We start from the raw sequence: 57,671 nt of genomic DNA, 5'->3' as shown, positions 1-57,671 counted from the left end.
ACAACCGTGCACTTCCATGTGGTCCATTGCGCCCTCAGATCGCGCAGGATGAGTCCCGCACGCTCGGAAATCGACCCCGTCCCGAGGTCCGCACCGCTCCAGGTACTGAACAGCCCGAGGCAGCGCTCGCAGAAGCAGTACTCACGGATGTCCTCACGGCGGGTTCCCGTGAATCCTTCGGCATCCGGCAGCCACATCTCCCAGAAGCCCGGGAATCGCAAGAACGACAGGAAGACGCCGTCGGGCTGGGTCTCAGACACCGCCGCACCCAAGCGTTCGGCCTTGCGCGCGAGGTACTTCGGATCGGTCGGGCAGATACCGACGTACCAACTGAAGGGCTCGAATACCATGCCATGCTGGTCCATCGGGCGCAGTTGGACGTGATCAGCGAATTCGTCGGGCTGGAAGAAGCATGCCGTGGACTGGTAGACGCGCAGGCCCTGGTCCTGCAGCCGGGCCGTCCACTCCCGGTCACCGTAGGCGCCCGCTGGCGGTCGCTGGTCCACGGCGCTGCCCGGGAGCGGGTCGACGAGGTTCTGAGCGAGCACCCAGTCGACCTTCTGGTCGACCATACGTCGCGCAGCGCCCGCCATGTCGAGCCCGTGCTCGGTCGACCAGTCCCAGCCGTAGGCCTTGACCCCAACGATCCTGCTCACTCCCGCTCTCCCTTTGAGCTCATCTGCGCCATCAGCGTCGCCTCATCGAGATCGGCCGACCTATTCACCTTACCGACCTTGCCCGCCCGCACCACGGCGATGTCGTCGCACAGCGCCAGAAGCTCCTCGATCTCATCACTCGCGACGATGCAGGCCACTCCTTGGTCGGCAAGAGAACGCAACAGCGAGTAGATCTCCCCCTTGGCGCCGATGTCGACACCCGCGGTGGGTTGGTCGAGCAGCATGACCACGGGATGCGACACGCTCGCCCGAGTGATCAGAGTCTTCTGCTGGTTGCCGCCCGAGAGCGATGAGACGGTTGCTTCATCGCTCGCGGTCCGGATCCCGAATCGCAGGATGGCTTCATGGATCGCCTCGCGACGTGCCGCCATATGGACAATCCCTAACCATGCGTAGTCGCGCGCGAGCGATGTGAGCACGATGTTCTCGCCCACCCCCCGCTGCATGACCAGACCCTTGGTTTTGCGGTCTTCGGGAACGAGCACGACGCCGAACTGGGCCGCGACAGCGGGTGAGTTCAATCGCACTTCAGAGCCGTTCAGACGCAGGGTGCCGCTTGCCGGCCTCGCTCCACAGACCGATTCGAGCAGGGACGAGCGTCCTGATCCGACGAGACCTGCGAGGCCGAGTACCTGGCCAGCGTGGACTTGCAGACTATTGCCAGGGCGGCCGCTCTGCCCGAATTGGTCGAGTTCTATGACCACAGGTCCGGCGTCGAGCTTCCGCTCGATCCGTTTTGAACGGGCCGCCGGGGCCTCCCCCACGATCAGTGCGGCGAGCCCGTCGATGGTGAGTTCGTCAGCGGGGCCGGTCAGGACGACATTTCCGTCCCGAAGCACTGTGACCCGGTCGGCGATCGAGAGCACTTCATCGAGGAAATGGCTGATGTAGATCACTCCCACCCCGTCATTGCTCACACGGCGGATGATCTCGAAAAGGGCCAATCGCTCAGCGCGGGCCAGCCGAGAAGTCGGCTCGTCCATCACCAAGATGGAGGCATCACGGCTCAGTGCCTTGGCGATCTCCGTGAGCTGCTGGTGGGCGACGCTCATCTGCCGGGCAGGGACTCCTTGCGGGATGCTGAGTCCGAGCGAGTCGAGCAAAGCGCGCCCGTCGACCTGGATCGCTCGGTGGTCGATCAGCCCGGCCTGGCGTCGGGGCTCACGCCCCAACGCCAGGTTTTCAGCTGCGTCGAAGTCGGGTACGAGCGAGAACTCCTGGTGGATGACAGAGATGCCAGCCGCTAGCGACTCCTGAGGCTCGGACAGCCTCACCGGCTCGCCCCACAACAGGACCTCACCCTGGTAGTCGGTGTACAGGCCGCCGAGCACGTTGATGAGAGTGCTCTTGCCAGCGCCGTTGTGCCCGACCAGGGCGTGGATCTCCTGCGGGGCGACCGTGTAGTCGACGCCGTGCAGCACCTCGTTGCCCGCGAAACTCTTGCGGATGCCACGCATCTCAAGCATGGGCGTCATGTCAGTCATTGTTCTCGCCAATCCCCGTCATCTGACCTGGGTCACTCCCCCCAGGCTGCCGGGGTGTCGGCTACGTTTTTCTTCGTCACGATCGGCAGCGGGAGGTACTCGTTCGGCTGTACCACCTTGTCCCGCTGACCCGTGAGCCACTGGACGGCTGCCTCAACGGAGCGCACTCCCTGTGGGCGCGGGTCCTGGTCGACCGTCCCGAGGATGTAGCCATCAATGATTCCGTTGCGGACCTCGACCGGGTAGTCACCAAGAATGAACTTGATGTCCGTACGACCGCGGTCCGAAGCGTACTTGGCTGCGTTGGCCGCCTCCGGACCCTGGCCGACTATTGCGTCAAGGCTCCCCTTGGGGTACTTGTTCAGCCAGTCCTGCACCACGGTCAGAGACTTGGCCGCATCCCAGTTGTCGCTCTGGGTCGCGACGAGCACGATGCCGGGGTGCGCGGCCAGAACCTCCTCGAAGCCCTTCTGACGGAGTAGCTGGGCACTCGTGCCGAGAGTCCCGACGAGGTATGCGACATTGGCCGTCTCACCGACCGAGTCCACGAGCAACTTCGCCTGCTGCTTTCCGAACTCGTAGTCGTCAGCCCCAATGAAGGTCACTGCCCCCGCTGCATCGTCAACACGGTTGTTGACCGCGAAGACTGGGATGCCCGCCTTGACTGCCTGCTCGACCGCCGGCGCTATTCCCGTGGCGTCCGAGGCGGTCACGAGGATCGCATCGACCTTCTGGGTGATCAACTGCTGGATACCTGCTACCTCAGCGCCGAGGTCGCCCTTGCCGTCCACCATAACCAGCTTCACACCGAGCTTGTCGGCCTCCTCCTGCTGACCCACGATGAAGTTGGAGTAGAAGGGCACCGAGGCGTTCCACAACATCGAGCCGATGACGAGCTGATTGGTGACGCCACCGGAACTGGCCGTGTCCGAGGCCTGGCTGGCCGTGTCCGAGGCCTGGCTGGCCGCGCCGGATGAGCACGCGGTCAGTGCCAGTGCAGTGGCGGCCGCGCTGACGACGAGAATCGCCCGCCGAAACCGTGTGTCATGTCGCATTGTCGACTCCTTATCTTGCGTGTGGATGGTGCTTTGCCAAAACCGTGTGTCATGCCGCATTGCTGACTCCTTATCTTGGGTGTGGATGGTGCGCTATTAAGAGGTCCGCCTGCGGCGCTGGGCCATGTCGATGCCAACCGCGACGATGATCACGGCACCGGTGAAGGCTGGCTGCCAGTACGGGGAGATGCCGAAGAGGTTCAAGGCGTTGGACACGACGCCGAGCAGGAGGGTTCCGATCACGACGTTGCCGATGCCGCCCGAGCCGCCAGTGAGCGGGACACCGGCGATCGCCACTGCCGCGATCGCTGCGAGAGGCCAGGTCTGGGCGCCGCTGGGCTGACCTATCGACGTCTGCCCGAGCAGGACGAGCCCGCCGATCGCGGCGCCAATGGCACCCAAGGTGTACGTCGTGATCGTGACGCGATCGACCCGAATCCCGGCGAAACGACTTGCCTCAGCTGAGCCGCCTACGGCGTAGATGCGGTGACCAAGTGTCGTGAAGTGCAGCATCGCCCACGTTGCCATCACCACGACGCCGTAGACGATGGCCGCAACGGGGACCGGTCCCAGCCGTCCGAGACCAACGACGGTGAACTCGTCAGGTACGCCATAGACCGGCTTGGCGCTAGTCCCCACAAAGAGCAGACCCGTGACGAGCGACTGCATCCCGAGCGTCGCGACAAACGGGTTGATCCCGACCTTGGCAATCAGAAGACCGTTGCACAGGCCGATCACCGCTCCGAGGCCGAGCGCGGCGAAGACACCCGGGACGATGCCGCTCGTCGACATGGCCCACGCGGCGATCACTGACGTCGCGGCTCCGACGGCACCGACCGACAGGTCGAATCCACCCAGCAGGATCATCAGAAGCATCCCGCAGGCGACGATGCCGATGATCGACTGCTGCTCGACGATGTTGACCAGGTTGGGTACCGATCGGAAGGTCGCCGACGCCATCGACAACGCCGCGACGACGACGAGGAAGATCAGGAGCAGGGCGTGTCGTGATACCCATCGGAGGCCAGAAGTCATGAGTTGTTGCCTCTGTCGTAGGTCAGGTCACCAAGGACCCGAGGCGCATCGGTCAGCCGGAGGTGGTGCAACGCGCCGAACAACGCGCCTCGGACTGTCGAGTTCGGTCCGAGCGCCGAGACGGCCAACCGTGGCGGCGTGGCGACGTGACGCGCAACGAGGGCGGTGACCTCGTCGAGGAAAGGGGCGAGGGCGCGCCCGACGCTTCCGTCGATGACCACGACCTCGGGATCCACGACAGCTGCGAAGGTGATGACCGCCTGCGCGAGAGCGCGCACGACGTCATTGAGAAGACTCTGGCCGAACGGCCGCCCGGCCAGCCCAGCAGCGATCACCTCACGTGCGGTCGGGGTGGGCCCGAGCTCAAGACGAGCGGCCGGATCGCTGGCGCACAGCTCGCGCGCCCGCCGAGCGATCGCTCCGCCGCTGAGGACCGACTCAAGGCCACCGATCCCCGCCGCGTTGTCGTCATCGAGCATACGTACTTCCGGTAGGAGGGCCCCGATCTCACCTGCGGCATGGTGTCGTCCTCGGACCAGCCGACCGTTAGACACAACGGCGCCACCCAGTCCGGTTCCGATCGACAGGACCACATAGTCGCGTGAACCGACGGCCTGGCCGACCTCCCCTTCTATAATGGCGGCGAGATTGACGTCGTTGTCGACGAGGAACGGCACCCCAAATTGACGCACTTTCTCCACCAAGTCGAAACCATCCCAGCCCACGTTCGGACCGCGGACCGCGAACTCGGTATCGGCGTCGATGACGGCAGGGACCCCGACCGCGAGGGCACCGATTTCGACGCCGCGCGTCTTCGCCGCGACCTGCATGGCGGTCCACACCTGGACGAGCGCCGCGAAGGCGCCACCGGCCTCTGCAACCGTCACGTACTCCTCGGCGAGGATTACGCCGTCGAGGCCGCTGAGCGCTCCGTGGCACTTGGTGCCCCCCAGGTCGATACCGACCACACAAACGCTTTCCACGTTCAGCGTGAGCACCACATGAGGGCGTCCACCCGAACGTGCGGTGTCCCCGGTCTCGAGGAGAACGCCGCCAGTGAGAAGCTTGCTGACCATTCGGCTCACCGACGCCTGCGAGAGGCCCAAGTCTGCGGCGATCGCCGTACGGGTCGTTCGACGGTGGTCGCGGACATACTCGAGCACGGCGTACTCGTTCACCTCGCCCATCGTTTCGTGTTTGAGTGCCACTTCATTCCCTTCTGAATGAATCTAAGCGGCAACGTAACATGAATCACACGGAGTGTCCAGGCCGGCCCGCGAAGCCGGAACGCGGCCGCCTGTAGTCTGGGAAAACACTCACGGTCGCCGAACGAGGATCTTGCCCACTGCGGAGGACAACCCTCCGTGTCAGGGTTGGGTGAGGCCAGCACCTCAGCGCAAGTCCTCTGTCTGATGTAGGGCGAGAACCAGGAATACCTCGATCATGTCTCGCTCATCCCTGTTGGCTCTGCGCGACGATAGATCTATGACCAACGCCAGTTCGGGCCCCCGCGCCGGAGGCCCGAGGCCCCGGCGAACATTCACCCCGGCCCAGAAACTCGACCTCCTCGCGGGCTACGAAGACACGGTCCTGCGTAACGAGGGTGGCGAGTATCTCCGCCAGGAGGGCATCTACTCGTCCCAGATGACCGAGTGGCGCAAACTCCGTGATGCCGGTGTTCTCGCGGGCCGAAACCCGGGCGAGAAGATCGGCAGGTGGGTCTGCTGCACGGGTAGGTGACAGTTTCTAGTCACGCAGCACGTTCGGCTGGCGTGTTCATGATGGCCTCGAACTCGATCGGGGTCAAACGTCCGAGGCGGCGTTGGCGTTGGCGTTGGCGTTGGCGTTGGCGTTGGCGTTGGCGTTGGCGTTGGCGTTGGCGTTGGCGTTGGCGTTGGCGTTGGCGTTGGCGTTGGCGTTGGCGTTGGCGTTGGCGTTGGCGGCGATGGTAGGTCCGCTCGATCCAGGTCACGATCGCGATGCGCAGCTCCTCGCGGGTGGCCCAGGAGCGACGGTTGAGGACGTTCTTCTGCAGCAGCGAGAAGAACGATTCCATCGCGGCGTTGTCACCGCATGAGACGACTCGGCCCATCGATCCGACCAGGCGATGACGGGCAAGAGCGCGCAGGAACTTCCTGCTTCGAAATTGCGATCCTCTGTTGCTGTGAACCACGCAGCCGCCAACCTCGCCGCGCATCGCGACGGCGTTCTCGATCGCGCTCACGGCAAGCCGGGATTTCATCCTTGAGTCGATCGAGTATCCGACGATCCGGTTCGAGAACACGTCTTTGACCGCGCAAAGGTAAAGCTTGCCTTCCGCGGTCTTGTGTTCGGAGATATCGGTGAGCCAAAGCTGGTTCGCAGCCTTTGCGCTGAACACGTGTCGGACGCGACCTTTCTCGTCAGTGACAGTGCAGAGGTCGTCGTGGACCGCAGGCCCCGGGGTCTTTGCGTTGCGGCCTCGCTTCTTCCCGAACGCGCTCCACCAGGCGTTGTCACGGCAGATCCGCCACGCTGTCCGGTCAGCCATCGCCTCCCCGGCCTCGCGGGCCTCGTCGGCAAGGAGCCGGTGCCCGAACTCCGGGTCGTCCTTGTGAGCGTCGAACAACGCGTTCGCGCGATACGCCCCCTCAACCTCGCTAGGCGTGATGGGGTTCGCCAGCCACCGGTAGTAGGGCTGGCAAGAAAGCTTCAGGACCCGGCACGCCACCGCGACAGGGATCCTGTCCACGGCGAGCTCCTTCACGAGCGGGTAGAACCTTTTCCCGGCAGGTTCGCCTGCGACAGATACGCCGCCGCCCGCCGCAACACCTCGTTCTCCTGCTCGAGCAGCCGGACCCGCTTCCGCGATTCTCGCAGCTCCGCCGACTCAGTACGGGACTGGCCGGGTTTGATTCCATCGTCGACCGCGGCGCGCTGCAACCACTTCTGCAACGTCATCGGGTGAACCCCAAAATCAGTCGCGATGTGCTCGATTGTCACACCAGATTCACGGCCACGCGCGACGCGCACCACGTCATCCCGGAACTCACGGGGATAAGGCTTAGGCACAACAACATCCTTTCAAGCCGCCCTCCCGGGCAAGCCAGATCAGATGTCACCTACCCGTGCAGCAGACCCACGCGAAGGGTTGGTCGCGTGCGAAGCGGGTCTATGAAACGTGTGCAGTGTCGTCTTGTTTGGCGTAGGCGACTGGTGCTCCGGTGGCTTCCCACACGCGGAGCAAGACGGCGCGGTGGAACGACGCTGGCAGGCCTTTGAAGTCGGGCTCAGCAGCCGCGAGGTCGTACCCGTTGCGGTAGGCGGTGAGAGTCACGGCCTCGCCGCGTACTTGTGCCTCCTCGACGCGTTTCTGGATGGCGTCGACCGCGTCGTCCAGGCGGTCGTACATGACTTCGATTGCCTGGTACACGGGCTTGGGGATCGCCCGCTCCCCCTGGCACCAGCGCCGCACAACGCGTAGCGGGTCCTTACTCGCAACCTCGAACATCTTGACAAGGTTGGAGTGGGTGAGGCCCATTCCCTCTGTCATGGCGGTGAACAACGCGGCCGCCTCGAGAGGCATCTGCTCCGTGTCTGCGAAGTCCGTCATGACGCGTGTCCTTCTACTGGTTTGTCGGGTGCTGTCGGGTAGTCCGAGAGTGCTTTCGAGTGGAGGGTCGGCCCAGGTTGGGCCGACCCTCCCGTGCGTTCAGCTCTTGTGCTCGAGGTAGTGCGTCAGGGCGATGCCGAGGAACTGCCGCATCGACAGGTCCGGGCCAAGTTCCTCGTGCCTCGTCTGGATCCACTCGTGCTGTTGTGCCGAGGCGCGAATATTGAAGTTGGATCCCTTGATTGCCACGGCGCTCGCACGCGCCCCGGGCATCGAAGTGGTGGTGCGTTCTGGCAGGTATGGCTCGAGGAGCCCTGGCGTCAGTGAATCGATCGCCTCCCCCAGCAACGTGATCTGAGACTTATTGGTTGCCTGCACCTGCTCACGCAACGCGTCGACGGTTGCTGAGTCGAGCGCGGCGTAGACGTACCGCTCGCGGCCCTCAGGAGCCGGCGCTGATGGAGCGGCGGCAACTCGCCTCGGTGCTCGAGGGGTCGACGTCTTGTCAGGCACAGGCGTGATGGCTGGCAGGGACGTCGCGGGACGCGGGGTTACCGCCGGCAACGTAAGAGTACTCTCGCCGCGCCCGAACGCTTCGGCAAGCGACTGGGGGGACCTTGGCTCGCGGGCGCTCATGCGCTTGCCCGTTCGAACTCGGCGTGCTGTTCTCGCATGAAGCCCAGGACCTCGGCGGTGAGGTTGTGATAGTCGTCCGCGAGTGCGCCTGCGTTCGAAATGAATCGAGTGGTCTCGACAATCTGCGAACCGTCACGGTTGGCCCGTAATGCGGCGAAGCGCGCCACGCGGGCACCCTCGGATATTTCGTCGACCTCGAACGCGAGTTTTCCCAGGTCGCGAGCCTCTTTGGAGGCCGCCACGCCGTAGCGCACGACACTGCGGAATACCAGGGCGTCGCTTCCGAGGAGCTCAAGCAGCTGCCTGCGGGCGTCGGCCTCGAGGCGATGCGCGGTGACGGGGACGGCGAACAGGACGGCGCCTGCAAGCGTCAGATATGGGTTGAGTGCTCGAGCTTTCGCGAAGCGTTCACCAAGGTCATTGGTGGCCTCGATTGAGGAGGCGTCGAGCCGCACGGGAGCGAGGACCGTCGTGACGACGGCCAACACTGCCCTGTTCAAGGATGTGTGACCAGGGGGCGTGTCGATCACAACAAGGTCGTAGTCGCCGGCGCTGCGGATCATGGCCTCAAGCCGCGTCGGCAACGCGTCAGCCAGTGCGCGGTTGTCAAGCAGCGCGTCAAGGAAGGGGTCGCCCAGCAATGCCCCACCCGGAATGACGTCGAGGTTCGAGCGGACGTTGCGCAACACGGCCGGTTCGGTGCCAGCGAGCAACGCCGCGCTGGTCTCAGCTCCGTCATCACGCGGGTAGCCCAGGTCACGGGCGCAGTCACCTTGGGGGTCGAGGTCAACCAGGAGTACCCGGAGGTCAGCTGCGGCGCTCAGGCCCGCAACGTTAGTAGCGATCGAGGTCTTTCCGACGCCGCCCTTCGCTTGGGCAAAGCACAGGCTGTGTGCAATAGCCATGTCGCACCCTCCTCACACGGTATGCGGGCCTCGTGCCCACGTACTGCAACCGTAGCACACACGCGGTGCACACCGCCTGCACCTGCCACGCATACAGTGCGCACGGGGGCCGCGCTGTGCTTGCGCCCGCCGTGCCGTCACTATGCGCACAGTGTGCACACCGCCTGCACACGGGGTGCATGATGGTGGCAGACAGTGGGTATCATTTTATACCCAAGGGGGCACCACCGGGCGGCCTCATATCGCGTCAACAGCCCTGTGGGGGCGCCTGGGAGCCTTGCACGGCCAAGTCTGGGTGTCGGAAGCGGGGAGGGCACTCGTCGCGTCTCAGGGCCATACGCCGGATCGGCTGTCTTCACTGAAAACGGCTCTTCGACGGATGCCCGGATACCGGATCCCGCCCTTGGTGCGTGTGAGTGTCGCGCCATCCTCCGCGATTGCATACCGACCGTCACGGTTCTATGCCGCCACAGTGTCGTCGGCGATGAGCATGGCGATGCGTTCCGACGCCTTGCGCCAGTCGCCTTGACGGTTGGGACGTCGAGGGTATGGCGCCAGCCCCACAGTGTTGCCGTTGGCCAGGCGCACGACACGTTGCCTTTGGACCGCCAGGGGCGCGGCCTTCGACGTGAGCGCGAGTTCTTCCAGCCAGTACGCCCAGGTCGCTTGCTCCAGTTGGTAGGCGCGTCTACGGGCGGCGAGGGTCCCTGTCGTACCGTGGAGCTGCGCCGCGCGGTCACGGGCCTCCGGCGGGGCCGCCGCCCATTGGAGCCCAGACCGTAGGGCCAAGCCGGCGCCATGGAGGACCTGGAGGGTGGTTTGCGCGGCGGCGGGGGTGAGGCCGCACACTTGACAGAGTGATGCCAGGGTGGTCCTGCCGGCTTGGTGCAGTTGAGCGTAGAGGTAGCCGGCTTGCAGTCCCAGAGCGCGCGGGGTGAACACGTCGTGAGACGCCAGGTCTGTGATGAGGTTGAGTGTGCTGCTCAGTTCCGAGCGTTGGCGCCAGACTTCGAGGAGGGGGCTTGCATTGGGGACGAGCCCCAATGCTGACCGCGATGAACCTGCTTCCCTGTGGAAAACGCCTCGAGGATCGATTGACCAGGTCGCCGCAGCGGGTCCATCAGTTGCTTCGGAGAGGCCAATCCAGCCGTCTGTAGCCAGGCGCATGAGCGACTCGCGCACGGACTCGCGGCCGACGGGCAGTGACATGGCGAGGGTGCGTACTGAGGCGCGCACGGTCGTGGTGATGCCGTCGATCGCGCGCTGGTAGAGCTCGATGAGGACGAGGCGGTCGATCGCGCGCTGGTTGCCGACACCTTTGGGAACGGCGTCGGCGTGAGTCCAACGGCCCGGGCAGGCGGCCATGCTCGACAGCGCGGCCGCCACCACGGCGTTGACGAGAGCGGCTTTGGGGGCGAGGTCGGTGTGGCCTGAGCGGGGCGCTGTGAGGCGTGTGGCGGCTGCGTGACGGACGGCGCGGTCCCAGTGGCGGGCAAGGAGCCTGTGCTGCTGAGCGGGGCTACGCGGGACGCGGTGGTGGCTGTGGCGTTCAGTGCGCGCGTATTCGAGGCCCGGGGCGGTGTCGAGGAGTTCGTGTAGGTCGTTGTAGCGCCAGCGGGCGCGAGCGGCGCCGAGGAGGCAGGAGAACAGGACGGCGGATGCGTCTTGGTCTGGGCGCACGGGGTTGCGCAGGGCCGCCGTGGCGGCAGTACCGAGGACGGTGCGCGGTCCTGGAAGGTAGAGGCGGCCGGTGCGGTCGACGAGCGCCAGGCCTTCGCGCGTTTCGGCTGGCGCGGGGGTTGGCGCGATCGCGTCGAGTTCGGCCATTAGGCGCTCAATAGCACCAGCGGTCGCGGTGGGCTGGGTGAGAGCTGTGAGATCTCCGAATAGGACTGTGGAGCGACCCCCGTGGCGGTGAGGGGATCCGGGGGGACGTACTCCGCCGGTGGTGGGGTTGGTGAGGGGTGCGATGTCGAGGGTGGGGTAGAGGCGGCTGGCGATCCGGGCGAGCGTGGCCACGGTCGCCGCTGGAAGTCCGTGACGGGGTGCGAGCCATACGTGGAGGCCGCCGCTGGGACCGGACTCGCAGACGACGTAGGGCAGGTCGCCCAGGCGCTCGAGGAGCGCGACCAAGGCGTAGGCGTCGTGGCGTGCGGCCTCAGACGTGTCGTGGTGAGCGTCGAAGTCGAAGGCCAGCAGGCGGTACAGACCGGACTCGTCGGCCAGGTGCACAACCCAGGGGACACCGGGGTCAGGGCCGGCGATGTTGGCGCGCTCGGGGTACTTGTTGTCGGCCGAGACAGAACCGTCAGAAAGGGTGTGTGCCAGCCGTACGTGAGCACGCAGAGAGATGGCTTGGACCAAGGGCCACCCGGTCAAACCGGGTGAAACACCTGATAACACGCCGGAATCAGGGTGTGCTTGACCCTGCCCCGAAGGGGGACGTACCATTGGGACCAGTTACTTTCTTCACGGAAAAGCCCGTCCCTCGCGTCGCCAAACTTGAGGGGATGGGCTTTTCGTCTTCCCGGCTACATTGCGATAGCCGTCAACTCGCCTGTTTCAGCGCGAGTTCCTCTGGCTGGTAGAGCATGGGCTGAGGTTGGGCCACCGGCGGCAAGCCGTAGTGCTCGTGAACGATATTGGCCAGGAAGTCACTCATCGTGAGGCCCTGTGCGGCCGCGTCATCCTCGATGCGTTCGTTGAGTTCACGAGCCACACGCACAGTTCTCTGCGCGCGGGCACCTTTGTGCGGTCTCCCCCTACCAAGCGGATCCATACTCATGACTTCACCGTAGGACGCGTTAGCAGATAATGGCGGCATCTGGCCCGTCGGCGTGTCGCGTCCCTCAACATTGGGAAAGGGTGGCGCGGAGGTAGGTGCGGTCGTTGTCGTGGACTTCGAGACCGTACTTGGCCTTGGTGGCCACGAGATTGAGGGGGTCGTTGGCGAAGTCGAGGCGTTGCTCGGGGGTCCAAGCCCAGGCCCCGGTCGCCCAGGCTTCCCAGAGGCTTACGACGTGGTCGACCACGACGGGGTCTTTCTCATTTCGGCCGCGCACGTAGTCCACCTCAAGGCCGACGTAGGGGTCGACGTAGCGACCGGACGCCACATTGCCGTCAACGTTCAGGGTGACGTCGAGCAGCTGCGCGGCAAGGACATCGTCACGGGTGCCGCGACCGTTGCCGTCGGTGTCCCACCAAGCGGCGCCGAAGTAGGAGCGCTCGTATGGGTACGGGGCCTGGTAGTAGCCGGAGCGGTGGCGGGGGAGAGCGTCAAGGAGAGCCAGAGCCGCGCGCGGGCTGGGCAGGTCTACCGCAAGCGTGATTGGCGCAGCTGGCGGTGCGCACCCGATCGCAAGGAGCAGCGCTACGGGGATCCACGCAAGAAGCCTCGGGGGCCGACCTCCGGCAGCGCCGCGGGGGATGCGGGCGCCGAAGCCTGGGGGGGTACGTCGACCCCCAAGGACAGCCACGTTAGCGCGTCCTCAGCGGATGAACCACAGGAGCATACGCACCGGCAAAAGCATCACCTTGATCATGAGCATCATGACAAGTCCCCCTTCTGAGTCTGACGAGTCTCGCGTGCAGGACTGACAGGCTCCCCTTCGCCCGTGAGCCACGCACGCAACTCGTCGAGCGCCGCATAAACCTTGGCAAGTTGGATCCGGTAGACGGTGCCGACACCAGGGCGTCGTCGCCCCTTGGCAGGCGTGCCCTTGACGAAGCCCTGAGTCTCCAACTCGTTGAGCACATTAAGCATGTGCGCCCGCGTCGCCTTGAGTTCAGACGACAGGCTGCCCGCGGTCACGCCGTCGTCTCCTGCCAGCGCGGCCACACGCAGCGCGTCACGGTGCGTCGGGGCCGTCAGCGCATCCATACGCCGGACCCATGTCGCCCGTTTGCGCAATCCGTTGACGTGTCTGGCCACGCCCCAAATGTAGCCATCGCGACCCCTCCCCGGCGTCTGTATAGTCCAATCATACAAGTCTAACGTCATGGTAGCGCGTCTGACCCCTCTCTTAGAGTGACGTACGCAACAACTGGATATCGAGACAGAAAGAGGGGGGCACTCGTGGCCTGTCTGAGGGAAGTATTGGAAAGAGCCGTCGCGGGAGCGAAGACTACGTCGGCTCGACTGCGAACCAGAAAGGTTCGAAAGCACGATCCACGCCGACGGGGCCTGAGTAAGTGGCACCGCTCCGGGACAGTCGCGCTCGTGGGAATCGTGACAGTGATGTCGTCTGCGACCGGGGCATGGGCGTACTCGTCAACGACCGGATGGACGAACGGGGCGGGCCTGCCGGTCGGAACCGGCAACGGCCTCGTGCTGACCGAGTTCTACAGCTACGGGCAGAACGCGACGTATCGGTCGAAGTGGCTCGGCGCGTACAACCCGAGCGTGATCTCGAGCAACACGCCAGGAGCGGTAAACACTGACCTGTGGTGCATTGAGGCAGGCGTCGCAATACCTGGCGGCTACGCCTACTCGTGGACCACCGATAGCAACGCAAGGGCCCGCTACCTGATGTGGCTGTCAACCCACTCGTGGAACAACCCCGACGCGCGCGGCGCCATCCAATACCTTCTTTACGCGGACACGTACCCCGGACTGGGCCAAAACAACACGGGCACCAGCTACGACTTCGAGTCCCGAATTTGGAACCACCCAGACTTCACAGCAGCAGCAAAAAACTACGCGAACGCGTTCCGCACACTCTCCACCGCACAGATGCACAACACCGCGGCGCGAATCTTGGCCGACTCGCACGGCGGGGTGCCCACGACCGGCGACCTCGACGCAATTGGAGTCACAGACGCGTGGGGTAACTACATCGCCAGCCTCAACTACACCATCACCATCAGCGGCCCGGCAGTATTCGACTCGACTGGCACGACATCCGTAACGGGCACTACCGCCTCAAGCCTGATCAACAACGCGCACTCATGGACCGCGACCGGAACTGCTCAGGTCGACTTCACGATCACCTACGCCAACGCGAACGTTGGCACCACGGTGTATGTCGGCACCGGCGGTGGCTCTCAGGACATGGTCGCCGGGTCCGGATTCAGCCCACTCACTTCGACCGACCCGACGGTGGACGTTTCGGTGATGTTCCAGCCCGGAGGTGCCACCCAGGTGCCAGCTACCTCCGTGGCTCCTGGTGACACCCTTGCGGATGTATTCACGCCCTCCGCAGTGGCACCGACGATCTGGCCGCACGACAATTCGGGCGGCTTCGTCCCAGTCACGTATGACTGGGCTGTTTATGACGCGGGGGAGGTCATTCCAGGGGCGCCCGTGGCGGCAGCGCCGGGTGACTGGACACTGCTCGAGACCACGCAAGTGATCGCGACTGCTCCGGGGACACCGATCACCTCGAGCTTTACGGTGACCGCGCAAGCAGGTCACGCGTACGTGTTCGTCGTCAGTTTCTCGAATGCGAACCAGCCGGTCGCGACCCAGGGGTGGTTCGTGGCGAACTGGTCCGATCAGTATGGGGTGGCCGATGAGATCGTCTACGCACCCGCGGCGGCTGCGGCGACGTCGGCGGCCAGCTCCGAGGGACGCGGATCCGATACCGCGATCCTCGACTCCGTCACGTTCACCGGCTTCCCCGCCGATCACACCACGTTCACGGGTAGGTCACCGTTCGCAGCGGACACGACCACTGTGAGGCAGCGCTTGTACTTCTTCCCCGAAGGCCTCGCAGTGACGGACGCCAACACCGGCTCAGCGAGCCTCATGTGCGACCTGACGGTGCCAGCCACCAACGGGACACACGCGATCGACGACCCGTGCGCGATCGCACAGAAAGACACGTGGGGCCAGTACATGGCCGGCACCTACGTGTGGACCTCAACATTCACCGGCGACGCCCGAGTACGCGCGTTCGCCACACCCGTGACCGACACGAACGAACAGGTTCACCTCGCACCCGCGACTGCTGCGGCGTCGTCGACGGCGAGTTCCGTCGGGCGCGGACTTGATACCGCGATCCTTGACTCCGTCACGTTCACCGGGTTCCCCGCTGACCACGCAAAGGTCACGGGCACCTCACCGTTTGCGGCGGACACGACGACCGTGCAGCAACGCTTGTACTTCTTCCCCCAGGGCCTCACCGTGTCGGACGCCAACACCGGCTCAGCGAGCCTCATGTGTGACCTCACGGTGCCAGCCACCAACGGAACCCACCCGATCGATAGTCCGTGCGCCAGGGCTCGCACGGACTCGGCGGGCCAATACGAGGCGGGTACCTACGTGTGGACGTCAACCTTCACCGGTGACGCCCGGGTCCACGCCCTCACCACGTCTGTGACCGACACGAGCGAGCATGTGTCGTTTGCGGCCACGACTGCTGCGGCGACGTCGACGGCCAGCTCCGAGGGACGCGGATCCGATACCGCGATCCTCGACTCCGTCACGTTCACCGGGTTCCCCGCTGACCACGCAACGGGGACTGGGACGTCACCGTTCGCAGCGGACACGACGACCGTGAGGCAACGCTTGTATTTCTTCCCCGAAGGCCTCGCGGTGACGGACGCCAACACCGGCTCAGCGAGCCTCATGTGTGACCTGACGGTGCCAGCCACCAACGGAACCCACGCGATCGACGCCCCATGCGCGATCGCACAGAAAGACACGTGGGGCCAGTACATGGCCGGCACCTACGTGTGGACCTCAACATTCACCGGCGACGCCCGAGTACGCGCGTTCGCCGCATCGGTCACGGATACTGCCGAACAGGTGACGTTCGCGAATCAGCCGCTCGCGGTGACAACTACCGCGCATGAGGCCGCGGACCTGTTCACGGGTGTGGCAGGCGACGTGTGGGACACGGCCACGGTGACCGGATTCGTGCCAGTTGGGTCGACGGTCAAGTTTGCTCTGTACCGCTTCGACGACGCCGCAACGCCGGTGTGTGACGCGGATACCTTGCTCGCAACACTTGATCCCGTCGACGTACTGATGGGCGCCGGTTCGTACCTGTCGGAGCGATTCGCGCTCACGACACCAGATGCGGCCGCCGTGGGCTTCGTAGAGACGATCTACGACACCGGCGGCGCGGTCCTCAGTCAAGGCGACTGCGGGGCCACCACGGAGGCGCTGCACATCATCCGGGCCGACAGCGGTGGTGGCGGAGGCGGCGATGGCCTGGCACTGACCGGCGCCGATCACTTCGCCTCAAACCTCGCCTTAGCAGGGATCCTCCTGCTCGGTGGCGGGGTGCTTGTCGGCAGGTCGGTGTATATCCGTAGGCGACGCAGCATCGCCTAGCACTACGCAGTCAAGGCGGGGGCGGTGGGTGAAAACCACCGCCCCCGGGGGAAACGAGAGGGGTACCGTGATGGACATGGCAGAGGTGGGGGCGGTCGACGCGACTGGCGGCACGAACACGCGAGGCCGCAGGTTCTGGATCCGCGTCGCAGCATGGGGAGCCGGTGCGGCGCTGGTCATCGCAGGCGTCCTTGTGGGCGGTACGGCGTATGCGGATCAGCGGGCACAGTCAGCGCTCGAAGGGTCGCAGACGGGTGCGACCGACGCGATCGCGTCATGCCAGGCGGACGTTGCCAGCTCGCTCGCGACGTTGCGGTCTGCGGCCGCGGCGGCACTGCGTGCGGTCGACGTCACCGACCGAGTCGACACTGAGCTCGCGGCGGTCAACAACAGCCGCGACGCGCTCCGCAACGCCGGTGAGGGCGCGTGCTCTCAGTCAGTCACGGATGAACGTGCAGCGAACGATCAGGCCGCTACCGACGCTGCGGCCGACGCCGCCCACGTGGCTGACCTGGCAACTCAGCTTCGCGCGGCCACGAGCAAGCTCGTCGACGCCACCGCTCCGGCGTTGGTCGATGCGGCACGCGAGAACTACACCGCGAAGTTGGCAGAACTGGCGAAGAGCATCGACACCGCCAACACGTCGGCCGCGTCCATGGTGGGCCAGGTCGCAGACCAGGCCACCCTTGACGCGCTCAACGCGGCGATCACCGAAGCGAAGGCCCTCGTCACCGGCTCCACCGACGCCACCGACGTGGACGGCTTCACCGCCGCATCAGACGCCCTGGCAGCCGAGCGGGCGAAGATCACGGGCGCGGCAACAGCCGCGACCGCGTCCCACCAGGCATGGCTCGACGCCCAAGCCGCAGCAGCGGCGGCTGGCCCGGGAGGCTCCACCTCGCACGCGTCAAGCGGGTCCTCGTCAGGAGGCTCCACGGGTGGCGGGTCGACCGGCGGAGGCGCTACGGGCGGTGGAACCACAGGTGGTGCGGGCGTCGTCACGTGGTCGACCTGTGACGGCACCAAGGAAGATAAGTACATCGACGGCAACTACGCAGGGAACCGAGGCTGCACGACGGTGGCGTATGCATCTGCGGCAGTCGCTCCCTACCAGAATTCCGGTGGCGGTGGATGCACCGTCGTGGGCGCGCGGATATCGGACTCAACCGCCGCACTGGTGTCGAAAGCGAGCCAGTACACGTACGGGCGGTTTACGTTCTCGCAGGAGAACGAGACGCAGGTGCGAATGACTATCGCGACCTGCGCGGCGTCTTAGCGCACGCAGTCGTCGGTTCGCGGCAAGGGGCAGCACCTTCGGGTGTTGCCCCTTGCTGTTTGACCTAGTAGACCTCGAGCGTGGTGGAGCTTGAGGCGACTCCGCCCGCCGCGCAGCCGACGGTGTAGTTGCCGGCGGCAAGCCCTGTGAACGAGCCGGAGTAGGACGCGGCACCGTTCACAGTGCCGGGCCCTGAGAGCGTGGTGCTCGCACCGTTTGCTGTGCAGGTGACCGTGACAGACATTGAGCCGCTGGTCTGAATGTTGGCGGTAATGGAGATAACGCCCGTTCCGGTGGTCGCGTGGAAGCTGATGCTCGACACGTAAGCGGCGGGTGCGGGTGGGGGAGCGACGGGGCCACCACCTGTCGAGGTGCCGCCGGACGACGTACCTCCGCTCGGCTTGGAACCACTCGAGGTGGCCGCGCTCTGAACTTGCGCCGCGGCGGCCGCGGCCGCCGCTTCCGCTGCCGCGGCCTCATCAGCCAAGCGTTGCTGCTCTGCCTGGTAGGCGGCAACGGCCGCAGCCACGCTCTGCGTGATGCCCGGGTCGGCACTTCTCACGGGAAGGTTCCAGGAATCAAACATGGGTGGCACCACCGCGGAGATTGACGGGGGCTGGGGGGCAAGGGTGGGAGCTGATTCGTTGCGGGAACCACTAGGGGATTCGATCGCCTGGACTGCCTGCACGACTACGAGAGTCACGACGCCGCCGGCGACGAGCGTGATGATTGTGCCCGCTACCCGCCGTCGACGGCTGAGGCGGGCGGACCCCCGGGGCAGCGCGTCGAGTCGAGCGAGTTCGGGTGCAATGGCAGCAAGCTCGCGGCGAGCCTGGGCGCTGCGCGAGGTGTCATTGTCGTCAACGTCGAAGACCCCGCGAGCGAGCCCAGCGAGCTCGGCGCGGGCCTGCGAAGTCCGTTGCGTGCCAGCCATCGCTACTCGTCAGCGGCGTGATCGTCCGGGGCGCTAGCCGACCTGTTCGATTGCGCCTCGAGAAAGGCGATGGCCTTGTCCGTGACGATCTTCCAGGTGGTGCCGGTCTTGAACGCGGGCAGGTCGCCCTTGTCGATCCAGTTGCGAACGGTATTGGGGTGAACCTGGACGATGCTCGCCAGTTCACCAATGGTGACGACATGCCCAGCAGGGCCGGGGCGCCCCGGCACGCCGTAGAACAGTTCGGGGATGCCGCTGGCGCTCGGTGTCATGCCATCCAAGATACCACCCTGGTGTGAATACGCGTGTGCTAGCGTGATCTAATGTGATGTGGTGTGAAGTGCTGTGCTTCACAGTGACCAGATGGTCAAGAGAGTGAGAGAGCGATGTCAGACATGTTCGACGGGGCCGATCGGGTGGAGACCTACCAAGAGCCAACCGGGTCGCGCATTGACCGCAAGGCACTGCAAGCGGAGTTTGCCGCCACCACACCGCCACCCAGGAAGCCTGCTCGCAAACTGCTCAACAAGAAGGCTTGGGAGATGTACGAGGCGGACCTCGAGAAGTGGAAGCGCGATGTGCGCGATGCGCGGCTACGCGACAGCCCGTGGCCGCGAGCAATGAACGTGTTAGTCACCAACAAGAAGGGCAGTTCCGGCAAGACGCCGACCACGCTGTGCACGGCGGGAGCGTTGGCGAGCATCCTCGGCGGGGGAGTGGCAGTGTTTGAGGCTGCCGATACCGTGGGCACGCTCTTGTCGCGAGCCGAGGGCACGGCCACCAAGGGCCTAGCGGAGATGCTTCGCAATGCGGATCAGCTCAACTCGCGCGCAGCAGTGGAGTCGTACGGCCTCAAGCAAGGTAGCGGCGCGATGGTGTACGGCTCAGTGGCGCGTCGACGCCCGTGGTCCGGCGCTGACGTTGACACCATGCGCGAGATCCTCGACATGCAGTTCTTGGTAACGATCGCCGACTCGGCCAACAACGAAATGTCGGCCGCGTTCGGCGCCGCACTCCAAGGCGCGGACGTCCTCGTGATCCCCACCGCCATGAGTTTTGACTCCGTATCAGCGGTCATCGAGACGCTGGACTTCATTGACAACAAGGACAAAAGCGGCCTCATCCCTTACCGGCCCGACCTGTGGGACCGAACCATCGTCGTGGTGAGCCCCGACGGGCGTGTAGAAGATCCCGAGGTGTCTGCCAAAGTCGTCGAGGTCCTCAGGAAGCAAGGCATCACCGTCGTGAGAGTGCCCTACGACGACCACCTGGCCGAAGGCCGCACGATCAGCTGGAACTTGCTGTCAGACGAGTCACGCCTTGCATGGAGCGAAGTCGCGCACCTCGTAGGCGAGAAACTTCACCTCGCTATCACCACCAACTAGGAGAAAACCATGTTCAACCTCATCACCTCGAGCAACAACCCTCTTGACGGCCGTAACCCCGACACGGGCGCTCTCGGCGGTGACTTCAACCACCTGATCGCCACCTTGACGGACTCCGTGTGGGGTATCGCCCTCGTCGTGGTGGTCGTGGCGTGGATCGTCGCGGCCGCAGCGTTCGGCGTGAAGCAGCGCAACAACCCCGGTCAGGCAGGAGGAGCCAAACTGTGGCTCCTGGGTGCAAGCGCCGCTCTGATCCTCGTGGCGGCCGCGAACGTCATCGTCGGTGGTCTGCTGAACGTCACGAGCGCGTAGTGATTACCGGCCTCCCGGACCTCGGGTGGGCAACCGACCCCATCGGGAAGCTGTTTTCCGCGATTGTCGACGCGGTCGCCACTCTTGTCACCCTGCTCTTCACCTGGCTCCTGAGCCTCACGCAGGTGAACTTCCTCAACACCTCTTGGCTTCAAACGTACGACGTGGCACTGTGGCTGGCGATGATCGCGTTCGCGCTCATGTGGATCATGACAGGCGTTGCGCTTGCCACTCGAAAAATCAACGGCCGCACCGCGTTCAACCGCATGGCCGTCGGCTCGATCACGTTCCTCGTGATCGCGCCTTTCGGCCCCAGCATCGGCGCCTGGCTCGAAAACCTGTTCAGCGCCCTTACCCGGGGCCTACTCGAATGGGGCGTGAGCAGCTCCGCCGAGGACGTCGCCACGGGGTGGAGCCAGCGCATTAGCGCCCTCGACGGATCGGGCGCAGCCGCCGAGCAAATCATCGGGATCATCCTTCTGCTCTGTGTCATCGTGGCACTGATCGGAATGCTTGTCGTGTCAATCGTGATCGCGTTGCTGCAGTACATCGGCGGGGCACTGTTCCCGATCCTGTTGGCGTTCCTTGTCAGCTCCAAACACAACTCGATCGCCAAGAAAGCCACCGCGATGATGCTCGTCCTCATGATGGCGCTCCCTCTAATGGTCTTCGCTTTGGTCGTGGTCATGAAGATCACGGCCGGTGTGGACACTCAGAATGGGGCAGTCGAACTGATGGCCACCGGTCAGACCGATATGGGCAAAGACATCGCGCTCATGATCGAGATGTTCGTCGGGCTTGGGCTGGCCGCCATGGCCCCTCTCGCAATGGCCTCCTGGGCGATGAAGAACCTCGGCGCAGACGCCGGAGGCGACGCTGGCACTGCGGATCCCGCCACTTCGGCGCCGATCGGGCAGCAAACAAGCCAGGGTGCCGCCAACAGCGTCGGACAGTCGATGAGCAGCGGCGGTTCATCTCCCGCCTCAGGCGGGTCCACCAGCGGAAGCGCAGACGCGGGAAGCACCGCGTCGGCCGCCGGCGCGGGAAGCGGTGGGGCGAGCGCGTCGGGCGCCGCCGCAGGTGGAGGTACCGCTGCAGGCGCCGCCGCAGGTGGAGGTGCCGCCGCGGGTGGAGGTGCCGCCGCGGGTGGAGGTGCCGCCGCTGGTGCCGGTGCTGGCGCAGTAGGTGGACCGGCAGGAATGGCGGCCGGCGCCGCTATTGGGGCTGGTGCTAGCAAGGCGGGCAATGCGATCGAGCAGGCGCAACAGAGGGTGTCATCGGCGGCGCAGCAAGCCTCACAAACTGCGATGACGTTGTCCAACATTGCGGGCGGCGACGCCGGGGAGGTCGGGGAATGAGCGACGAGGTGCGCACGTCACTGATCGGCGGTGACGAGGGCGACGTTTCCATGTTCGGTGGAATGTCGAAAGACCAGGTGACGATGATCTTCGGCACCGTCGGTGTCGGTTTCGTATTCATCCTCTTCGGTGCGGTGGTGCCTGCACTGGGCATCATGATCGTGGGTGGGGGACTGGGGTTCCTTCTGACGATCCCGACCGCGTCGGGCACGCTTGCCAGCAAGGCAATCACGCGCCTGCGTTGGGTGTGGCGTCGAGTGCGGGGAACGGATCGCTTTGAGCCGTACTCAGACGCCAAGTGGGAGGCGGCGCAGGGTCGCAAGGAGCGAGTGGCGCTACGCGCCCGCCCTGACGGCGCTGATGCGATGGTGTGGTTGCAAAGCGGTGCGGGCCAGCCAGGAATCGCATGGCACCGGCCTCTTGGCGAGGAGGAGTACCTGTCGGTCGCGTTCAGCGTCGAGGGGATTCTGCAGGGGCTGGAATCCCAGGCGGAAATTGAAGCCTCGAGCGAAGCCTGGGGAAACTTCCTGGCAGGCTACGGCGGCGGCACTTCTCTCGTGCGCGAGGTGCAGACCATCACGCGGGTATTGCCGCCCGACATGGCGTATCACATGCAGTGGCTGAGGCAGAACCTTCACCCCACCGAGGACAACGACGTGGCCGCTGGCACGATGGCCGTGTTGCGCCAGTCGTATGCGCAGGTGCTTGACGTGTGTGAGCGGGGCGCGTTGGTGCAGCGTCACTTCGTTGTACTGAGGTGGCCGATAAGCCAGGCATTCACCCAACAGGCGGCACACTTTGGGGCGTATCACGAGGGGTGGCTCGACATGATGCGCCAGGAGGTCGATGCTGCACTACGGGCGCTGGCCTTCTCGGGTATGGGCGCGGTGTCCGTGCTCACCGCACGCCAGACGGCAGCCATGATGTTGCACCAACAGGACCCCAGCCGGCCGCTGGATAAGGTGTCCGATGTTGAACCTGACGTGATGGCGTTGTCTTCACATGACGTTCGAGGTGCGTGCGTCACCAAGGGTGCCGATCGCGAGTATTGGCACGCAACAGCCATGATCCGGTCGTCACTGACAGGGAACGCACCTCGCACCACCCTGTGGACGCTGCCAGTACTCACCGGAATGCGGGCACCCATCGTGCGCACCATGAGTTTCCACTTGCGACTCATCCCGGCGATGTCGGCGCGCGGGCGCGCCGAGTCGGACGCGGCGCGGGCACATGTGGAGGTCATCGAGGCCAACAAGAGGGGTCGACTCGATTCCCTCGAGGCCCAGCACCAGCGGGACACGGCGCTACGGCGCATGAATGACCTTCGCCCAGGATCCCGACACCAGGGTGTCGAGTGGGTCGGCTTCGTCACCATCACGTCTGAGTCTGCCGAGGGCCTGGGCCGTGACAAGCGAATCATGGAGGAGCACGTGCAAACGGGCCTTGGAATCAATCGGTTGCTGTGGATGGACACGATGCACTCAGCCGCAATGGGTACGACGTGGCCGATCGCGCGAGGCGTGCGACCGCGTCGAGCCGCCCTGTTCGACCAAGCCTCAGCCGCGCTCGATCGCGCATAGGGAAGGGAAGCGACATGGCATCACAACACCCCGGTGTTGACGTACAGAGCTTGAGGGCCACCTTCGCGGCAAAGCCCGACACGGCGCCCGAACCGCAGCCACAGGAGGCGGGCGCTGGGAAGTACAAGCGAGCAAAAGGCCAGGTCGTCGACGCCCCGAACACACTGCCCGGGTCTCGGCTTCGCAGCTTCGCGACACTGGCACGCGCCCAGTGGTATTCACCGCTTGCCCACGGGGCGCTGTCAACAACGCGGCAGGCGGAAATCCTTCACGCCGCGGCGATCGCACCGCCGACCGACAACCAGGGCGTTGCGATCGGACGGGACGTACTGTCGCGCAGTCTCGTGGCACACGACCCGCACACGGCGTACACACGCAAAGTCATCAGTTCACCGGCGACCGTGATCGTCGGCCACGTAGGAACAGGGAAGTCGTCTCTGCTGAAAACCGTCTACGTGCTGCGTCCGCTGATCCTCAGGGATCGCCGTGTCGTGGTTCTCGACAAGAAGGCCAACGACGCGGGCCGTGAGGGGGAGTACGCGGAGGTGACGCGCTCGTTCGGTGCGGAGCCGATCAAGTTCTCGGTGCGCGGTGGCGGTGCGGTGCTGAATCCGTTGGACCCCCGCATCACGGGTGCGGACGACAGCGGTGCGGATCCCACCGCCGGTGTGCAGGTCCTTCGCGCGTTGGCCGAGATGTCAGGAGGGCGCGCGCTTGATGAGTGGGAAGACGCCGTGCTCAGAACCGCATTCGCCAAGACCATGAGCGCGGCACAAATCCGGACGCCCGTCCTGCAGGATGTGTTGCCGTTCTTGTTCGCAGCGGCGGATCATGCTGAGCGGCGCCTGTCGAGTAGTGCCAGTGAACGCTACGACCAGGCAGGTATCTCGGTCGGATTCATGCTTGAGCGCTTCCTCGCGGACTTCCCCGGAGTGTTCGACGGTGAGACGTCGAAGAACGTCCAACTGAACGAACGCCTCACGACGTTCGACATGTCGAACCTGCCCGATGATGGCCCGGCGATCCAAGCCGTCGCCGCACTTGCAAACTCTTGGCTGCTGGGCGTCGTCAGGCGCGACTACGGCAAGCCAACGAACTTCATCACGGAAGAGGGCTGGCACCTGGTGGGAGGCCCGTATGCGCGAGTATTTCAGAGCAACACCAAACTAGCCCGAGACCTGGGCATCGCCATGATCATCGCTTTGCACCAGCCTGCGGACATTCCCGCGGACTCTGTTGCCAGGGCGATCATCAAGTCCGCCGACACCGTGCACATCTTCCGTCAGGCACGCCGTGAGGACATTGATGCGGTGGTGGAACTGTTCGGGCTCGATGCTGACACGAGGGACACGGTGGGCTCACTGCCACAAGGACAGCACCTACTCAAGATCGGCAACCGGCCAGAGATCCGCGTGGAGCACATTCGTAGTGCCATCGAGGTAGAGCTAACGAACACGGATCGGGGAATGGGGGGCAAGTGAACCCGGACATGCGCGACAGTTGGTTCACAGGTGCGCTCGTCGCAGGGGTGGCGGCCGCCGCACTTATCGCATGGCACGTAGCGCTGGTGGTCACCGCGCCAGGACACGGGATCCTGGCATTGTCGGCCACGGTGTGGGGCCTGGTGCAGTTCCACCCTTTGCAACCGGCCGACGTGTCGGCGCCGGCGCCCCTGAGTGCCACAGTGCTGATCACCGTGGTGATCGTCGTGGTGGCCGTAACAACACTGCTACTGACAAACGCTCGAGGCGGCTCCGCCCCGGTGAGGCGCAAGGGCATGAACAGTGGCCAGTCGATCGCGCGTGCGGCACGAAGCAAGCACTCGCCGTTGGGTTTGGTTGTCGGGTACGACGGGCGCCGCCCGGTGACCGCCAGGGTTGAGGACTCGGCTCTACTGATCGCGCCCCCTCGAGCGGGAAAGACCACACGGCGGGTGGTGGCCCTCGTGAGGCAGGCGCCCGGCGCGTGTGTGACGACGTCAACGAAAGCGGACGTGCTGCGCGCCACACATGCGGAGCGGGCCAAGTTTGGTCGCGTTCTCGTTTTCGATCCAGAACGCACGAGCCTGTGGCCCGAGAAGGTCAGTTGGGACATTGTGGCCGGCTGTGAGGATCAGGTTGAGGCTACCGAGCGGGCCCGGGCGCTCGTGGCCGCGCACCCGATCACGGGCACCAAGAACGCCGACTTCTTCGAGGCCACGGCAGCCATCGTGTTCAGCCGCAATCTGCACGCGGCCGCACTGGCCGGAAAGTCGATCGAGGACGTGCTGCGCTGGTCTAGCGATTGGCGCGATAACGAGCCGTACGACATTTTGGGAGACAGCCCCGAGGCCGCGAAGAACTGGGGAGCCGAACTCTTCGTCGTGACCCGTGGGCCGGCCCACGAAACAACGTCGTCAACCCAGCAAGCACTCAAGGTGATGCTGGAGCCTTTGGCGACACCGGAGGCTGTGGCGTCGATGATGCCCTCCGCCCATCAGATCAACGTCAACGATTTTGTGCGCTCAAGGGACACGCTGTATTTGATGAGCCAGTCAGGTGAGGGCTCGGCTGCACCGTTGACGACGGCGCTGGTGGCCACGATTGAACGTCAAGCCCGGATCCAGTCACAGCACACGATCAGCGGGAGCCTGGCTACCCCGATGACGTTCGTGCTGGATGAGGCGCCCAACATTGCCGCCCTGCCATCACTACCGTCGCTGATGACGGACGGTGGCGGGCGCGGCTTGATGGTGTGGGTGATCGCGCAGTCAATGTCACAACTCAAGGGCCGTTGGGGCGATGCGGGCGCGGACACGATCTTTGACGGCGCCGCCGTGAAACTGATTCTCGGTGGCGGATCGGACGAAGCGTTCTTGGAAAGGCTGTCGGTCCTGGTGGGGCAGCACCGCGTGCAGCGTTCAAGCACGTCATACGGCAACGGACACAGCGGCGGATCAAAGTCCGTGTCGCAGGAGTGGGCGAGGATCCTCAGGCCCGAAGAGATTCGCGAACTGCCCGAAGGTAAGGCGTTGCTGCTGTACCGCAACCAGCGTGCCGCGATCGTGTCGCTGCCAGCATGGTTCGAGGGCAAGGAACGCAAGACCGTCGAGGCGTCGATCGCGGCCGCCGCACGCCTCGAGGGGATCACCTGATGAGCCAAGGAACGCTCGATAGCAACCCCGAAGAGGGCACCGAGCCCGCAGGTGACGGTGAGCTTGCGGGTGACGGCGAGCTTGAGGTCATCGCCCAGACGCTAGGCAAGATCAACACGAGCCTGTCGAAGCTGTGGGGCAGCCATAACGCCCTTGAGGGCGCGGTCGACAAGATGCTCAAACTCATCGAGGCACACACACCTTCCGGGCCGCTGCACTGGGGCACCCTGCCGGACGAGGCCGCGGCTGACCTTCTCGAGCGGGTCGCGGACTTCGTTGACTTCCTGCAGGAGGTCTACCTCTTGCCCGGCTCAGACTTCAAAATCAAACGGTGCTGGTGGCAACACCCAGACCTCTTGTGGCAATTGACTGCGCTTTACGCCGCATTTCTTGATGCCTACAACCCCAATGAGCCACCGAGCACCAAGCAAGCCGCGTTTCACGAGCATGTGTTGTGGCCGATCCTCCACCGCATCATGTCTTTGCAGTCGCAGAAGCAATGTAACGCGACCGAGCACAAGGGGCTGGATAAGCCCAAGACTGGACGAGACCCCGAACTGGGGAAACGCGTTGAGGAATTGAGGGCAGAACGTGATGATGAAGAGCTTCACCATGGTGACGTTGACGGTCGCGATAATGACGCTGACCGCCTGCAACTCGAACTCACCGAGCGCGACGCCACCCACACTGACGAGCCCCACATCGACCTTGACGACCGCGCCAACTACAGCGCCGTCGCCATCAACACCGAGCCCGACACCCGGTGAAGCGCTGGCGCCCACGGCTTTACCGATGGGCGAAGAGCCGGCCCTTCCCGACGTGGGACCAGCCACAGACTCCCAACAAGCCCGACAAGACGCACTATCGGTCGCCGTGGCGTTCGTCGCGGCCATGACCGACACCTCTGTGCCGTTCGACCAATGGCGCGCCCAGTTGCGTCCACTGGTCGACGACACTCTGTTTCGCCAACTCGGCGGGTGCGACGGGTGCGGAGACGTAGACGCGTCGTGGTTCAACTTGGGTAAGCCCACGGGGCCAGGACAGCTGAGCGGCCTGCCCGTGCCCGTGCTCGCGGTGGTCGACGTACCCACCTCCAGGGGAACCGTTACCGTGACAATGACCCGGCTGAGCGATGGCGCGCCGTGGCTCGTGGGACGGTTCGAATGAAGGCCATCAAGGTCACGATCGTGGCCCTACTGTTCAGTGCCCTTGCGGTGCCAGTAATGACCGTGCTCGCAATGGCAGGACCGTCGAGTCTCGCCATCCAGTGCGCCACACCCGTCGAGCGCGCGGATCAAACGGTCCCTGACATCTCCTCCTTCACCAGCGAGCAACGATCCCTGGGCTTAACGATCACAGATGCCAACAACACCGGCGACGCCATGCTCACCTCCGTGTTGCTCACAATGGCACTGCACGTCACCAACCTTGCCGACATCGACGCCTCCGGCGCCGCGATCAACCCCTTCACCGGCCAAAGCGACAACGCAGGCGTGAGGGCCGAGACGCGTCAGGTTCTCGACCGCATCACCAGCCTGAGCACCTGGGACGCGACGCCACCGGCGGCCTTGACCGCCTGGGCGCTAGGAACACCCAGCGCCAACCTCACCGACGAGTGGCGCCAGGCCGCCGTACTCGCAGCCGCCACAGAAGTCGTCGACATCCAATTCCTCCTCAACATGCAAGCGGTCGACCCCACATGCCAGCGCGCCCGCACCGTGAATTGGGACGGGACATACGTCGTGCAAAACGGGTGGGCGTTCCCCGTGCCAGTGGCCCACACCATCAGCTCACCTTTCGGCTACCGGTTCCACCCCATCGAGCACAAAATGCTCTTCCACGAGGGCATCGACATCGCAGCCCCGTGCGGCTCACCCATCATCGCCGCGAAGTCCGGAACCATCACAAGATGGAGCGAGAACGAGCCAGGCTACGGCACGCTGATCGAGATCATGCACGACGACGGCACCCGCACCCGATACGCCCACATGTACCCAGGAACACTGAACCTCTACCTCGGCGCCACCGTCACCCGGGGCGAACCTATTGCGGAAGTCGGCAGCGCCGGAAACTCAACCGGCTGCCACCTGCACTTCGAGGCGCGTAACATCCTCGGGGCGCCACTCGACCCAGAGCCCCTCGTCGGCTCTTAACCGGCACTACACCCCAGAGGACGCGGATCCCTCGCAAGGTTGCCTTGCGCGGCCAGCAAGAAAGCGGCTCGCGTGCGGCGCACGAGCGTTACAGTGAGCGGCCTCCGCGCCGCTTCTCTTCCTCGGCCAGATCCGCGGCGGTCTTGATTGCACGTAGCGATTCTGCCGCCTCTTCCGTTCGCACGAACCTGCGGTCGCGATCTGACTGCCGGACGTGCGCTAGGCGGCAGGGCTTCGCTTGTCGCGAGGGGGTGGCGGTCACGCGATTTGTCGGCCCAGGTTGCGATACTGGCTCCATGCCCGTCGCGTCGTCTTTGTATCCCGAGGACACGCCGCACCTGCGAAAGCTTCGCGGCGCCTTCTTCACACCGGATGCGATCACAGGTTTCGTCACCGACTGGGCGATCCGCGACGCTGAGGACCGGGTCCTCGAACCGTCGGCGGGGGACGCGGCATTCCTGGTTCAAGCAGTCCAGAGGCTCCGCAGCCTGGGCGCGGAGGACCCTGTCGTCCATGGGGTGGAGATCCACGCACGTAGCGCCAGGGTCGCGGTTGAGAGGGTGACCGCGGCTGGGGGCCGTGCCTCGATCGAGATCTCTGACTTCTTCCAGGTGGCACCTACGCCGGCGTATTCGGCGGTGGTTGGCAACCCTCCATACATTCGCTACCAGGAGTTCGCGGGCGCGTCACGCACGAAGTCTCGGGAGGCGGCTTTGCGTGCGGGGGTTGCTCTCACCGCACTCGCGTCGAGTTGGGCGGCCTTCACGGTTCACTCAGCGTTGTTCCTGAAGCCTGGCGGACGCATGGGCCTGGTGTTGCCGGCAGAGCTGTTCAGTGTCAACTACGCGTCGGCTGTTCGCCGTTTTCTCTTCGAGTCGTTCCAGTCCATCGAACTAGTGATGTTCGAGGAGCAGGTGTTTCCGGAAGCCGAGGCGGATGTTGTCCTCCTGCTTGCCGACGGGTTCCGCATGGGACCGGCAGGGCACGCAACGGTGTTTCCAGTGAGGGACGCGAGCGAGCTAGGCGAACGCACGAGTGGCCTCCGGTGGAGTCCGGTGGATCCGGGCGACAAGTGGACTTCCCTCCTCATCGACCCGGAGGCGAGTGAGCCGCTGCGATCGCTGCGTGCGAAGGGTGCGTTTACGCACTTGGAAGCGTGGGGAGATACGACGCTGGGAATGGTGACGGGCAACAACCGGTACTTCGCTCTTTCTCCAGCGCGTGCCCGTGAGCTCGACTTGCCGCAATGCGAATTGATGCACCTGTCTCCTCCGGGGAGCGCTCACCTTCGAGGGCTTGAGCTCACGAGCAAGGATCTCGAGTCGCTTGGTCGCGCTGGCAAATCAACCTTGCTCTTCCGCCCCCAGGGGCAGCTCTCACGCGCGGCGCAGGACTACGTAGACGCGGGTCACCACGCTGGCGTTGACACCGCGTACAAGTGCAGGGTCAGAAAGACCTGGTATGAGGTTCCGCTCTTGGAACCGGCGGACTTGCTACTCACGTGTATGAACGCCGACACCCCGCGGCTGACCACTAACGCCGCGGGTGCGCGGCACCTGAACTCCGTCCATGGCGTCTACCTGCGCGATGAGTACAGAGAGCTGGGTCGAGAACTGCTTCCCTTGGCGAGCCTCAACTCCCTCACGCTACTCCATGCTGAGGTGGTCGGTAGATCGTATGGCGGGGGCGTCCTCAAACTTGAGCCGCGCGAGGCCGACGTTTGGGCCATGCCCTCGCCTGCGTTGGTTGAAGAGCGTTCCGCTGCCTTGAGGAATGTCCGCGGCGATGTCGCTGAAGCGCTTGAGCGTCGCGACCTTGCGGCTGCTGTCAAGCTGGTTGACCGAGCCCTCTTCCAAGGTTCCGCACGCCTCCTGAAGCGCGACCTTGACCCCGTGAGAAGCGCACGTGCGGCAATGTATCAACGTCGAATTACTAGGGGCAAGAGTGGTCGCTGAGCCTTCGGCCAAGAGCCGCGCGTGGGTCATGTTCGATCAGATCGTGGCTGATGCGAGTCCCGATGCGCAGTACACGAATCCGTGGGTGAGTACGGATGTGGATGAGTCCAGTTCCGGGGCGGGTCAGCAGCGGCTGCGACTGGATCGACTCTGTTTCGAACCGGACTTCGAGGTTCTGCGCAAACTACTTGGGGTCCCGCTTTTTCTCGGCGCCGAGAGCCAGACGGGCGTGCCTGCGCTTGCCCTTGACATCTGGATCGCATACGAGCTTCGTCGCGCCGGGTTTGACGCCGACGCAGTGTGGCCGCGCGCCGTTCACCCCAGGGTGTTGCCCGCGTCGATCGCTAACCTGCTCGGCAGCCTGCCCCAAAAGGAACGCGTCGCGCTCGACAACCGCCTCAAGAAGCGGGAGGCCATATCTGGCGCCACCGCCTCGAGTGCCAGCATCCTTGGCAAGAACTACCTCAAGCAGGTCGATGTCGTGATGTCGAACTGGATCACGGGCCCAGAGTTGCTGATCTCGACGAAGCGCATGGATTCCAGTTTTGGCAAGAACGCCGCGAACCGTGTTGAGGAGTCTTACGGAGATGTGAAGAACCTTCGACTCCGGCATCCCATGGCGGCGCTCGGTTTCTTCTACGGTCTGAGGTCGACGATTTTCGAAGAGGAGCCCGATAAGGCGGAGTGGTTGATCGACCTTCTACAGAAGCTTGGTCAAGAGGACGACGCCTACCACTCGGTTGCGCTCCTGGTGATCGACTATGACGGCGGCAAGCCCGCCCCTGACGACCCAGGCGACGGAGAGGATGCGCTCGCTGAGGCGCAGCTCGTGGATGACTCGACTGAGGACATCGATGAGAGCGCGGAGTTGGAAGTCGTGCAAGATCTGCCTCTCGAGAGCTTGCCTCGCGTTGAATTCGCGCAGGATCGGATTCCTCCTAGTCTTCAACCCAGCCAATTCCTTGCGGCCATGGTCAATCGGGTTCTGGACACCACACCCATCACCCTTCACAAGGAGGCGAGGAGGCGCCGGGGACTGCTGCACGGGTAGGTGACATCTGATCTGGCTTGCCCGAGGGGTGGGCCTGGAAGGATGTCAATATGCCCAAGCCCTATCCAAGTGAGTTCCGGGATGACGTGGTGCGCGTCGCGCGCAACCGTGAACCTGGTGTTTCGATCGATCGGATCGCGAAAGACTTCGGCGTTCACCCGATGACGTTGCAGAAGTGGTTGCAGCGCGCCGCGGTCGACGACGGAACCAAACCCGGCCAATCCCGCACCGAGTCCGCCGAGTTGCGAGAGGCACGCAAGCGGGTCCGGCTGCTCGAGCAGGAGAACGAGGTGCTGCGGCGGGCGGCGGCGTATCTGTCGCAGGCGAACCTGCCGGGAAAAGGTGGTACCCGCTCGTGACAGAGCTCGCCGCATCGGGGATCCCCGTGACGGTGACGTGCCGGGTCCTCAAGCTCTCACGCCAGCCCTACTACCGGTGGCTGGCTGACCCCATCACGCCCAGCGAGGTGGTGGAGGCGTATCGGGCGAACGCGTTGTTTGACGCACACAAGGATGATCCTGAGTTCGGGCACCGGCTCCTCGCTGACGAGGCCCGAGACGCCGGTGAGGCGATGTCGGACCGGACCGCCTGGCGGATCGCCTCGGACAACGGCTGGTGGTCCGCGTTCGGGAAGAAGCGGGGCAAGAACGGCAAGAAACCGGGTCCACCAGTCCACGACGACCTCTGCACCGTCACGGACGAGGACGGACGGACCCGGCACGAGTTCACCGCCGACGGTCCGAACCAGCTCTGGCTCACCGACATCACCGAGCACAAGACCGCTTGGATTCCAGCGATCGTCGCAACGCTCGCGGTCACGAGGTTTCTAGTAAAGCACTGAAGCGTTCGGCTGGAGTGTCCCAGTCGAGGGACTTGCGGGGTCGGTCGTTGAGTTCGTCCGCCACGGTGCGAAGCGCGTTCCGATCGTGACGGGATAGATCAGTGCCTTTGGGGAAGTACTGGCGTAGTAGTGGAGTGGTCCCCGAAAGTTGGACACGTTAATTGAACCCTACGCGGTGGCTGAAGTTTGGGCGCGGTACTCGTCGGGGCTGAGGTAGCCGAGCCGTTGCTGGATTCGGGTGGTGTTCCACCAGTGCAGGTAGTCAGTCAGCCCCGCGTGAAACTCGTCAAGAGTTCCGGGTTGTTGGATGCGAAACCACTCCTCCTTGAGGTGGCTGAAGAACCCCTCCATGACGGCGTTGTCGAGGCACGTGCCCTTGCGAGACATCGACTGGGTGAGCCCCGCCTCCGCCAACGTGTCCCGCCAGAGGGTGTGTCGGTACTGAAATCCTTGGTCGGAGTGAACAAGAGGTTTCTCGCCAGGGTTGAGAGTGTCGATGGCAATGCGGAGACCGTCGGTGACCATCTTCACGCTCGGAGAAGGCCCCGCCGTCGCAGAGATGACTCGGTTGTCATGGAGATCGAGGATAGGCGAAAGGTAGACCTTGGAACCGCCGATATTGAACTCGGTAACGTCGGTGGCCCACTTAGTGTGCCTAGATCCAGTCGCGAACTGGCGATGCAATACGTTGTCGGACGCCTCGCCGACCTCGCCTCGGAAGGAGTTGTACCGTTTGCGACGCCGCACTGGGCATTGCAACCCGAGTTCCCGCATCAATTTGAGCACGGTCTTCTTGGACACCCTCCACCCCTGTCGAGTCAGAACTGCGCGGATACGCCGATGCCCGTATGCGCTGTTCGCCGCCTCGAACGCATCACGAATGGCTTCTTTGATGTCGGTATTGGTGTCCCCGCGACTGAGCCGGCGCCGGTGGTCGTAGAACGTCGACCTGGGAAGGCCCGCGATCTGCAACAAGAGGGGTAGTGGATAGTGCGCCTTGAGATCTTCGACAGTTCGAACTTTCAGCGTCGTTCCTGTGATCTCAAGGCCCGCAATTTTCCCAAGTACGCGACCTCAGCGCGAAGCCGTTCGTTCTCGGTGCGCAGCGCCTCGATCTCGCTCTGCGGAGGGGAATCCTCCCGATCGGTTGGTGGCCTGCCGCGCCGCTTCGGACGCAGACCGTCCTCCCCGTCGCGTCGATAGATGCTCGTCCAGTTGGCGACGGTGCTGGGCGACGGAAGCTCATACTCTGCGCAAAGAGCCCTCCCGGACTCACCCTTGACATGGCGCCGCACGATCTCGAGCTTGGTGGCGAAGTCGTACTGTCTGCGGTCTCTCGTCACCAAAGCACCCCGTCCTCGCAGCTGCCATCGCTGATACAACATTTGGACCGCAGACCGGGCAAGGTCAAGCGAAATGGCCACGGACTTGGCGGTGAACCCCTGCTCGAACAACTCGACAGCCGACACGGCGTCGGAGTGGCTCAACGTGCTTCGTGCATACATCTGACTACTCCCTGAAGAAGGACCCCTAGATTCGGTGTCCAACTTTCGGGGACCACTCCAGTAGCCCGTTGGTGTTCTCGTTGCTGCCGCGTTGCCAAGGCGATCCGGGGTCCGCGAAGTAGACGTCGAAGTCGGTCGCGAGGCTGAAGGCGCGGTGTTCGGCCATCTCCGCGCCCTGGTCCCACGTCAAGGTCCCGCGCAGCGACGCGGGCAGGTCCTGGACAGTCGTAATCAGCGAGTCCCGGACCGCTTCGGCGCTACGTTCGCGGCCGAGATGGCCGAGCATCACGAAGCGAGTCGTCCTCTCCACGAGTGTCGCGATCGCCGACCCGCCGAGCGCGCCGATGATCAGGTCACCCTCCCAATGGCCCGGCACGTCTCGTGAGTGCACGACATCTGGCCGCTGGCTGATCGCGTTCATCGGCTCCACGAAGCGGGGACGGCGCACGTCGGGACGCTTGTGGGGCTTGCGAGCTGCACGGCCGCGGCGCAACTGCTTTGCGAGTTCACGTGTGAGTTCTCCCCGGGCGTAGACGTAGATCGTCTGGTAGATCGTCTCAGGGCTCACGCGCATCTCCGGATCGTTCGGGAAGTCCTTGATTAGCCGCTGACTGATCTGCTGCGGCGACCACCTCGTGTTCAACTTCGCCTGCACGTATCGGCGCAGCCGCGCGTTGGTGACAAGTTTCGCCTCACGGGGCCGGGCTCGGCGTGTCACCGACAAGCGGTGCGCGGTGTGGGGCAGGTAGCCACGAGTGGCGACTGTGTTGCGTGTCAGTTCTCGGCTGATCGTCGACGGTGAACGCCGCATCTGCGTAGCGATGGTGCGGATCGATAGCCCCGACCGGTGGAGGTCCTGCAGGAGCTCACGATCGGTCACACTGAGGTAGCGCGGATGGATGACCTTCTCGACGACGTTGAGGTCGATGCTGCCACCGATGGCACGGGATCTTCGTTCAGGCACGCCCCCATTGTCGCGTTCGGAGTAACGCACCACGCGTCCATCGGGATAGACCCGCCCCCGGTTGATGATCGTGATGCCCTTGTCCCAATCAGTCGCCGACCTCGCGTCGGCACCGACCCGTGCCCGGGCTTGTGCACGCGTCAGACCTCCAGCCCGCAGACGCAAGAACTCTTCCTTGCGGGGGTTGACCCTGCGGGCCTCCGAGGTCGAGATGCCCGCTTTGCGCGCCCACGCATACGCCGTGGGCTTGTGGATACCCAATTCGCGCGCCACGGTCGAGATGATCTGCCGCTCCCGCACCAGGCGCAGGAACTCGGCCTTCAACTCCGGCGAATACGTCCGTGGCGCCGCGCGCTGCATGGTCAGACCAGTGTTGCGCAACCAGTTGTAGCCAGCATCCTCATGAACACCTGCCGCCCGCGCTGCCGTCCGGACCGTCCCGCCCTTGTCCAGCAACCGGAAGAACTCCTCCTTCTGCACCTCCGTGTACTTCTTGCCAGCCATCGCCCACACCTTTCACTCAGTGTTGCGACGATCGCTGGAATCCAAGCCGCCGAGGGCAAGCTCTATCTCTGCGCGATCAAGGACGTGTTCGCCAACAAGATCGTCGGATACTCCATCGACTCGAGGATGAAGTCGAACTTGGCTGTCCGGGCGCTCGAGAACGCCATCGTGATGCGCGGCGACGTCGCCGGCTGCGTGGTCCACAGCGACCGAGGCAGTCAATTTCGAAGCCGGAAGTTCCTGCACGCTCTGAACCGTCACCGCCTGGTCGGGTCGATGGGTCGAGTGGCCTCGTGCGGCGACAATGCAGCCATGGAGAGCTTCTTCGCGCTGCTACAGAAGAATGTCCTCGACCGCCACTCCTGGACCACCCGAGAGCAACTCCGGATCGCGATCGTGACCTGGATCGAACGGACCTACCACCGGCGTCGTCGACAAGCAGCGCTAGGCCGTTTGACCCCGGTCGAATTCGAGATCATCATGAACACGCCAACCGCACTGGCTGCGTGACTACAACCTGTCACCTACCCGTGCAGCAGTCCCGTTAGGTGCGCGGAATGACGTTTCTGAACAATTCTGAGAAACGCGCAGTGATGAACACCGGATCTGTGATCGCTGAGCCGATAACGACGGCGTATGCGCCAGCCTGGAACGCCGATTTTACGTGGTCCTCGGTTGCGTAGCCACGTTCGGCGATGATGGGAACCTGCAAGCTTTCCGTGAGTTGCTCGACGAGCCGAAGGTCTGGGAATGTCGACGTGGCGCCATCGGCGTATCCGGTGGTCGACGATCCAACCATGTCTGCGCCAGCGGTAACTGCGAGCAGGCCATCACTTAATACAGCGACGTCGGCCATGACTGGCACGCCAGTTTGCTGCTTCAGGTCGCCTATCAGGGTAGCGAGATCTTGGCCGTCGTGTGATCGAGCGTGGTAACTGGCGTCGAGCGCGACAATGTCGGCACCGGCTTCGACGAGAGCAAGCGCATGCTGGAGTGTCGGCGTAATCGCCACGGATCGGTGGGCGGTTGGGTCGGTGTAGATGCCAATGATTGGAAGCGATGTCACGCGCCGGCATGCTTTGACGGCTTCCGGCCCGTCCACGCGCACGGCGGCGGCGCCACCGCGCTCTGCAGCTGCGGCGAGCGCAGCCACTTGTTTTGGTCCGCGCCATGGGGACGTGGCTGATGGCTGGCAGGACACGATAATGCCGCGGGGGAGCGACGAGACTAACCAGGGCTGACGCATTGGGCTCCTTCGAGTTTTCATGGGAGGACGTCCGTGCCGGCTGCCAAGATCCTCACGGGCTGAAAGGCATCGTCAACAATAACCATGTCGGCCGGGCCGCCACCGCAAAGTGTTCCGAGGTCGGAGCGTCCATGCAAGCGCGCCGGTTGCCTGCTTGCCATGTTCACGGCGGCTTCGGTCGACCAGCCAAAGTCGATGACATTGCGTATTTGTTGGATCAGCGGGGCAGTGGATCCAGCGAGCGTGCCGTCATCGAGGCGTGCGACTCCTTTCTGCACGATGACCTGGTTTCCACCTGCGGTGTAGCGCCCGTCGGGTGCCGCTGCAGCTGAGATCGCGTCGGTGACTAAGACGACCCGATGTCTTGCGGCGTTCAACACAAGCTGAACTGCCTCATCGGCGACGTGTACGCGGTCCGCAATAATTTGAATGATCACATCGGTCCGCGCAAGTGCAGCGCCGACGATGCCAGGATCCCGATGGCTGAATGCGCGCATCCCATTGAAGATATGTGTAACGCTGCGCGCCCCTCGATTGAAGCCCTCGTTCGCCTGTTCCGCGCTTGCCGCGCTGTGGCCCAACTGCACGACCAGACCCGATGCCACCGCATCACTGATCAACCCCAATGCACCGTCGAGCTCTGGCGCGACGGTGATGGTCCGCACCGGACCGCAACTGCGAAGTCTGTTGAGCAACTGCCCGTCTGGCTGGCGAAGATATTCGGGTCGATGGATTCCTCTGTGGTTTGGTGAGAGGAAGGGACCCTCGATATGGACACCGAGGATTGCGCAACTTCGATAACGCTGCTGTGCGGCCGCTGCCGCCCGCACAGCCTTGGCCAGGTCATCTTCGGAGGCGGTGATAAACGTTGGTTGGACCGCAAAGACACCGTGGCTTCGCAGCGAGGACAACGCTGATTCGTATTCCTCGACCGAGGCTGTCGAGAAATCGACCCCCGCGTATCCGTTCACTTGGAGGTCGACCAGACCAGGTAGTGCCAACCCGTGTCCGCGCGGAGACAGTCCGTACGAGGCGATCCGGCCATCGACAACTTCGACGTCGCCTCTTCTGTAACGCCCGTCAATAATTGCGCCCCCCACGCCCACTCTCATGAGCGGCGTCGCAGCAGACTAGCCAGGTTGTCGCCTAGTGCCGCTGATTCAGCGGGAGTTCGCCGTGACAGTTCAGTCGAAATTCGGCCAACTTCCAGCAAAGTTCTGAACCGGTAGCGGTCGCCGCGGTAGACAAGCCTGCACAGCTGAATGACTCGACCTTGGCCGTCGAATGTCGTCTGCCATGCTTCGAGGACTGGTTCACCCGGCTGGAGGCCAAGCAACTCAGCATGTTGGGGGTCGGCGGTGCGGGCTTCCAAAGCATATTCGGCTCGCGTGACCGTGCAGCCATAACGAGATGCAAGGGTCTGATATAGCGAAGCCGTCGTGAAATCGACATCATTGAGACTCGGCGCGACCGTGGCTGGTATCACGCTGTGGTCGACGACGACAGGCACGTCTTCAAGGTAGCGCAACCGGACAAGCTCGTGGACGCTTGCCCCCGGTGCTATACGGATGGCCTCGGCCTCATCGAGCGATGACGGTCGAGTTTCGCAAAAGAGCACCTTTGCGCGGACGGTAAGTTCACGCATCGCGCCTAATTCGGAGAAACTGACAAGCCCAGTCACGCCTTCTTCGACGGACGCTAGCGCGGGGGCCGGTCGTGCCACCCACCGCAAGCCGTCGCCTGCTTCCACCAGTCCCTCTTGCTCAAGGTCCTTCAGCGCTTGGCGCACAGTCACCCGGCTTACCCCAAACTCCCTGGCCAGTACCCGTTCCGACGGCAAGCGCCCACCCAGGGCTAAGTCGCCGCTAATTATCGAACGCCGTAGCGCATCGTTGACCTGTTGATGCAGCGGCAAGGGCCGCATCGCTTCGGCTTCGAAAGCCGTGGAGGTGGCGGGTCCCGACTGGTTCGTTTTCATGCACTCTCGCTCACAGTTGTGTCACTGCCACCACTATAGACCACCGGAGCAGGAACTTAAGCCGTTGGTATTGACAGGTGGCCTAACTTGGTTTAGAAAGTTACTTGGGTTCCCGGCGACTTGCTGGCCCACCCACCATGAAGGGATTCAAATGCTTCGTTCCATAACCAAACAGACGCTTGCGGCCAGCGTGCTTGCGGTTGGGCTGGCGTTTCTTGCTGGCTGTTCGAGTACATCTGTGCCGAACGGTACATCTGTGGCGACTGGTGGGTCTGCGACTCCGTCGGTTGGCGCGGCGGGTAAGGTCGCGTTGCTACTTCCCGAGTCGAAAACGGCACGTTATGAGGCGCGTGACAAGCCGACTTTCACCAATGCGCTCGCTGCGGCATGCGCGAACTGTGAGTTGCTCTACTACAACGCGGATGGGGACGCCAACAAGCAGCTTTCCCAGGCGCAGTCTGCGTTGACGAATGGTGCGAAGGTACTGGTTATCGACCCGGTCGACTCCACTGCTGCTGCTTCGATTGTGGCGGCGGCCAAGGCCCAGAACGCCAAGGTGATCAGTTACGACCGACTCGTGCTCAACGCCGACCTTGACTATGCGGTCAAGTTCGACAACGTGGCACAGGGCAAAGTGCAGGCGACGGCCCTCGTCGACAAGTTGCGTGCTGACGGGAAGGCTTCGGGCAGCATCGTGATGATCAACGGCTCTTCAACTGATGCCAACTCGGCGCCTTTGAAGCAAGGCGCACACAGTGTGCTCGACTCGAGCGGTTACGAAATCGCTGCTGAGTACGACACGCCGGATTGGAGTCCCGACAAGGCGCAGAACGAAATGCAACAGGCGATCACGAAGCTCGGAGCAGCGAACATAGTGGGTGTCTATGTCGCGAACGATGGTATGGCCAGCGGGGCGATTGCGGCACTAAAGAGCGCCGGAGTGAGTCCACTGCCGCCGGTAACTGGTCTTGACGCAGGCGTGGATTCGATTCAGCGCATCATCGCCGGAGATCAGTATCAGACGACGTATCTCAACGTCGAGCAAGAAGCGACCGCGGCCGCGAAGCTCGCTGCCGCGGTAATCTCTGGTGCGCCTGTCAAGGATCTGGTTGGGCAGTCCATCAACAATGGACTGAAGGATGTTCCAGCACTGCTGCTCGTGCCGACCTCGGTGACGATGAGCAACCTGAAGGCGGTCATTATTGACAGCGGGTACCTGACCGTAAGCTCCATCTGTACCGGGGATTATCTGAAGGCGTGCACTGCAGCAGGCCTTTCGTGACAGTTGCAGTCGCAGCTGTCGACCTCGGCGGCACGCGTTTGCGTGCCGCCGTGGTCGACTCGCACGGAAATATCCTTCGCAGGGCAGAGGCACTTACGGCGCATGACTTGGCCACACCTGAGCAAATACCCTCGCTCATCCGCGAAGTTGTGGCTGGAGACAATATCACTCGAGCGGTCATCGGCTTGCCTGGACGAATCGACCGTGCGCGTAGGCGGCTGGGCTTTGCCCGTAATCTGCCGATCGAGTGGCTCGCCTACCTCAACGAGGAATGGCTCAGTTCAGAGACGGGGCTCGACGTTTCACTCGGTGGCGATGCCGAGCTGGCCGCTGTCGGCGAAGCGTATTTCGGCGCAGGAGTTACCGAAGGCGACACGGCTTACCTGACGTTCTCGACGGGCGTGGGCGCTGCTGCGCTCTCCGGAGGTCGCCTGCTCGCGACCCATCGCACCGGATTCCAGATTGGGTTGATCCCACAGATCCCTATGCCTGGCAAACTCATTGACACCCTCGTGTCCGGGCGCCAGATCGAGGCGTTCTTTCGCACTGGTGGTTACGGTGCCCCAAGCGTGCAGGCGCTGTTACATCTAGTAGACCAAGGAGATGTGGGAGCTGACCAGCTCTGGGAGAGCATCGTCCGACACGCTAGTTGGGTAGCAGTGCTGATGTGTCATGTCGTCTGTCCGGATGTCCTTGTCGTTGGCGGCGGTCTATCGAACGCAGGCTGGCGGCTGCTGAGCCCCATGGACGACGCGCTTCGGCATTTCGGACCCCAAGAACTCGAGCACCCCATTCGACTCACCACATGCGCGCGCGGAGACGATGCTGCTCTCGCCGGTGCCGCAGCTTGGCATGTGGCTACAACCGCTTCCGAAGGAACACTTAATGATGAACGTTGAGAATCGTGGCCTAGGTATTCAGGCCGAGGGCGAGATCCGAAGTATGCCGCGAATCTGGCGAATGCTAACACCGTCCGTGCACGCCGCTGTCAATGGGCTCACCGAGACAGTCACACGAGGACCGGTGGTCCTTCTTGGAGCTGGATCGGGATATTTCGCAGCCACATTCGGGCAGATGCTACTCGAGCGTGCTGGCGTGCGCGCAAGTGCCTACACAGCGAGCGACTTTGTGCAGCGGCCGACCGCGAATAGCCTGGAACTCTTGCAAAGGAATCAGCGATCCGTCGCGATCGCGCTGTCCCGATCGGGCGAAACCAGCGAGACGCTTTCCGCGGGTCGGATGTTCCGACGCCGTGGTGGTCGCACAATCATCGCGTTGACCTGCCGACCAGAGTCAACGTTGGCCCGCGAAGCTGACATCGTCATCGACTTGGGGGAGGCCGATGAGTTGGCGGTTCCACAGACCAGATCTGTTTCAGCCCTGTGGTTGAGTTTGCTCCTACTCGCCGGTGCTTGCGATGGCCAAGACTTACGAACACAGATTATGGATGTCGCGCAAGCAACAGATGCAGCGGCTGATCATCTGTGGTCCACGTTGAGCGATCTAGCTGCTGACGGTGACGGGCAGGTGCTGCTTGGCAGCGGACTGGGTTACGTGCTTGCGCGTGAGGCGGCCCTAAAGATGGTCGAAATGGGTCGGGTTCCCGCCTGGGCGTACCGCACGCTGGAGTATCGGCACGGCCCGCTCGAGGCATTGGCACCAGGTACCACCCTCGTCGGTGCGTTCGGTGACGATCTCACAGAAGCCGAACTCACGGCCGTCGCGGAGGCTGCGAGGGCGACGAACCGCCACTTCGATATACAAGTGGTCATCCCGCAACAAGCCGGGCCCGTGGGCATGCTCGCTCAGCTCTATGCCGCCCACGCTTACTCGCTGTTGCTCTCGAGGCGCCGAGGGTTTGATGCCGACCGACCGGCCAACATTCGCGAGCACGTTGGCGACATATGGCTCAAGGGCGAGCAGTAAGGAGGTGAAATAGATGATGCCGGGAACTCAGCACCGAATTCCTGTATTGGAGTTGCGGGGTGTCACTAAGCGCTACGGTGCCGTGCAGGCGCTGGCAGATGTCGGGCTTGCCATTAACGCATCCGACGTTGTAGCACTGGTAGGTGACAACGGCGCAGGTAAATCGACGCTCGTCAAGATTATTTCAGGTGCCGGAACCGCCGACTCGGGTGTGATCGAGTTCAAGGGGAACTTGGTGCAGTTAAGAGGGCCAGGGGACGCCGCCAAACTCGGTATCGCGACCGTGTATCAAGACTTGGCGCTATGCGACAACCTCGATGTTGTCGCGAACCTGTTCCTCGGGCAAGAGGCAACGGGCTACATAGCGCTCGATGAAGTCGAGATGGAGCGTCGCACACACGAACTGCTTGCCCAAATGTCTGTGCAAATACCGGAGCCGCGCACCGCAGTCGCTTCGCTCTCCGGGGGCCAGCGGCAATCGGTTGCCATTGCGCGCGCTCTACTCGGCGAACCAAGTCTGATCATTCTCGATGAACCGACCGCGGCCTTGGGCGTGGCGCAGACCGCCCAGGTGCTTGACTTAATCGAACGCGTCCGAAGCCGCGGTCATGCCGTCTTATTAATCAGCCACAATCTCGCTGACGTCTTTGCAGTCGCCGATCGAGTGGTGGTGTTGCGGCTCGGGCGCAACGCCGGCGACTTTGAAGTTGACAAAGTGACACAAGAGGAAGTTGTTGCGGCGATAACCGGGGCCTCGGATAACGTCGTCGCCCGCCGAGCAGCACGGAACGGCAGCCAGCGGGAAACCTCGATCGGGGAGTCAATCCAGTGAGTTCGAACATGCCAACCGCCGCAGATCCAGAGTCCGCGCAACCATCAGCGGAGCCCAGAATCGCCGTGTCCTCAATCGGGCTACAACGTCCGTTCGGTGACCTGCGACGCAAAATCAAAGGTGGTGAACTTGGTCCGATACCTGTCGTCGTGGGGCTGATCATTATCGCCGCCGTCTTTCAGAGCGCGAACGGGCAGTTCCTATCGGCTCAAAACCTGTCCAACCTTGCGGTGCAGATCGCCTCCACAGGCGTCATGGCAATCGGCGTCGTGTTGGTCTTGTTGCTCGGCGAGATCGACTTATCCGTCGGTTCGGTTAGCGGACTAACCGCAGCGGCAATGGTCATCTTGAACGTGCAGCTTGGTTGGCCGGCAGCCATTGCTATTGCCGCTGCAGTCGCATTCGGCGCGGTCATCGGCCTGGTGCACGGCCTCATCTTCGCCAAGGCTGGCGTACCGGCTTTTATACTTACTCTTGCAGGGCTAATCGGTTGGCAAGGCTTGCAGTTGTTTATTTTAGGCAACCACGGCACGATCAACATTCCCTATCAGGGTGGAATCGCCAGTCTTGCCAACACGTTTTATCCGCCGGCGGTGGGTTACGCACTTGGCGCAGTCGTTGTCGCGACCCACCTCCTGAGCACGATCAAGCAGCGCCAACGACGACGCGAAGCAGGCTTGCGGACGCAACCGTTGCTTCAGCTACTCGTGCGAGCCGCACTTTTGTTAGTGCTGCTGGTAGGCGTCACCGCGGTATTGGGGAAATGGAGAGGCGTTCCGCTATCCTTGCTGATCTTCGGGGGGCTCGTTGTCATCACGGATCTCGTGCTGCGACGCACGCGCTTTGGCCGACGAATCTTTGCCGTCGGCGGCAACATCGAAGCTGCCCGACGTGCGGGCATCAACGTGGCCCGAGTCCGTATTAGCGTGTTTGTCTTGTGCTCGGCGTTCGCTGCGGTAGGCGGTCTCCTGGCTGCGTCACGGCTATTTGCTGTCAACCAACAATCGGGTAGCGGAGACGTGCTGCTAAACGCGATCGCCGCAGCCGTCATCGGCGGCACGAGCCTCTTCGGCGGCCGCGGGAGCACGTACTCGGCCTTGCTAGGCATGCTCGTCATTGGCGCGGTGTCCAACGGTATGGACTTGCTCAACCAGGTATCATCGGTCAAGTTCATGATTACCGGCGCCGTGCTGCTGGCCGCCGTCGTCATCGATTCGCTGTCGCGCCGCAACAGGAACGCAAGCGGGCGGGCCTAGTGATATCAACCGGCTAGGTTGGTGTAACGGCTGATTGTTGTCGCCTTGCCGATCACGGTGTGGGGCCGGTGACGGACCCAACGGTTTCTTCCGCAAGCCACCGAAGAACACCCGCATCTTGAGGGCCAGGAGCCTGCTCGGCACGGCAAACTGAACTGGCTGTACTACCGAAGCCGCCCACGGTTCGCGATATTCAGAGTCGGGCCCTATACCGGCTCTTCACATTTAAGGGTGTGCTGGGCCGCTTAACCCGATCGCACCCCGGAGGGCGCGGATCCCTCGCGAGGTTGCCTTGCGCGGCCAGCAAGAAAGCGGCTCGCGTGCGGCGTACGAGCGTTACAGTGAGCGGCCTCCGCGCCGTTTCTCTTCCTCGGCGAGATCTGCGGCGGTCTTGATTGCACGTAGCGGGTCGATCACGCCGGAGATTGGGGCTTTGGGGCCTGTGAGTTGATCGACACGTCGCTGGCGTTCCTTCTGCGTAACCGGGTCGGCCGCGCCGTCGGGAACCTTAATGGCCTTGAGTCGTTCCGTGCGCTCACGGGTGCGTTGTGCGGCGGCCTGAGACTCGCTGGATGGCGCCCGGGCGGGCTCGGCGGCCAAGGGGGCGCTCCACGCCTTCCTGATGGCGTCGACATCACGCCCACGGGGCACGTCAAGGTCATCGACAGGGCCGGCGAGTTTGGTCTTGATGCGCTCTTCCACGGCCGCGAGATACGTGTTCAGCTCAGGATCCGCTGTGCGCCGTCCGGGGCCTACCTCACCAAGACGCTCGAGCACGAGGCGCCCAGGCGAGGGATCGGCGGCCAGTTCATGCAATGGCACACGCCGGCGCAAGGTCGCGGCGACGTCACCAGAGGCGCGCTGGTGGGCGTCCACGTGGCGTGCCACACGCGACCACATTTCGGTGTCGTCCTTGACGTAAATGGAGTGTTCACCAAAAGCATCCTGCAGAACATTACGGACCCGCTGATGGTCGACCGGCGGCGCGAACTCCTTCTGCGCGTACTCGTACTCGACGAGCCATTCGCGTAGCGAGTCGGCGCGCTTGTACGCCTCCTCGAGCGTGGCCGATGCGGTGATTTCCGCACCGTCGCGGCCGATGACGGTGGCCATGACTTCACGGGCGGACACCGGTGTGCCCGCGGGGTGCTCCGGGTCGATATCGACCGTTCGCTCCGTGACCGCGTAGATGTGGTTTTCGTGGCGACCACGGGAGGCGGCGACGTAGGCGTCTTGTCGCGCTAGGGAGTCGTCCCAGAGGGAGCGGGAGACGTCGACGGTGCGGCCTTGCACCCGCATGATCGTTGACGAGTACGCCAGGTCAACGTGTCGCGACACGTACTCCGCTGGCAGGGTGATGTTCGCCCCCGAACTGTCCCGGATCACGTCAAGAGAGCCGTCCTGGCGGGCGCCTGTCACACGCCAGGTGGCGCCGTTGGTCACGACGTGACCCTCAGAGTCGACGAGCTTGCGGTTGACTTCGCGGGTCACAATGTCGTCACCGATGCCCACATAGTTGACGGTCTCGCCGTCGCCACTGGCATCCAGGCGGATCCCCGTCATGACGACGCGACCCTGGTCGACCAGGTCCGCTTGTGCCCGGCCGGCCAACATGCGCACGTCGTCGTTGGACCGGGCGATCATCACCGAGTTCAATCCTGCCGCATTGTCCTTACGCCAGTCCTGATACAACTCGTCCAACATCTCGGGGTGAGTGCCAGCGTGGAGGCGGTTGTGCTCGATGTAGTGCAGTGCAGCGTCGGGGTTGCCCGCACGGATCGCAAGGGTCGCATCCCGCTCGAGAGAACTCTCGAAACGCATCACCTCGTGCAACTGCGCGGCACCCAACTTCTCGTGGAAGTAGCGAAGGAACCCACCGGCACCCGGCGAACCAAGCTGCTCGGGATCCCCAATGCCGCGCACGCTCGCACCGTGGCGGTCCGCGATCGCCAACACCTCAGCCAAGTGAGGCGTCGACGCCATACCGACCTCATCGATGAGGATGAAGGTGTCGGGTCCGATCGCCAGGTCACCCACATTGCCCTTGTGTTGGTGATGCGCGATAAACATTTGGATCGACTCGGCCTTGGCGTCAATCTCGTCGCCAAGCACGCTGGCGGCCGCCAAAGTGGGCGACAGTGCCACGACCCGGGCGCCGCCCATCTTCGCGCCTTCGACGAACGCTTTCATCGTCGTGGTCTTGCCCGTACCGGCAGGGCCCACCGCGGCGTCGAACGTGAGACCCGAGCCCAAAAAGCGCCGCGCAGCCGCTTCCTGGGATGGCATCAAAGGATGCTTACTGAGGTTGCCCACGAGCGACGCGTTTTCGGGGTCAATGACCGGCCCACTGTAGCGAGTGCCGGCGGCCAACAAACCCTGCTCCTTCGAGTACAGGCTTTGTGACGTGACCCATTCCTCGTGGTGCGACCGCATCACGACTTCGCCGTTTTGACGCCGTAGCGCGGCGGGCCGTTCGATGAGTTCCGGTGCATTGAGGTGAACGCAGTCGTGGCCGTACGCAGTCGCGGCGACCAAGCCTGCCTCGCCTGCACGATCACGCAGCCTATCGATCGTCACATGCTCGAGATCCTTGAACAGTTCACGCCGCGCCTTCGCCGCCACCTCTGTTGGTGCGAAGAACTGTTGCACCTGGCGCAACGATTCGCCGTGCACGTGGGCGTACGTCCACCTGGTGCGCTTGTCCTCGAGGCGGGCCACCGTGACCCTCGCGAGGTGGCTACGAACCTCATCGCTCAACACCACGTCAGGGCGTCCCACACGTGGCAGCAGGCTCACGTCCAACTGCATCTCACCCTCGCCACCGAAGTACGCGGCCGCACGTCGACGCCACTGGGTGCGCTCCTGCGTGAGCGTCTTCGAACCATCCTTCTCAGGACGGGTAATCAGCGTCGCCTCCTGCGCCAAACGACGCTGTGTTGCGGCCGTGGGCGCGTGGCCATGCTTGCGTTTGTACTCCTCGACCAGGCTGCCCAACTCCCGGTCGATCGCTTCGCGCCGTGACGAGAACTCTTCTGCCAGACCCTGGTCAATGCCCTGAACCTCCCACACCGGCTGGGCGTTACGGCGCGTGTAGCGCGCATACGTGGCAAGCCCAAGTTCCCGATTCAGGCCAGCCATGACCGAGTTGTTGTACGTCTCAGATGCGGCCACGATGTACTGGTACAACACCCGCCCGTCCAACGCCAACCACTTACCGTCATGGGTCACTCCACGGTTGGCGATCACCGCGTGAGTGTGCAAGTTCGGATCCCCAGTACGCGACGTCGCATGGTCAAACGCCGCGACCGTCAAACCCTTGAGGTCGACCTGCGCCACTGAGTGCGCGCCTTGCCGGCCGACCGCAACATGCTTCTCAAGAAACCCGATCGCCTCATTGACGGCCTCCTGGTGAACCCGCTCCACGCTCGCCTGCGTGTGCTCATCCCCGAGCGCCCACACCACACTCACCGACTTCGCCGGCGTGAACGTCACGTCATACCCAGACACCGGCTGCCGGTTCTTAGATCCCCTCTCAGCAAGGAACAACCTCACCGCCGAATCGGACACTTCGGGCTCGCCATCGCGCATCACCATGTACTGACGTGTGGCCTCAAACTTCACCTCAAACTGCTCTTCACCACGGCGCGGCACACGCCGATTCGTAGCCTCAAAGGCGCCAAAAGCGCGGTCAATGAATCGGTCGTAATCATCCGGCTCATTCTTAAACACCTGGACCGCCCGACCCAGTTGGGTCGCCCTCATCGCCTCCTCAGGCGACGCACCACCAGCAATCAGCTCAGCCTCAATCCGATCCGCATCGGGGTGGCGACACTCACCGTACAAAGCGGCCATTGCGGACTCTTCCACAACACCCTCAAGGCCCAACTCGGCCGCCCCCGAACCAAGCCAACGCCCAGGAGGGTTACCCGACTCCGCATAGTAGTTGACGAGCCCCTGACCCTTCTCACGCACCACATCAGCAGACGCCGTTTGCTGAGTCAGGTACCTATACCCATCCCCCGCATGCAGCACGTTCACAGAGGCCGTCATGCCCAAACACTACACCCGCTCAAACTGAGCAAGAGGTGTGTAGTACGAAATAGGGGTCAGTAGTGAAGGTCAGGTGTCATGGCTGGGTGACAAGGAGGGAAGCAAATCGGAATGACAGACGCGCAAGGGAGAGACGAAAACGAAAGGTGAGAGGGATAGAGTGTGGGGAAGAAGAGAGGGGAAGGCGATGGCTAGAACGAACGATGAGACCGAAGCGAGGCGCATCGCGCGCGCAAGGCGAGCGAAGATGCAAGCCGCGAGGGTGCAGCGGGACGAACGGATCGATGACGGCGTGGCCAAGGCCGTCCTCAGCGCCAAAGAGGTCGAGCGAGCCAAGATCGAACTGAGTCAGGCCGAGACCGTGTTCGCGGCCGCGATCGCGGAACATGAGCAACGCCTAGGCCGGATTGTCGCCGCATTCAAGGGCGAGAAGCTCGACGCCAACTCCATCGCGGAACTACTCGAACTGACCCCCAGAGAGGTGCGTCGACTGGGGAAGTTGGCTGACAAACCAACGCACCACCCAGACGACGCAGCCGCTCCCAAACCGCCGCCCACAGAAGAGCAAAACGGCCACGGCGACGCTTAGGATCGCTCCCACACAACGCAAAGGGCCGGTCTCCCTCGGGAGATCGGCCCTTCGTTGTCCAGGACGCTACGAGAGTGAGCCTGCACGACGAAGTTCTGCAACAGCACGAGAAACGGAACGCTCGGAAATGCGTAGGGCCTTGGCGATCTCGGCGTGAGTCTTCTTGAGGGTCTTGAGGTGAAGTACGGACTCGAGGAGATCGGGTGTGACGACGAACGGGCGGCCGCCCACGCGGCCCTGTGCTCGAGCGGACTCGAGGCCGGCACGCGTGCGTCGTGAGATGGTTTCGCGCTCCATCTGGGCGAACATCGCGAAGAGGTGAGTCACCATGCGACCCTCAGGCGTCGACGTGTCGAACGGCTGCGTGAGAGAGCGGAACGCAAGGCCCTCCTTGTCGAAGCGCTCCATCAGGGTCGCGAACTCGATCAGCGATCGCGAGAGCCGATCAATGGCCACGACCACCAAGACGTCACCAACACGGTTCTGCATGTAGTCCAGCGCCGCGGCCAACTGAGGCCGATGCGTGGACGTCGACGACACGTGCTCGGCGAAGACGCGGTCGACGCCGGCGGCCGCGAGAGCGTCAAGCTGCGGCTGTAGCTCTTGGTCGCTGGTCGAGACACGGGCGTAACCGATCAATGCCATGAGCGAGCCTTCCTTCAAGTCGCACTAGTTGTGGCGTGGTTGTGGCGACACTCAATTATGGCGAGTAGTTGTGGCGAGTGCACGCCAACGGGCCGAAGAGAGCCGAGGAAGTGTCGCCACAGACGACCGTTTGTGGCGTGAGGCCGGAATGTCAGATCGACAGATGTGTGGCTTTCAATGGTGAATGGCGGGATTCTGTTGCCGTGTGGTGGCGGTATCAGGTGACGTCATCGGTGATGGCCTCGAGTTGGTTGATGTGGAGCACGCGAGCGTGTGAACTTCAACGGTAAGTGGCGGTGGATCTTCAGGTGGTGTTTGGTCCGCTGAGCACTCTGCGTTTGCTGCGATCTACCCGAACTGAGTGACATGCTCGAAACAAAGACCCCCCGATCTCCTGTCTCATGACAGGGGGCGGGGGCTCTTCTTTTGCTCGAGACGGTAACGACGCCGAAGGCGCGAAATGACATGCGGGTCGCTGCATTGCGGCGACCGAGGATTTCCGTGAAGGAGCAGGGCGTCCCACTCCGTGACGATCACCACCGAGACAGAAGAGCACCCACCATGGACGAATGCCTCTGCGACGAGCGCACTTGCATCATCTGCGCCAGCGACGGCTGCACCTCTTGCGGGTGGAGCGGCCAACGAGCGTGCCCCCTCCACGACACAGGGTCGTGGTGAATGGCGCCCTCCCCTCGCCGCAACAACCCCGTCGCAGTTGCTCTCACGAGCGCCGCGGCGGGGTTGTCGCGCCTACCTACAGCGCGCTTCACACGGCGCGCGCCGACTCGACGAGAAACTCCATTGCGCGCGTAGCGCGTCGAACGCGATCAGCGCTGATCGTGGTCGTTCCGTAACCAGCGACCGTCTTGAGTTTGAGCAAGGCGTCCAGATGGTTCGCCGCCGTCTTGTCGACGCTGGCCAGAAGGCCGACGGCCTCCACGTGGCTCTCGCCCCGCGCATACTCGCCGAGCGCCGCAGCGCAGCGAACGTCGGCAGCTGCGATGCCCGCGTGGACGCACAGCGTCACATATGCGTTCGTCACGTCCTCGGCGTCGTCAGCGAGCTCCCGCACCATCTCCGCGGCCTCGTAGAACTGCAAGGCGACCGCCATTCGGCCGGCCTTCGCAGCGGCGTTGGCGCGCACTGTTCGGGGCGTCATCGTCGAGCACTCCTCACCGTACGACGCAGCCAATCCGTCGGCCCTGACACCACGAGCGCGTCAGCGAGCAGCGACTCGATGATCGGGTCTCTCTTGGCAGCGCCTTGTCGCACCTCTTCTTCTGTGAGGCTGAGTATGCGCAGGTCGTTCCCTGTCCAGGCGGACACGTCGACTGCGAATGCGCTGGTCCACATCTCCCACAGTTCAGCATCGACCCCGGGATCGACCATGAACAGGTCGATGTCGGAATCCACGCGCATCTCACCACGGGCGGCCGAACCAAACAATGCAGCCCACCGCGGCGGTGTCGGCCAGACCTTGAGGCTCTCTTGCATGCGTTCGATCAGCGTGTCGCGCAGACGCGCGATCGCGACCACCTGCGGTGCTGCAAGATGGCGTCGATTCAACCTGTGGCCGACGACGTCACCCACGTTCTCTGAGTTCACGATGCCCTGCGCGCTCAGTCGATGCAGCGCCTTCCTGATCCCCTCATCCGAGCGATGCGGAAGCAGTGACCGTATCTGGCCAACGGTAAGGCTCGACTCGACTCGAGCGAGCACTGGAAGGATCTCCCCTTCTAGTGTCGGAGTCACCACCGCGAACGGACTTTGTAGTTGCATCTGCCACCTCCGCTCCCAACTATAGTTGGCGGCCGCCTACTATTGTGGGATCTGGCGCGAGAGGTGTGCAGATGCCTGTGCACGGGCCGGCGACCTGCGGTGATGCTCGACGCCGAAGATCACGATCGAAGATCTGGGTGATCCCCCCGCTACTAGTAAGACAGCAGGTCAGAGGCCCTTTCTCTCTTCGGAGAGAGGGGGCCTCTTTCGTGCATGTGGGCAGACGCAGGTGGCGGACGGGGCCGGATCATCAGCTCTTCGCGGTTCGGGGTGATGGTGCCGGTCGGCATCGTTGCTGGAGCGTGTGCACCGGCCGACGCGCTCGGACCGCACCACGCGCAACCGGGCGAAGTCCGCATCGCGCGGCCGCGCGAGGAGTGGGAGTTGGCCTCGGTCCGGCCGGACCGCACATGGACACCGGCGGCCAACCGCGAGATCGAGGGTGCACGAACGTGGTACTCGGACGTGCGCGATCTTGGTGCTGTCGCACTGTGACGAATCCCGCGGCCTACCGTCCTCGCCTCGCCGATGCGCACCTGGGCGAACTGCTAGCCGAGTTCCCCGCGGTGATGATCAATGGCGCGCGGGCCACCGGCAAGACGGCCACGGCTCGCCAGCACGTGGCTGAGGTGCTCTCACTCGACGTTCCGGGTGTCGCGGCCTCGATGCGGGCGGACGCAGGTATGCACCGCACAGCGGCCCAGACCGTCGCGTTCGTCGAGCAGCTCGCACTGACAAGGCCCCAGCCGGCGCACCGCCCGGTCACGGAGCGCGGGATCGATCTTCTTCGGCATGACAGACATGCTTCCAACTCAAAAGGATGCGGCATCAAACCTAGGACGCTTCACACCTCTACCGAACCCTCAACACCCTGCACGACACCACAAAGACGACTTGACAAACATAGAAGCGTCAACTGTGAAGAACCTCAAAACCCTGCACTTTCGGCCGATGATAAATTCAATTGACTCGATTTGACCTAGGCGCGGTTGGAGGTTCTGAATGGCTGGTCGCCGTGTTGGGCGCACCCTTCCCGTGGCGCCGCGTGCGATTGGGCGCGGGTCGTGTTGGCCAAACCCGACTCCGTCGCCGTTGTGCTCCCCGTGGCGGCAGTACTGGCCATCGTCCTGGTGCTCCCCACGCGTCACTGGTCGGCCCCTGCGCTCGCCGGCCTGGTGGGCGCGGCAATCGCGGGTGCCTTCATTGCCGTGATGTGGTTCGTGGTGGCGCGGCGGCAAACGCTCCCTCCGTGGAGCCTGCACGTTCGCATCGGGATGGGCAACGTGTTGGTGACTGTGGTCGTGGCAATCGCGGCGACCGCGCACGTGAACATGGCCAACCTCTACCTGTTGACCTCGACCTTCGCCATCCTGATGTTTCCCGTCCGCGCCGTCGTCGCCCACGTGGCGATCGGTGGCGCCTGCTATGCGGCGGTGCTCGTCTTCGGGCCGGCGACAGTCGAGCCACCGGTGGTTGCGTGGCTGGCGGTCTTCGGCACCGTTGCCGTGGTCGGCGCGGTCGTCATGGGGCTCGTGAGCGTGCTGCGGCTGGCCGCCACCGTGGACCCGCTCACCGGGCTGGCCAACCGGCGCGCCTGGGACGATCGTCTCGACGAGGAAATGGAACGGTCCCGACGGACCGGCACGCCAGTCACCGTCGTACTGGTCGACCTCGACGGGTTCAAGGCCGTCAACGATCGCGACGGGCATGCCGCCGGAGACCACCTACTCCAGACCATCGCCCATGCGTGGCAGAAGCAGGTTCGTGACGGGGGAGACTTCCTCGCCCGAATCGGCGGTGACGAGTTTGCCGTACTCGCTCCCGGCACGGACGAGGTGGGGATACGTCGCCTGATGAAACGCTTCGAGGAGGTCACCCCGGCCGGGGTTTCCTTCTCCTCCGGCGAGGCCACCTGGGACCGGACCGAACGAGCCCCCCACCTGCTCCGGCGAGCCGACCTGGCCATGTACGAGACGAAGAGGCTCAAGCGCCCACGCGATGGTCGGGGCCTCACCGCCTGACGCTCCACGGGCCACAAGCCACCGACCGATGAGCCACGCGCTGCGGTGAGGCACACGACGACCGGTGGTGCGGTCGGGGTTGCGGTAGGCGGTGATCATGCGTTGGTAGACGGCCCAGGTCGCTTCGATCTCGACGTGCTCGTCGGTGTCGAACAGGCGCTCGATCCTGATCCATCGGCGGTCTGTGAGCAGCCCAGCCCCGGTATGGAGCATCTGGGCGGCAGAGAACCTCGGGCGCTTCACTTCGGACGCTCAGACCGAATGGTTAGTGCGCCACGCCGTTTCCGCACACTACGGCGACTTCGCCAAGGTCATCGTGACGACCTCTAGCTAGCGGCAGACGGTACTGCCCCGAGTTGAATCCCCTCAACGTAGTCGGAGCGCCAGTCGTCGAAGGCATCGACGGAAATGGGTCGGGAGAAGTAATACCCCTGAGCGTTGTCACACCCGTAGGCGGCAAGTTGCTCCAAGGCGGCGGCGTTCTCCACGCCCTCGGCGACGATGGTTAGCCCGAGGCTGTGTCCCAGGTCGACCACACTGTGCACGATCAACGCGTCGCTGGCATCCTAGTTCATGTTCATCACGAAGGACTTGTCGATCTTGAACTCGGTGACCGGCAGACTCTTGAACTGGCCGAGGCTCGTATAGCCGGCGCCGAAGTCGTCGATGGAAATATCTATCCCGAGATCGGCCAACCGACGAAGCACCCGCGCCGCGCCGGCGGGGTCGAACATGATGGCGGACTCGGTGACCTCGAGTTTGAGGAGCGAGGCCGGCAATTGGTGGGCCTCCAGAAGCGCCGCAACCTGGCGGGGCAAGTCCTCGTCGGCGAGGTTGCGAACGGACAGGTTGACCGCCACCTGCAGCGGCCGCCCCGCATCGGACCACACCTTGGCCTGGATGACCGCCGCGTTGAGCACAAAGCCGGTGAGCGGTCCGATCAATCCCGTGCGCTCAGCGAGCGGCACGAAGTCGTCGGGGAAAACAAGGCCGCGAGTGGGGTGCTGCCAGCGGACAAGCGCCTCGGCGCCGGTCACCTCACCGGTACCAATGCTGACCTGAGGCTGGAAGTGCAACAGGAACTCGTCTTTCTCGATGGCGCGCCGCAACTCACCGAGGAGCGCGAGTTTGCCAGGGGAGTATCCATCGGCGTCGGGATCGTAGACGAATATGCCCAGGTTCTGGCCCTTGGCCACATACATCGCGATGTCGACACGCTGCAGCAACGTACCGGTATCGTCGCCGTGCTCCCCGGACAGGACGATGCCGATGCTGGCCTCCACGTCCAGACCCACTCCCTCCACCTCGAACGGCACCTCCAGGGCATGCCGGAGGACCTCAGCGACATCGACGGCGGCGGCACGGTCGCCGACATCGGGAAGAAGGACCGCAAACTCGTCCCCCCCAAGCCGAGCGATCGTGTCACCATCCCGCACGTGCGCCCGCAAACATGGGCCGATCTGTGCAAGCAGCTCGTCTCCGTAGCGGTGCCCAAACGTGTCGTTGACCTCCCTGAAGCGGTCCAGATCAATCAACAACAGCCCCGTCGTCGAACCGGCCTGCAAACCATCTTCGAGAGCCCGGTCCAAGAGACGGGCCAACAGCGCCCGGTTCGGCAGACCGGTGAGCGCATCGTGCAGCGACTCAAAAAGGACGCGACCCCGCTCGGAGTCCAGCAGCCTCTGCTCCCTCCGGACGACCCCTACAAACAGGGCGACCAGCACGAATCCAAGCAAGAAGACACCCGGGGCGAGCTTACGATGCAGCCCCTCCAACCGCTGCAAGTCGTCGATACTCGCGAGGGCCCTCGCCTCCTCGACTGCGGCTTCGCCTGCAACCAGCTGCTGGATCGCATCGAAAGAGGGGTAGACCTCTGCGGCATCGATCCGCCTCACCTGTGCGGTGTCCCCCCGGTCGGCCGCAGCGAACATCCGACCGACGGACGCCAGGTATGCCTGATGCAGATCTAGGACCTGTTCGACCACGGCCGCTTCCTCCTGGCCGCCGTCGGCGCGGGCCTTGCTTAAGGCGGCCTCGACATCCACCGTGGCCGCAGAGTACTGAACGCGCACGTCGGGGCTTGGCTCCAGGCTGTACTTACGTTGCAGGGAGTTCTCCACCGCCACCGCCGACACTACCCGTGCGAAGTCATGCGAGATCATGCTTGACTCTGCGGCCGTGCCTGCGGCCTCCGCAGTCGTTTGGGGGGACCACACAACAACGACACTCACCACGAGCAATACCAACACGGCGCCTTCGACGGCCCACTGACTCCGCCGAGCGTGGAGCCACCCGCTGGACCCCTTCTTCGAGGGCCTGGTCGTGTGTGCGACATCGCCCACGCCGTCAACTGAGGCTAAGAGGCGACTCACGCCGGACCATCCACCATTCATGAGTCCTCCATCGTCCTCGAGGCGCTATAGGTAAAGGATAAGGAGGAAACCGACTCCGTGGGGTCGCTCTCACCGCCGCCAGTGCACCCCCCAGACTCGGGCAAGGCAACGCAGGCCACGACATTGCGATCGCTTTCATTGGCCGACTCGCAGTCCATGTGGACCATACGGGTCGGCGTCTCGGCAAACATCTACTGCTCGAAGCGTTACGCCGCAGCGTGGCACTGGCCACGAGCGGGCTCGGACTGCGCGGCGTGCTGGTCAACTGCGAGGACGCAAAAGCGCGGGCGTTCTACCTCCACGTCATCCCGGCGTTCGTGCCCCTACCGTCGCACGACCTGACCCTCGTGGTTTCCATGAAATCGCTCCGTGCGTCCCTACCCGCACTCGAAGAATAAAATCGTTGGACAGTCGGCGGGTTGGACACCACCGGCGGCCCACGACCGTGAGTGGACGAACCACGAGAACACGCGAAAAGGCCCGCCACCACCGGGTAGGTGGGGCGGGCCTGCCGCGCTGGGTCAGGCTGCGCGCGCGGTGAAGGGCAAGTAGCCTCGCGCTTCGCGTGACTCGTTGACGATGTCTCGAGCGAGCTGAAGCGCTTCGCGGTACATCGCGGGCCCTTTGAGGCGCAGGGCACCGGAGCAGCGGCACACTCCGACTTCGTGCGCGTTGCGCGCGCACTCACGCTGGATCCGGTTCTCTGTGCGGATCCCCTTGAGGATCTGGTGCGAGATCCTGAGCATGTACTCGCGATCGCGCTTGTCGGTGTAGCAGGTGTCGCAGTCCCAAGGGACTCCTGCGATGCAGTTGCAGGTGCTGATGAAGCCGGACTCGGTGCGTGTTGCGGTGCTCATTGTGTTGCCTCTCTGTCGCTCGGACCGTCCGGCGACAGGGGCACACGGCAGCCTGTGGTGTTCAGGGAGGTCAAGGTGGAGACGCGGCACGGCGGCCGAAGGCCGACTTGCCCGGCGCGTAGAAGTTGGCACAACTTCGTGGATCGCGCCGCTCGGCGGTCTACCTTGACGGAGCGGCCACCGCGCAGCGGGGGCGAACCCGCGGGCTACTGTGAGTGCCCCGTCGGACGGTCAAAACCCAACCACACCGCGACAGCTCGAGCGCCACACGCTCGACCCGGCTCGTCACTCACAAGCATCGTCGTGACTGTTCAACCGCGGGTCGGACCAGGTGCATATGGTCAACGTGCCGAGGGCTCCTGTGAAGAACGATGGACGGCCGTCCGCGTCAAGAAGCCACACGCCGGCGTCCTGGTGGACGTTGGCGCCGTTCCACGCGGCCCGCTCGCGGTTGTGCGGGTCGCGTCGTGTCGACCCCGCCGTGAGGTGGGGTCGACACGAGGGCTTCGAGGATTGGGGCTATCTGCGCATAGTGGGCCATGTCGTACTCGGTGGCGATGACCCGGCCAAGGTGGGGACGACGGCGGCGCCGAGGGCGAGGAGCGCGGGGCCGCTCATGGGGTCCTCCTTGGTTCGCCCATGCCGGCGTCCTCGAGGAGTTCGCGGTAGCCGTTCTCGTCGAGCGTCCATGGGGCGTCGTCGTAGCCGCTGAGGGCGTGAATCGCCGCCTTCTCGAGTATGCGGAGGTATTGCGCGCCCAAGGTGTCGTCCCAGCCTGCGAACTCGAACGCCTGGTAGCGGAATCCGGCGATCAGACTGAGGATCACCACGGGGGTGAGGACTTCGACGTTGAGGCCCTTCACCTCGTAGGGCTCGGGGGCGATGTCTTCGCGGTAGAGGGTGTTCACTGACCGGTTGTTGAGGTCGACGAGTTCGGCGCCGATTTCTTGGCCGCCCATGGAGTCGAGTTTGTGCGTGATGCCTCGGTAGTCGAACGTCAGCACGCCGGAGTTGCTGTAGGCGTGGGCGTAGTCGTTGCTCATGCCTGCACAGACGAGGGCGTCGATGTGGTGCTTGTCGACTCGGAACGCGCTCATGGTCTCTCCTTCTGGCGGACTCGGGTTGGTGGTGGCCCCACCATTGTTTTTTCCTGTCCGGCCGAGCTGAGGCTCGGTTGGCGCGAAAGCCTGGGGTGACAACCCG

The 57,671-nt window shown here is 63.8% G+C and carries 49 protein-coding genes and 8 pseudogenes (1 of these 57 running past the window's edge); 26 read left to right on the top strand and 31 right to left on the bottom strand.

Annotated elements, in window-relative coordinates; all coding sequences use genetic code 11:
- From BKA03_RS14900 to BKA03_RS14880, 5 genes are all read right to left on the bottom strand, one after another.
- Nucleotides 1-656: the 5' portion of a hypothetical protein gene (locus BKA03_RS14900; protein ID WP_062075517.1), read on the bottom strand. The gene continues 487 nt to the left of window position 1, outside the view; only the first 656 of its 1,143 coding nucleotides appear in the window; its start codon is at nucleotides 654-656; its stop codon lies off the left edge, out of view.
- Nucleotides 653-2,152, bottom strand: a complete 1,500-nt coding sequence (locus tag BKA03_RS14895) for a sugar ABC transporter ATP-binding protein (protein WP_062075516.1) — start codon at nucleotides 2,150-2,152, stop codon at nucleotides 653-655. Before BKA03_RS14895 ends, BKA03_RS14900 begins: the two co-directional genes overlap by 4 nt.
- 41 nt (nucleotides 2,153-2,193) lie before the next feature.
- Nucleotides 2,194-3,216, bottom strand: a complete 1,023-nt coding sequence (locus BKA03_RS14890) for a sugar ABC transporter substrate-binding protein (RefSeq protein ID WP_062075515.1) — start codon at nucleotides 3,214-3,216, stop codon at nucleotides 2,194-2,196.
- A gap of 96 nt (nucleotides 3,217-3,312) precedes the next feature.
- Nucleotides 3,313-4,251: an ABC transporter permease gene (locus BKA03_RS14885; RefSeq protein WP_062075514.1), complete on the bottom strand. Its 939-nt coding sequence runs from the start codon at nucleotides 4,249-4,251 to the stop codon at nucleotides 3,313-3,315.
- Nucleotides 4,248-5,459 (bottom strand): ROK family transcriptional regulator, encoded by a 1,212-nt coding sequence (locus tag BKA03_RS14880; RefSeq protein ID WP_062075513.1) that lies wholly within the window; start codon nucleotides 5,457-5,459, stop codon nucleotides 4,248-4,250. Before BKA03_RS14880 ends, BKA03_RS14885 begins: the two co-directional genes overlap by 4 nt.
- Nucleotides 5,460-5,736: 277 nt before the next feature.
- Between BKA03_RS14880 and BKA03_RS14875 the strand changes: the two are divergent.
- Nucleotides 5,737-5,967, top strand: a pseudogene (locus tag BKA03_RS14875) (IS3-like element ISAar46 family transposase); the annotation flags it as partial.
- A gap of 226 nt (nucleotides 5,968-6,193) precedes the next feature.
- Here the strand turns inward: BKA03_RS14875 and BKA03_RS14870 are convergent.
- From BKA03_RS14870 to BKA03_RS14835, 8 genes and pseudogenes are all read right to left on the bottom strand, one after another.
- Nucleotides 6,194-7,302 (bottom strand): annotated as a pseudogene (locus BKA03_RS14870) (IS3 family transposase); the annotation flags it as partial.
- A 100-nt stretch (nucleotides 7,303-7,402) separates the two neighbouring features.
- Nucleotides 7,403-7,843 carry a hypothetical protein gene (locus BKA03_RS14865; protein WP_062075509.1) on the bottom strand — a complete coding sequence of 147 codons (441 nt, stop codon included), beginning with the start codon at nucleotides 7,841-7,843 and terminating at the stop codon, nucleotides 7,403-7,405.
- Nucleotides 7,844-7,942: 99 nt separating this feature from the next.
- Nucleotides 7,943-8,356 (bottom strand): hypothetical protein, encoded by a 414-nt coding sequence (locus BKA03_RS14860; protein ID WP_152649586.1) that lies wholly within the window; start codon nucleotides 8,354-8,356, stop codon nucleotides 7,943-7,945.
- A gap of 119 nt (nucleotides 8,357-8,475) precedes the next feature.
- Nucleotides 8,476-9,384, bottom strand: a complete 909-nt coding sequence (locus tag BKA03_RS14855; RefSeq protein WP_062075507.1) for a ParA family protein — start codon at nucleotides 9,382-9,384, stop codon at nucleotides 8,476-8,478.
- 459 nt (nucleotides 9,385-9,843) lie between these two features.
- A complete protein-coding gene (locus BKA03_RS14850; RefSeq protein ID WP_152649585.1) occupies nucleotides 9,844-11,763 on the bottom strand; it encodes a bifunctional DNA primase/polymerase in 1,920 nt (639 codons plus the stop codon).
- A gap of 169 nt (nucleotides 11,764-11,932) precedes the next feature.
- Nucleotides 11,933-12,169 carry a hypothetical protein gene (locus BKA03_RS14845; protein ID WP_152649584.1) on the bottom strand — a complete coding sequence of 79 codons (237 nt, stop codon included), beginning with the start codon at nucleotides 12,167-12,169 and terminating at the stop codon, nucleotides 11,933-11,935.
- 64 nt (nucleotides 12,170-12,233) lie between these two features.
- Nucleotides 12,234-12,860, bottom strand: coding sequence for an HNH endonuclease family protein (locus tag BKA03_RS14840; RefSeq protein ID WP_062075505.1), 627 nt, complete (start codon nucleotides 12,858-12,860; stop codon nucleotides 12,234-12,236).
- A gap of 71 nt (nucleotides 12,861-12,931) precedes the next feature.
- Nucleotides 12,932-13,315: a hypothetical protein gene (locus tag BKA03_RS14835; protein ID WP_179398199.1), complete on the bottom strand. Its 384-nt coding sequence runs from the start codon at nucleotides 13,313-13,315 to the stop codon at nucleotides 12,932-12,934.
- Nucleotides 13,316-13,603: 288 nt separating this feature from the next.
- On the opposite strand from BKA03_RS14835, the gene BKA03_RS14830 reads away from it, so the two are divergent.
- Nucleotides 13,604-16,663 (top strand): hypothetical protein, encoded by a 3,060-nt coding sequence (locus BKA03_RS14830; RefSeq protein ID WP_152649583.1) that lies wholly within the window; start codon nucleotides 13,604-13,606, stop codon nucleotides 16,661-16,663.
- Nucleotides 16,664-16,739: 76 nt separating this feature from the next.
- The gene (locus BKA03_RS14825) at nucleotides 16,740-17,939 is read left to right on the top strand and encodes a hypothetical protein (protein ID WP_152649582.1); all 1,200 of its coding nucleotides are present in this window, start codon (nucleotides 16,740-16,742) and stop codon (nucleotides 17,937-17,939) included.
- A 64-nt stretch (nucleotides 17,940-18,003) separates the two neighbouring features.
- Here the strand turns inward: BKA03_RS14825 and BKA03_RS14820 are convergent, their stop codons facing one another.
- Together BKA03_RS14820 and BKA03_RS14815 are read right to left on the bottom strand one after the other, a co-directional pair.
- The gene (locus BKA03_RS14820; RefSeq protein WP_062075501.1) at nucleotides 18,004-18,873 is read right to left on the bottom strand and encodes a hypothetical protein; all 870 of its coding nucleotides are present in this window, start codon (nucleotides 18,871-18,873) and stop codon (nucleotides 18,004-18,006) included.
- Nucleotides 18,874-18,875: 2 nt separating this feature from the next.
- A complete protein-coding gene (locus BKA03_RS14815) occupies nucleotides 18,876-19,145 on the bottom strand; it encodes a helix-turn-helix domain-containing protein (RefSeq protein WP_062075500.1) in 270 nt (89 codons plus the stop codon).
- 114 nt (nucleotides 19,146-19,259) lie between these two features.
- On the opposite strand from BKA03_RS14815, the gene BKA03_RS14810 reads away from it, so the two are divergent.
- The 13 genes from BKA03_RS14810 (at nucleotide 19,260) to BKA03_RS14750 (ending at nucleotide 32,641) form a co-directional block, all read left to right on the top strand.
- The gene (locus tag BKA03_RS14810) at nucleotides 19,260-20,258 is read left to right on the top strand and encodes a MinD/ParA family ATP-binding protein (protein WP_062075499.1); all 999 of its coding nucleotides are present in this window, start codon (nucleotides 19,260-19,262) and stop codon (nucleotides 20,256-20,258) included.
- A 9-nt stretch (nucleotides 20,259-20,267) separates the two neighbouring features.
- On the top strand, nucleotides 20,268-20,570 hold the full coding sequence (locus BKA03_RS14805; RefSeq protein ID WP_062075498.1) for a hypothetical protein: 303 nt from the start codon (nucleotides 20,268-20,270) through the stop codon (nucleotides 20,568-20,570).
- Entirely contained in the window at nucleotides 20,570-21,928 is a 1,359-nt protein-coding gene (locus BKA03_RS14800) for a hypothetical protein (protein ID WP_062075497.1), read from the top strand. Before BKA03_RS14805 ends, BKA03_RS14800 begins: the two co-directional genes overlap by 1 nt.
- On the top strand, nucleotides 21,925-23,508 hold the full coding sequence (locus BKA03_RS14795) for an SCO6880 family protein (RefSeq protein ID WP_062075496.1): 1,584 nt from the start codon (nucleotides 21,925-21,927) through the stop codon (nucleotides 23,506-23,508). Before BKA03_RS14800 ends, BKA03_RS14795 begins: the two co-directional genes overlap by 4 nt.
- Before the next feature lie 14 nt (nucleotides 23,509-23,522).
- Entirely contained in the window at nucleotides 23,523-24,989 is a 1,467-nt protein-coding gene (locus BKA03_RS14790) for a putative type IV secretion/conjugal transfer ATPase (protein ID WP_083971763.1), read from the top strand.
- Nucleotides 24,990-24,997: 8 nt separating this feature from the next.
- Entirely contained in the window at nucleotides 24,998-26,641 is a 1,644-nt protein-coding gene (locus BKA03_RS14785) for a type IV secretory system conjugative DNA transfer family protein (protein ID WP_179398198.1), read from the top strand.
- On the top strand, nucleotides 26,641-27,408 hold the full coding sequence (locus tag BKA03_RS14780) for a hypothetical protein (RefSeq protein ID WP_062075494.1): 768 nt from the start codon (nucleotides 26,641-26,643) through the stop codon (nucleotides 27,406-27,408). The genes BKA03_RS14785 and BKA03_RS14780 overlap by 1 nt, the downstream gene beginning before the upstream one ends.
- A 25-nt stretch (nucleotides 27,409-27,433) precedes the next feature.
- Complete coding sequence (locus BKA03_RS14775) at nucleotides 27,434-27,808, top strand: hypothetical protein (protein WP_062075493.1); 375 nt, start codon at nucleotides 27,434-27,436, stop codon at nucleotides 27,806-27,808.
- Nucleotides 27,805-28,794, top strand: a complete 990-nt coding sequence (locus tag BKA03_RS14770; RefSeq protein ID WP_062075492.1) for a M23 family metallopeptidase — start codon at nucleotides 27,805-27,807, stop codon at nucleotides 28,792-28,794. Before BKA03_RS14775 ends, BKA03_RS14770 begins: the two co-directional genes overlap by 4 nt.
- A 296-nt stretch (nucleotides 28,795-29,090) precedes the next feature.
- Complete coding sequence (locus tag BKA03_RS14765; RefSeq protein ID WP_062075491.1) at nucleotides 29,091-30,749, top strand: N-6 DNA methylase; 1,659 nt, start codon at nucleotides 29,091-29,093, stop codon at nucleotides 30,747-30,749.
- A gap of 43 nt (nucleotides 30,750-30,792) precedes the next feature.
- Nucleotides 30,793-31,800 (top strand): hypothetical protein, encoded by a 1,008-nt coding sequence (locus BKA03_RS14760; protein WP_308477985.1) that lies wholly within the window; start codon nucleotides 30,793-30,795, stop codon nucleotides 31,798-31,800.
- A gap of 50 nt (nucleotides 31,801-31,850) precedes the next feature.
- Nucleotides 31,851-32,159 carry a transposase gene (locus tag BKA03_RS15045; protein WP_218856210.1) on the top strand — a complete coding sequence of 103 codons (309 nt, stop codon included), beginning with the start codon at nucleotides 31,851-31,853 and terminating at the stop codon, nucleotides 32,157-32,159.
- On the top strand, nucleotides 32,156-32,641 hold the full coding sequence (locus tag BKA03_RS14750) for a hypothetical protein (RefSeq protein WP_179398196.1): 486 nt from the start codon (nucleotides 32,156-32,158) through the stop codon (nucleotides 32,639-32,641). Before BKA03_RS15045 ends, BKA03_RS14750 begins: the two co-directional genes overlap by 4 nt.
- Here BKA03_RS14750 and BKA03_RS14745 read toward each other — a convergent pair.
- The 5 genes and pseudogenes from BKA03_RS14745 to BKA03_RS15480 all read right to left on the bottom strand — a co-directional run.
- Nucleotides 32,616-32,780 (bottom strand): annotated as a pseudogene (locus tag BKA03_RS14745) (IS30 family transposase); the annotation flags it as partial. The gene BKA03_RS14750 and the pseudogene BKA03_RS14745 sit on opposite strands and share 26 nt — an antisense overlap.
- Nucleotides 32,781-32,809: 29 nt before the next feature.
- Nucleotides 32,810-33,613, bottom strand: coding sequence for an IS3 family transposase (locus BKA03_RS14740; RefSeq protein ID WP_238579486.1), 804 nt, complete (start codon nucleotides 33,611-33,613; stop codon nucleotides 32,810-32,812).
- A 50-nt stretch (nucleotides 33,614-33,663) separates the two neighbouring features.
- Entirely contained in the window at nucleotides 33,664-34,146 is a 483-nt protein-coding gene (locus BKA03_RS15040) for a helix-turn-helix domain-containing protein (protein WP_062076205.1), read from the bottom strand.
- 43 nt (nucleotides 34,147-34,189) lie between these two features.
- A pseudogene (locus BKA03_RS14735) lies at nucleotides 34,190-35,254 on the bottom strand (IS30 family transposase); the annotation flags it as partial.
- Nucleotides 35,255-35,272: 18 nt separating this feature from the next.
- Nucleotides 35,273-35,470 (bottom strand): annotated as a pseudogene (locus tag BKA03_RS15480) (transposase); the annotation flags it as partial.
- Nucleotides 35,471-35,662: 192 nt separating this feature from the next.
- On the opposite strand from BKA03_RS15480, the pseudogene BKA03_RS14730 reads away from it, so the two are divergent.
- Nucleotides 35,663-36,124, top strand: a pseudogene (locus BKA03_RS14730) (transposase); the annotation flags it as partial.
- A 34-nt stretch (nucleotides 36,125-36,158) separates the two neighbouring features.
- On the opposite strand, the gene BKA03_RS14725 reads toward BKA03_RS14730, so the two are convergent.
- Genes BKA03_RS14725 through BKA03_RS14715 form a run of 3 tightly spaced genes read right to left on the bottom strand, consistent with a single transcriptional unit; the run spans nucleotide 36,159 to nucleotide 38,838 of the window.
- Nucleotides 36,159-36,860 carry an N-acetylmannosamine-6-phosphate 2-epimerase gene (locus BKA03_RS14725; RefSeq protein WP_179398195.1) on the bottom strand — a complete coding sequence of 234 codons (702 nt, stop codon included), beginning with the start codon at nucleotides 36,858-36,860 and terminating at the stop codon, nucleotides 36,159-36,161.
- A 17-nt stretch (nucleotides 36,861-36,877) separates the two neighbouring features.
- Nucleotides 36,878-37,972 carry an N-acetylglucosamine-6-phosphate deacetylase gene (gene nagA / locus BKA03_RS14720; RefSeq protein ID WP_083972111.1) on the bottom strand — a complete coding sequence of 365 codons (1,095 nt, stop codon included), beginning with the start codon at nucleotides 37,970-37,972 and terminating at the stop codon, nucleotides 36,878-36,880.
- Entirely contained in the window at nucleotides 37,969-38,838 is an 870-nt protein-coding gene (locus tag BKA03_RS14715; RefSeq protein ID WP_062076208.1) for a GntR family transcriptional regulator, read from the bottom strand. The genes nagA and BKA03_RS14715 overlap by 4 nt, the downstream gene beginning before the upstream one ends.
- Nucleotides 38,839-38,989: 151 nt before the next feature.
- Between BKA03_RS14715 and BKA03_RS14710 the strand changes: the two genes are divergently transcribed.
- From BKA03_RS14710 to BKA03_RS14690, 6 genes and pseudogenes are all read left to right on the top strand, one after another.
- Nucleotides 38,990-40,120 (top strand): substrate-binding domain-containing protein, encoded by a 1,131-nt coding sequence (locus tag BKA03_RS14710; RefSeq protein ID WP_062076209.1) that lies wholly within the window; start codon nucleotides 38,990-38,992, stop codon nucleotides 40,118-40,120.
- Nucleotides 40,117-41,019: an ROK family protein gene (locus BKA03_RS14705; RefSeq protein WP_062076210.1), complete on the top strand. Its 903-nt coding sequence runs from the start codon at nucleotides 40,117-40,119 to the stop codon at nucleotides 41,017-41,019. Before BKA03_RS14710 ends, BKA03_RS14705 begins: the two co-directional genes overlap by 4 nt.
- Nucleotides 40,943-41,512 (top strand): annotated as a pseudogene (locus BKA03_RS15890) (SIS domain-containing protein); the annotation flags it as partial. The gene BKA03_RS14705 and the pseudogene BKA03_RS15890, both read left to right, overlap by 77 nt.
- Nucleotides 41,513-41,614: 102 nt before the next feature.
- A complete protein-coding gene (locus BKA03_RS15475; protein WP_257020379.1) occupies nucleotides 41,615-42,046 on the top strand; it encodes a phosphoheptose isomerase family protein in 432 nt (143 codons plus the stop codon).
- 13 nt (nucleotides 42,047-42,059) lie between these two features.
- A complete protein-coding gene (locus BKA03_RS14695) occupies nucleotides 42,060-42,878 on the top strand; it encodes an ATP-binding cassette domain-containing protein (protein ID WP_202965772.1) in 819 nt (272 codons plus the stop codon).
- A gap of 149 nt (nucleotides 42,879-43,027) precedes the next feature.
- Nucleotides 43,028-44,134 (top strand): sugar ABC transporter permease, encoded by a 1,107-nt coding sequence (locus BKA03_RS14690; protein ID WP_308477984.1) that lies wholly within the window; start codon nucleotides 43,028-43,030, stop codon nucleotides 44,132-44,134.
- A gap of 336 nt (nucleotides 44,135-44,470) precedes the next feature.
- On the opposite strand, the gene mobF is transcribed toward BKA03_RS14690, so the two are convergent.
- Nucleotides 44,471-48,184, bottom strand: coding sequence for a MobF family relaxase (mobF, locus tag BKA03_RS14685; protein ID WP_062076213.1), 3,714 nt, complete (start codon nucleotides 48,182-48,184; stop codon nucleotides 44,471-44,473).
- Between the two features lie 187 nt (nucleotides 48,185-48,371).
- On the opposite strand from mobF, the gene BKA03_RS14680 reads away from it, so the two are divergent.
- Nucleotides 48,372-48,773, top strand: a complete 402-nt coding sequence (locus BKA03_RS14680) for a hypothetical protein (RefSeq protein ID WP_062076214.1) — start codon at nucleotides 48,372-48,374, stop codon at nucleotides 48,771-48,773.
- Between the two features lie 66 nt (nucleotides 48,774-48,839).
- Here BKA03_RS14680 and BKA03_RS14675 read toward each other — a convergent pair whose 3' ends face one another.
- From BKA03_RS14675 to BKA03_RS14660, 4 genes are all read right to left on the bottom strand, one after another.
- Nucleotides 48,840-49,418 (bottom strand): recombinase family protein, encoded by a 579-nt coding sequence (locus BKA03_RS14675; RefSeq protein WP_062076215.1) that lies wholly within the window; start codon nucleotides 49,416-49,418, stop codon nucleotides 48,840-48,842.
- Nucleotides 49,419-50,184: 766 nt separating this feature from the next.
- Nucleotides 50,185-50,577 carry a hypothetical protein gene (locus BKA03_RS14670; protein WP_218856209.1) on the bottom strand — a complete coding sequence of 131 codons (393 nt, stop codon included), beginning with the start codon at nucleotides 50,575-50,577 and terminating at the stop codon, nucleotides 50,185-50,187.
- A complete protein-coding gene (locus BKA03_RS15770; RefSeq protein ID WP_179398192.1) occupies nucleotides 50,574-51,170 on the bottom strand; it encodes a nucleotidyltransferase domain-containing protein in 597 nt (198 codons plus the stop codon). Before BKA03_RS15770 ends, BKA03_RS14670 begins: the two co-directional genes overlap by 4 nt.
- Nucleotides 51,171-51,832: 662 nt before the next feature.
- Nucleotides 51,833-51,991 (bottom strand): hypothetical protein, encoded by a 159-nt coding sequence (locus BKA03_RS14660; protein ID WP_179398191.1) that lies wholly within the window; start codon nucleotides 51,989-51,991, stop codon nucleotides 51,833-51,835.
- A 270-nt stretch (nucleotides 51,992-52,261) separates the two neighbouring features.
- Here BKA03_RS14660 and BKA03_RS14655 point away from each other — a divergent pair, with 270 nt between their 5' ends.
- Entirely contained in the window at nucleotides 52,262-53,218 is a 957-nt protein-coding gene (locus BKA03_RS14655) for a GGDEF domain-containing protein (RefSeq protein ID WP_062075535.1), read from the top strand.
- A 326-nt stretch (nucleotides 53,219-53,544) separates the two neighbouring features.
- On the opposite strand, the pseudogene BKA03_RS14645 reads toward BKA03_RS14655, so the two are convergent.
- Nucleotides 53,545-55,149 (bottom strand): annotated as a pseudogene (locus BKA03_RS14645) (putative bifunctional diguanylate cyclase/phosphodiesterase).
- Nucleotides 55,150-55,829: 680 nt separating this feature from the next.
- On the opposite strand from BKA03_RS14645, the gene BKA03_RS14640 reads away from it, so the two are divergent.
- Nucleotides 55,830-56,009, top strand: a complete 180-nt coding sequence (locus BKA03_RS14640) for a hypothetical protein (RefSeq protein ID WP_062075531.1) — start codon at nucleotides 55,830-55,832, stop codon at nucleotides 56,007-56,009.
- A gap of 123 nt (nucleotides 56,010-56,132) precedes the next feature.
- Here the strand turns inward: BKA03_RS14640 and BKA03_RS14635 are convergent, their stop codons facing one another.
- Together BKA03_RS14635 and BKA03_RS14630 are read right to left on the bottom strand one after the other, a co-directional pair.
- Nucleotides 56,133-56,468 (bottom strand): hypothetical protein, encoded by a 336-nt coding sequence (locus tag BKA03_RS14635; RefSeq protein WP_062075530.1) that lies wholly within the window; start codon nucleotides 56,466-56,468, stop codon nucleotides 56,133-56,135.
- A 614-nt stretch (nucleotides 56,469-57,082) separates the two neighbouring features.
- Nucleotides 57,083-57,565 carry a hypothetical protein gene (locus BKA03_RS14630; RefSeq protein ID WP_062075529.1) on the bottom strand — a complete coding sequence of 161 codons (483 nt, stop codon included), beginning with the start codon at nucleotides 57,563-57,565 and terminating at the stop codon, nucleotides 57,083-57,085.
- Nucleotides 57,566-57,671: the final 106 nt, after the last annotated feature.

It is taken from the genome of Demequina lutea (assembly GCF_013409005.1).
Classification (GTDB): domain Bacteria; phylum Actinomycetota; class Actinomycetes; order Actinomycetales; family Demequinaceae; genus Demequina; species Demequina lutea.
Note: the sequence above shows the minus strand (reverse complement) of the source record. Positions and strands in the feature narration are given on the sequence as shown.

Bases quoted from the DNA above. Each gene is read 5' to 3' on its own strand.
- BKA03_RS14675 (WP_062076215.1), bottom strand. From the start codon at position 49,418: ATGGCATTGATCGGTTACGCCCGTGTCTCGACCAGCGACCAAGAGCTA.
- BKA03_RS14885 (WP_062075514.1), bottom strand. From the start codon at position 4,251: ATGACTTCTGGCCTCCGATGGGTATCACGACACGCCCTGCTCCTGATC.
- BKA03_RS14710 (WP_062076209.1), top strand. From the start codon at position 38,990: ATGCTTCGTTCCATAACCAAACAGACGCTTGCGGCCAGCGTGCTTGCG.
- BKA03_RS14890 (WP_062075515.1), bottom strand. From the start codon at position 3,216: ATGCGACATGACACACGGTTTCGGCGGGCGATTCTCGTCGTCAGCGCG.
- BKA03_RS14805 (WP_062075498.1), top strand. From the start codon at position 20,268: ATGTTCAACCTCATCACCTCGAGCAACAACCCTCTTGACGGCCGTAAC.
- BKA03_RS14695 (WP_202965772.1), top strand. From the start codon at position 42,060: ATGATGCCGGGAACTCAGCACCGAATTCCTGTATTGGAGTTGCGGGGT.
- BKA03_RS14820 (WP_062075501.1), bottom strand. From the start codon at position 18,873: ATGGCTGGCACGCAACGGACTTCGCAGGCCCGCGCCGAGCTCGCTGGG.
- nagA (WP_083972111.1), bottom strand. From the start codon at position 37,972: ATGAGAGTGGGCGTGGGGGGCGCAATTATTGACGGGCGTTACAGAAGA.
- BKA03_RS14660 (WP_179398191.1), bottom strand. From the start codon at position 51,991: ATGCCGAAGAAGATCGATCCCGCGCTCCGTGACCGGGCGGTGCGCCGG.
- BKA03_RS14670 (WP_218856209.1), bottom strand. From the start codon at position 50,577: ATGACGCCCCGAACAGTGCGCGCCAACGCCGCTGCGAAGGCCGGCCGA.
- BKA03_RS14865 (WP_062075509.1), bottom strand. From the start codon at position 7,843: ATGACGGACTTCGCAGACACGGAGCAGATGCCTCTCGAGGCGGCCGCG.
- BKA03_RS14680 (WP_062076214.1), top strand. From the start codon at position 48,372: ATGGCTAGAACGAACGATGAGACCGAAGCGAGGCGCATCGCGCGCGCA.
- BKA03_RS14825 (WP_152649582.1), top strand. From the start codon at position 16,740: ATGGCAGAGGTGGGGGCGGTCGACGCGACTGGCGGCACGAACACGCGA.
- BKA03_RS14715 (WP_062076208.1), bottom strand. From the start codon at position 38,838: ATGAAAACGAACCAGTCGGGACCCGCCACCTCCACGGCTTTCGAAGCC.
- BKA03_RS15040 (WP_062076205.1), bottom strand. From the start codon at position 34,146: ATGTATGCACGAAGCACGTTGAGCCACTCCGACGCCGTGTCGGCTGTC.
- BKA03_RS14630 (WP_062075529.1), bottom strand. From the start codon at position 57,565: ATGAGCGCGTTCCGAGTCGACAAGCACCACATCGACGCCCTCGTCTGT.
- BKA03_RS14815 (WP_062075500.1), bottom strand. From the start codon at position 19,145: ATGACACCGAGCGCCAGCGGCATCCCCGAACTGTTCTACGGCGTGCCG.
- BKA03_RS14785 (WP_179398198.1), top strand. From the start codon at position 24,998: ATGCGCGACAGTTGGTTCACAGGTGCGCTCGTCGCAGGGGTGGCGGCC.
- BKA03_RS14895 (WP_062075516.1), bottom strand. From the start codon at position 2,152: ATGACGCCCATGCTTGAGATGCGTGGCATCCGCAAGAGTTTCGCGGGC.
- mobF (WP_062076213.1), bottom strand. From the start codon at position 48,184: ATGACGGCCTCTGTGAACGTGCTGCATGCGGGGGATGGGTATAGGTAC.
- BKA03_RS14790 (WP_083971763.1), top strand. From the start codon at position 23,523: ATGGCATCACAACACCCCGGTGTTGACGTACAGAGCTTGAGGGCCACC.
- BKA03_RS14770 (WP_062075492.1), top strand. From the start codon at position 27,805: ATGAAGGCCATCAAGGTCACGATCGTGGCCCTACTGTTCAGTGCCCTT.
- BKA03_RS14780 (WP_062075494.1), top strand. From the start codon at position 26,641: ATGAGCCAAGGAACGCTCGATAGCAACCCCGAAGAGGGCACCGAGCCC.
- BKA03_RS14765 (WP_062075491.1), top strand. From the start codon at position 29,091: ATGCCCGTCGCGTCGTCTTTGTATCCCGAGGACACGCCGCACCTGCGA.
- BKA03_RS14795 (WP_062075496.1), top strand. From the start codon at position 21,925: ATGAGCGACGAGGTGCGCACGTCACTGATCGGCGGTGACGAGGGCGAC.
- BKA03_RS14845 (WP_152649584.1), bottom strand. From the start codon at position 12,169: ATGAGTATGGATCCGCTTGGTAGGGGGAGACCGCACAAAGGTGCCCGC.
- BKA03_RS14635 (WP_062075530.1), bottom strand. From the start codon at position 56,468: ATGAGCACCGCAACACGCACCGAGTCCGGCTTCATCAGCACCTGCAAC.
- BKA03_RS14810 (WP_062075499.1), top strand. From the start codon at position 19,260: ATGTCAGACATGTTCGACGGGGCCGATCGGGTGGAGACCTACCAAGAG.
- BKA03_RS15045 (WP_218856210.1), top strand. From the start codon at position 31,851: ATGCCCAAGCCCTATCCAAGTGAGTTCCGGGATGACGTGGTGCGCGTC.
- BKA03_RS14855 (WP_062075507.1), bottom strand. From the start codon at position 9,384: ATGGCTATTGCACACAGCCTGTGCTTTGCCCAAGCGAAGGGCGGCGTC.
- BKA03_RS14775 (WP_062075493.1), top strand. From the start codon at position 27,434: ATGGGCGAAGAGCCGGCCCTTCCCGACGTGGGACCAGCCACAGACTCC.
- BKA03_RS14725 (WP_179398195.1), bottom strand. From the start codon at position 36,860: ATGCGTCAGCCCTGGTTAGTCTCGTCGCTCCCCCGCGGCATTATCGTG.